At 45.7% G+C, this 57,671-nt stretch carries 44 protein-coding genes, 12 tRNA genes, 1 rRNA gene and 1 pseudogene (1 of these 58 running past the window's edge); 16 read left to right on the top strand and 42 right to left on the bottom strand.

What is annotated here, in order from left to right; genetic code table 11:
* From AC58QG_RS34225 to AC58QG_RS34205, 5 genes are all read right to left on the bottom strand, one after another.
* A protein-coding gene (locus tag AC58QG_RS34225; RefSeq protein WP_497366473.1) for a response regulator transcription factor crosses the window boundary here: on the bottom strand, nt 1-815 show its 5' portion. Its footprint begins 796 nt before the window's first position; 815 of the gene's 1,611 nt are visible here — the first part of the coding sequence; the start codon lies at nt 813-815; its stop codon lies beyond the left edge, outside the window.
* Complete coding sequence (locus AC58QG_RS34220; protein WP_497366472.1) at nt 793-2,562, bottom strand: sensor histidine kinase; 1,770 nt, start codon at nt 2,560-2,562, stop codon at nt 793-795. The genes AC58QG_RS34225 and AC58QG_RS34220 overlap by 23 nt, the downstream gene beginning before the upstream one ends.
* Nucleotides 2,563-2,642: 80 nt before the next feature.
* A complete protein-coding gene (locus AC58QG_RS34215) occupies nt 2,643-3,488 on the bottom strand; it encodes a carbohydrate ABC transporter permease (protein WP_497366471.1) in 846 nt (281 codons plus the stop codon).
* The gene (locus tag AC58QG_RS34210) at nt 3,485-4,444 is read right to left on the bottom strand and encodes a carbohydrate ABC transporter permease (protein ID WP_497366470.1); all 960 of its coding nucleotides are present in this window, start codon (nt 4,442-4,444) and stop codon (nt 3,485-3,487) included. Before AC58QG_RS34210 ends, AC58QG_RS34215 begins: the two co-directional genes overlap by 4 nt.
* 177 nt (nt 4,445-4,621) lie before the next feature.
* A complete protein-coding gene (locus AC58QG_RS34205; protein WP_497366469.1) occupies nt 4,622-4,870 on the bottom strand; it encodes a hypothetical protein in 249 nt (82 codons plus the stop codon).
* Between the two features lie 191 nt (nt 4,871-5,061).
* Between AC58QG_RS34205 and AC58QG_RS34200 the strand changes: the two genes are divergently transcribed.
* The 3 genes from AC58QG_RS34200 (at nt 5,062) to AC58QG_RS34190 (ending at nt 7,966) form a co-directional block, all read left to right on the top strand.
* On the top strand, nt 5,062-5,805 hold the full coding sequence (locus AC58QG_RS34200; RefSeq protein ID WP_497366468.1) for a spermidine synthase: 744 nt from the start codon (nt 5,062-5,064) through the stop codon (nt 5,803-5,805).
* A 95-nt stretch (nt 5,806-5,900) separates the two neighbouring features.
* The gene (locus tag AC58QG_RS34195; RefSeq protein ID WP_497366467.1) at nt 5,901-7,457 is read left to right on the top strand and encodes an ABC-F family ATP-binding cassette domain-containing protein; all 1,557 of its coding nucleotides are present in this window, start codon (nt 5,901-5,903) and stop codon (nt 7,455-7,457) included.
* A 173-nt stretch (nt 7,458-7,630) separates the two neighbouring features.
* A complete protein-coding gene (locus AC58QG_RS34190; protein ID WP_497366466.1) occupies nt 7,631-7,966 on the top strand; it encodes a DUF5658 family protein in 336 nt (111 codons plus the stop codon).
* Nucleotides 7,967-8,073: 107 nt separating this feature from the next.
* On the opposite strand, the gene AC58QG_RS34185 is transcribed toward AC58QG_RS34190, so the two are convergent.
* Nucleotides 8,074-11,340, bottom strand: a complete 3,267-nt coding sequence (locus AC58QG_RS34185; RefSeq protein ID WP_497366465.1) for a response regulator — start codon at nt 11,338-11,340, stop codon at nt 8,074-8,076.
* 65 nt (nt 11,341-11,405) lie between these two features.
* The gene (locus tag AC58QG_RS34180; protein WP_497366464.1) at nt 11,406-12,677 is read right to left on the bottom strand and encodes an EAL domain-containing protein; all 1,272 of its coding nucleotides are present in this window, start codon (nt 12,675-12,677) and stop codon (nt 11,406-11,408) included.
* A gap of 268 nt (nt 12,678-12,945) precedes the next feature.
* Between AC58QG_RS34180 and AC58QG_RS34175 the strand changes: the two genes are divergently transcribed.
* From AC58QG_RS34175 to AC58QG_RS34165, 3 genes are all read left to right on the top strand, one after another.
* Nucleotides 12,946-13,659, top strand: coding sequence for a response regulator transcription factor (locus AC58QG_RS34175; protein ID WP_497366463.1), 714 nt, complete (start codon nt 12,946-12,948; stop codon nt 13,657-13,659).
* Nucleotides 13,660-13,833: 174 nt separating this feature from the next.
* Nucleotides 13,834-14,427, top strand: coding sequence for a hypothetical protein (locus tag AC58QG_RS34170; RefSeq protein ID WP_497366462.1), 594 nt, complete (start codon nt 13,834-13,836; stop codon nt 14,425-14,427).
* A gap of 216 nt (nt 14,428-14,643) precedes the next feature.
* Nucleotides 14,644-15,345, top strand: a complete 702-nt coding sequence (locus AC58QG_RS34165) for an MBL fold metallo-hydrolase (protein ID WP_497366461.1) — start codon at nt 14,644-14,646, stop codon at nt 15,343-15,345.
* Nucleotides 15,346-15,871: 526 nt separating this feature from the next.
* On the opposite strand, the gene AC58QG_RS34160 is transcribed toward AC58QG_RS34165, so the two are convergent.
* The 3 genes from AC58QG_RS34160 to AC58QG_RS34150 all read right to left on the bottom strand — a co-directional run bounded on the left by AC58QG_RS34160 (nt 15,872) and on the right by AC58QG_RS34150 (nt 20,310).
* Entirely contained in the window at nt 15,872-17,137 is a 1,266-nt protein-coding gene (locus AC58QG_RS34160) for a voltage-gated chloride channel family protein (protein WP_497366510.1), read from the bottom strand.
* Between the two features lie 69 nt (nt 17,138-17,206).
* Nucleotides 17,207-18,649, bottom strand: a complete 1,443-nt coding sequence (locus tag AC58QG_RS34155) for a SulP family inorganic anion transporter (RefSeq protein WP_497366509.1) — start codon at nt 18,647-18,649, stop codon at nt 17,207-17,209.
* Nucleotides 18,650-18,813: 164 nt separating this feature from the next.
* Nucleotides 18,814-20,310, bottom strand: a complete 1,497-nt coding sequence (locus tag AC58QG_RS34150; protein ID WP_497366460.1) for a DHA2 family efflux MFS transporter permease subunit — start codon at nt 20,308-20,310, stop codon at nt 18,814-18,816.
* A 227-nt stretch (nt 20,311-20,537) separates the two neighbouring features.
* Here AC58QG_RS34150 and AC58QG_RS34145 point away from each other — a divergent pair, with 227 nt between their 5' ends.
* A complete protein-coding gene (locus AC58QG_RS34145; protein WP_497366459.1) occupies nt 20,538-21,137 on the top strand; it encodes a TetR/AcrR family transcriptional regulator in 600 nt (199 codons plus the stop codon).
* Between the two features lie 66 nt (nt 21,138-21,203).
* On the opposite strand, the gene AC58QG_RS34140 is transcribed toward AC58QG_RS34145, so the two are convergent.
* From AC58QG_RS34140 to AC58QG_RS34125, 4 genes are all read right to left on the bottom strand, one after another.
* Nucleotides 21,204-22,073 (bottom strand): DUF8832 domain-containing protein, encoded by an 870-nt coding sequence (locus AC58QG_RS34140; protein ID WP_497366458.1) that lies wholly within the window; start codon nt 22,071-22,073, stop codon nt 21,204-21,206.
* A 29-nt stretch (nt 22,074-22,102) separates the two neighbouring features.
* Nucleotides 22,103-24,541, bottom strand: a complete 2,439-nt coding sequence (locus AC58QG_RS34135) for a heavy metal translocating P-type ATPase (protein ID WP_497366457.1) — start codon at nt 24,539-24,541, stop codon at nt 22,103-22,105.
* 14 nt (nt 24,542-24,555) lie between these two features.
* A complete protein-coding gene (locus AC58QG_RS34130; RefSeq protein ID WP_056618135.1) occupies nt 24,556-24,756 on the bottom strand; it encodes a copper ion binding protein in 201 nt (66 codons plus the stop codon).
* A gap of 184 nt (nt 24,757-24,940) precedes the next feature.
* Nucleotides 24,941-25,264, bottom strand: coding sequence for a metal-sensitive transcriptional regulator (locus AC58QG_RS34125; RefSeq protein ID WP_497366456.1), 324 nt, complete (start codon nt 25,262-25,264; stop codon nt 24,941-24,943).
* Nucleotides 25,265-25,386: 122 nt separating this feature from the next.
* On the opposite strand from AC58QG_RS34125, the gene AC58QG_RS34120 reads away from it, so the two are divergent.
* From AC58QG_RS34120 to msrA, 4 genes and pseudogenes are all read left to right on the top strand, one after another.
* Complete coding sequence (locus AC58QG_RS34120) at nt 25,387-25,956, top strand: TetR/AcrR family transcriptional regulator (protein WP_497366455.1); 570 nt, start codon at nt 25,387-25,389, stop codon at nt 25,954-25,956.
* 256 nt (nt 25,957-26,212) lie between these two features.
* A complete protein-coding gene (locus tag AC58QG_RS34115) occupies nt 26,213-26,926 on the top strand; it encodes a cytochrome c biogenesis CcdA family protein (RefSeq protein ID WP_497366454.1) in 714 nt (237 codons plus the stop codon).
* A gap of 19 nt (nt 26,927-26,945) precedes the next feature.
* Nucleotides 26,946-27,500, top strand: coding sequence for a redoxin family protein (locus AC58QG_RS34110; protein ID WP_497366453.1), 555 nt, complete (start codon nt 26,946-26,948; stop codon nt 27,498-27,500).
* 27 nt (nt 27,501-27,527) lie between these two features.
* A pseudogene (msrA, locus tag AC58QG_RS34105) lies at nt 27,528-28,634 on the top strand (peptide-methionine (S)-S-oxide reductase MsrA).
* Between the two features lie 73 nt (nt 28,635-28,707).
* On the opposite strand, the gene AC58QG_RS34100 reads toward msrA, so the two are convergent.
* Entirely contained in the window at nt 28,708-34,617 is a 5,910-nt protein-coding gene (locus AC58QG_RS34100) for a galactose-binding domain-containing protein (RefSeq protein WP_497366452.1), read from the bottom strand.
* Nucleotides 34,618-35,630: 1,013 nt separating this feature from the next.
* Between AC58QG_RS34100 and AC58QG_RS34095 the strand changes: the two genes are divergently transcribed.
* Nucleotides 35,631-36,608 carry a GntR family transcriptional regulator gene (locus AC58QG_RS34095; RefSeq protein ID WP_497366451.1) on the top strand — a complete coding sequence of 326 codons (978 nt, stop codon included), beginning with the start codon at nt 35,631-35,633 and terminating at the stop codon, nt 36,606-36,608.
* Between the two features lie 277 nt (nt 36,609-36,885).
* On the opposite strand, the gene AC58QG_RS34090 is transcribed toward AC58QG_RS34095, so the two are convergent.
* From AC58QG_RS34090 to AC58QG_RS34070, 5 genes are all read right to left on the bottom strand, one after another.
* On the bottom strand, nt 36,886-38,103 hold the full coding sequence (locus tag AC58QG_RS34090) for an MFS transporter (protein WP_497366450.1): 1,218 nt from the start codon (nt 38,101-38,103) through the stop codon (nt 36,886-36,888).
* Nucleotides 38,104-38,157: 54 nt separating this feature from the next.
* Nucleotides 38,158-38,868 carry an SDR family oxidoreductase gene (locus AC58QG_RS34085; protein WP_497366449.1) on the bottom strand — a complete coding sequence of 237 codons (711 nt, stop codon included), beginning with the start codon at nt 38,866-38,868 and terminating at the stop codon, nt 38,158-38,160.
* Nucleotides 38,869-39,185: 317 nt separating this feature from the next.
* Nucleotides 39,186-39,770 (bottom strand): TetR/AcrR family transcriptional regulator, encoded by a 585-nt coding sequence (locus AC58QG_RS34080; protein ID WP_497366448.1) that lies wholly within the window; start codon nt 39,768-39,770, stop codon nt 39,186-39,188.
* 304 nt (nt 39,771-40,074) lie between these two features.
* Complete coding sequence (locus AC58QG_RS34075; protein WP_497366447.1) at nt 40,075-40,590, bottom strand: GrpB family protein; 516 nt, start codon at nt 40,588-40,590, stop codon at nt 40,075-40,077.
* 39 nt (nt 40,591-40,629) lie between these two features.
* Nucleotides 40,630-41,058 (bottom strand): pentapeptide repeat-containing protein, encoded by a 429-nt coding sequence (locus AC58QG_RS34070; RefSeq protein ID WP_497366446.1) that lies wholly within the window; start codon nt 41,056-41,058, stop codon nt 40,630-40,632.
* A gap of 392 nt (nt 41,059-41,450) precedes the next feature.
* On the opposite strand from AC58QG_RS34070, the gene AC58QG_RS34065 reads away from it, so the two are divergent.
* The 4 genes from AC58QG_RS34065 to AC58QG_RS34050 are packed head-to-tail and all read left to right on the top strand — an operon-like array spanning nt 41,451 to nt 44,203.
* Nucleotides 41,451-41,780 (top strand): PadR family transcriptional regulator, encoded by a 330-nt coding sequence (locus tag AC58QG_RS34065; protein WP_057307752.1) that lies wholly within the window; start codon nt 41,451-41,453, stop codon nt 41,778-41,780.
* Between the two features lie 16 nt (nt 41,781-41,796).
* Nucleotides 41,797-42,663 carry a pentapeptide repeat-containing protein gene (locus AC58QG_RS34060; protein WP_497366508.1) on the top strand — a complete coding sequence of 289 codons (867 nt, stop codon included), beginning with the start codon at nt 41,797-41,799 and terminating at the stop codon, nt 42,661-42,663.
* A 13-nt stretch (nt 42,664-42,676) separates the two neighbouring features.
* A complete protein-coding gene (locus tag AC58QG_RS34055) occupies nt 42,677-43,435 on the top strand; it encodes an ABC transporter ATP-binding protein (RefSeq protein ID WP_497366445.1) in 759 nt (252 codons plus the stop codon).
* Nucleotides 43,436-44,203, top strand: a complete 768-nt coding sequence (locus AC58QG_RS34050; protein WP_497366444.1) for an ABC transporter permease — start codon at nt 43,436-43,438, stop codon at nt 44,201-44,203.
* Nucleotides 44,204-44,586: 383 nt separating this feature from the next.
* Here the strand turns inward: AC58QG_RS34050 and AC58QG_RS34045 are convergent, their stop codons facing one another.
* The 22 genes from AC58QG_RS34045 to rrf form a co-directional block, all read right to left on the bottom strand.
* Nucleotides 44,587-44,913 (bottom strand): YciI family protein, encoded by a 327-nt coding sequence (locus tag AC58QG_RS34045; RefSeq protein WP_497366443.1) that lies wholly within the window; start codon nt 44,911-44,913, stop codon nt 44,587-44,589.
* Between the two features lie 239 nt (nt 44,914-45,152).
* Nucleotides 45,153-46,982: a glutamine--fructose-6-phosphate transaminase (isomerizing) gene (gene glmS / locus AC58QG_RS34040; protein WP_497366507.1), complete on the bottom strand. Its 1,830-nt coding sequence runs from the start codon at nt 46,980-46,982 to the stop codon at nt 45,153-45,155.
* 455 nt (nt 46,983-47,437) lie between these two features.
* Nucleotides 47,438-48,778, bottom strand: coding sequence for a phosphoglucosamine mutase (glmM, locus tag AC58QG_RS34035; RefSeq protein WP_497366442.1), 1,341 nt, complete (start codon nt 48,776-48,778; stop codon nt 47,438-47,440).
* 30 nt (nt 48,779-48,808) lie between these two features.
* A complete protein-coding gene (locus AC58QG_RS34030; RefSeq protein ID WP_497366441.1) occupies nt 48,809-50,053 on the bottom strand; it encodes a CdaR family protein in 1,245 nt (414 codons plus the stop codon).
* The gene (gene cdaA / locus AC58QG_RS34025) at nt 50,046-50,864 is read right to left on the bottom strand and encodes a diadenylate cyclase CdaA (protein WP_497366440.1); all 819 of its coding nucleotides are present in this window, start codon (nt 50,862-50,864) and stop codon (nt 50,046-50,048) included. The genes AC58QG_RS34030 and cdaA overlap by 8 nt, the downstream gene beginning before the upstream one ends.
* Nucleotides 50,865-51,032: 168 nt before the next feature.
* Nucleotides 51,033-51,638: a zf-HC2 domain-containing protein gene (locus AC58QG_RS34020; protein WP_497366439.1), complete on the bottom strand. Its 606-nt coding sequence runs from the start codon at nt 51,636-51,638 to the stop codon at nt 51,033-51,035.
* A gap of 69 nt (nt 51,639-51,707) precedes the next feature.
* Entirely contained in the window at nt 51,708-52,304 is a 597-nt protein-coding gene (gene sigW / locus AC58QG_RS34015; RefSeq protein WP_497366438.1) for an RNA polymerase sigma factor SigW, read from the bottom strand.
* A gap of 80 nt (nt 52,305-52,384) precedes the next feature.
* Nucleotides 52,385-53,254 (bottom strand): DMT family transporter, encoded by an 870-nt coding sequence (locus AC58QG_RS34010; RefSeq protein ID WP_497366437.1) that lies wholly within the window; start codon nt 53,252-53,254, stop codon nt 52,385-52,387.
* A gap of 116 nt (nt 53,255-53,370) precedes the next feature.
* Nucleotides 53,371-56,157 carry a phosphoenolpyruvate carboxylase gene (gene ppc / locus AC58QG_RS34005; RefSeq protein ID WP_497366436.1) on the bottom strand — a complete coding sequence of 929 codons (2,787 nt, stop codon included), beginning with the start codon at nt 56,155-56,157 and terminating at the stop codon, nt 53,371-53,373.
* 320 nt (nt 56,158-56,477) lie between these two features.
* Nucleotides 56,478-56,548 (bottom strand) — tRNA-Gly (locus AC58QG_RS34000).
* A gap of 17 nt (nt 56,549-56,565) precedes the next feature.
* A tRNA-Pro gene (locus AC58QG_RS33995) sits at nt 56,566-56,639 on the bottom strand.
* A 26-nt stretch (nt 56,640-56,665) separates the two neighbouring features.
* A tRNA-Arg gene (locus tag AC58QG_RS33990) sits at nt 56,666-56,742 on the bottom strand.
* Between the two features lie 9 nt (nt 56,743-56,751).
* Nucleotides 56,752-56,826 (bottom strand) — tRNA-Gly (locus tag AC58QG_RS33985).
* A 38-nt stretch (nt 56,827-56,864) separates the two neighbouring features.
* Nucleotides 56,865-56,944, bottom strand: a tRNA-Leu gene (locus AC58QG_RS33980).
* A 19-nt stretch (nt 56,945-56,963) separates the two neighbouring features.
* Nucleotides 56,964-57,039, bottom strand: a tRNA-Lys gene (locus tag AC58QG_RS33975).
* Nucleotides 57,040-57,050: 11 nt separating this feature from the next.
* Nucleotides 57,051-57,125, bottom strand: a tRNA-Gln gene (locus AC58QG_RS33970).
* Nucleotides 57,126-57,133: 8 nt separating this feature from the next.
* A tRNA-Thr gene (locus AC58QG_RS33965) sits at nt 57,134-57,206 on the bottom strand.
* 12 nt (nt 57,207-57,218) lie between these two features.
* A tRNA-Val gene (locus AC58QG_RS33960) sits at nt 57,219-57,294 on the bottom strand.
* A gap of 18 nt (nt 57,295-57,312) precedes the next feature.
* Nucleotides 57,313-57,387: transfer RNA gene (locus AC58QG_RS33955), tRNA-Glu, on the bottom strand.
* A 15-nt stretch (nt 57,388-57,402) separates the two neighbouring features.
* Nucleotides 57,403-57,478: transfer RNA gene (locus tag AC58QG_RS33950), tRNA-Thr, on the bottom strand.
* 2 nt (nt 57,479-57,480) lie between these two features.
* Nucleotides 57,481-57,556: transfer RNA gene (locus AC58QG_RS33945), tRNA-Asn, on the bottom strand.
* Nucleotides 57,557-57,561: 5 nt separating this feature from the next.
* Nucleotides 57,562-57,671 (bottom strand): 5S ribosomal RNA (gene rrf, locus AC58QG_RS33940); the annotation flags it as partial.

The raw sequence follows: 57,671 nt of genomic DNA, 5'->3' as shown, positions 1-57,671 counted from the left end.
CTTAGCTTCAAATAGGTCTGGGTACATGCCGTGATATACTCTCCAATACGCCTTATACTCGCTTGGGCCTCTGCATCCGATTGCTCTAAAGGAATGTGAAATACGATAGCAGCATGATGGCTATGCAGCTCGATGAACTCTGATTGCGGCCAATCCCGCTCTAGCACTTCACAGATGATGTTGGCCAGTGCGAATCGGAACAAGCTCCAATCTGTTAAGGTTAGATTGGAGACACGGATTGTCCCCATCAGCTCGATGCCCATGATGAGATGTTTCTGCCTTAGCCACGATTTCTCGTCGATGGGCTCCATGCTTTCCTCCGCCATGGCTCGACCCAACGTACCCGTGACGACAGACTTTAGCCATTCCTTCTGCACGAAGGGCTCGTACATCATCAACCTGCGTCTCGTCTCCTCCTGCTCCAGCTTCGCCAATTCCTTGGTCTCCAGCTCTCGGATAACCCGCTCCAGCACACCACCCAGCTCATCCATCGTGACCGGCTTCGACAAGTAATCGCTTACCTGCAGTCGCAGCGCTTGACGCGCATACTGAAAATCGGAATAACCGCTGAGAATAACGATTTCCCCCGCAAATCCCACCTGCTTCAGCTGTTCGATCATCTCGAGTCCATTCATCACGGGCATATAGATGTCGGTAATGATGATGTCGGGGCTCGTTTCCTTGACTTTCAGGAGCCCCTCCTGCCCATCCATCGCTTCTCCTACCCATTCCGCCTCCAGCCGCTCCCAGGGGATGGACTTCTTCATCCCTTCCAGCACTTGAAAATCATCATCAATAATAAGTACTCTCCACATGAAATGCCTCCTCCAATTCCGTTTTATTGTGCAGAACAGGGAGCAGCAGGACCACTTCCGTTCCGCCCTCCTTTCTCCCTCGCATAGTGACTCCGTAAGGCTCCCCGAAATAGGCAGCGATGCGGTCCATGACATTCCTGACACCATAGCCTCCGGTTTTGCGTGGCTTTGGTATATCCCAATCCGGCTTCAGTCCTACGCCATTATCGCTAATGATAATTTCCAAATCGGTTTCCTTACGCTTAAGGGCAATGTGAACTTCGCCAGCCCTCCTGCCATGAAATCCATGAATGAACGCATTCTCCACAAAGGGCTGTATTGTCAAACGCGAAATATACAAATCCTTCAGCTCTTCCTCGGTATCAATGCTGTATGTGAGCCGTTCTCCCCAACGAATTTTTTGAATTTGCAGGTAGCACTCCACATGCGTCAGCTCATCCCGAATCGGAATGACCGTCTCTCCATTGGAAAGGCCGATTCGGAACATTTTACCCATCAGCGAGACGATTGTAGAGATTTTCTCTTGTCCGGAATCAATCGCAATCCAGTTCAGCTGATCTAAAGTATTGTATAAAAAATGGGGATTAATCATTGCCTGCAGCGCCAATATTTCCGCTTCTCGCTTACGCTTATGCTGTGATTGCAGCGATTGCAGCAGCTCTTCAATCCGCTCCATCTGCCTGCGGTAGCCGTTGAATAAACTCCCGAACTCGTTCTCATAGTCGGTAGGCAGATCCATTGCAGCCCCTGTCGCCGGCACACGTCCCATTCGCGCAAGCAGCAAACGAATCGGCTTCGTGAATTGCTTTGACAGAAACAGTGTGAAGAAGGCGGTGATGCAAATGGCTGTCAGACCGACGGAGACTAAAATATAAGCCAAGCGGATACTGCCGTGTACAATATCTTTCCAAGGAGTAACTTCAATCAGCATCCAGTCCGATCGCACCTTGCTCCAAACGAGTAGAGCCCCCTCACCTTGACCTTGTTTAACCGGAAGGTGTATATAATTCGAAGAGCTTTCCTTGCTGCTGATCAGCCCAAGATCATCTTCACTTAATGTCGGCTTTCCAATTGTGGCGATCGTCCTGCCACTGGCATCCAAAAGCAGCCGGTTCTTCTCCTTACCTGCAGATTCCCCTCGGACGAGGCCCTCGATTGCTGACGCCTTCACGTTGAGCATCAGCAGCCCATAATATTTGTCCGAGTTGTTATATAGCTTGCGGGCGAAGCTGATAAACCGTTGCGGCCCCTTATTCGTTGGGAGCGTACGCTCCCCAACCCAGGTGAAGTCTGAATTCTCAATCTCCGGATACCAGGGTTCCTCCCGAACATGCATCATATCGAGAATTTGTACTGGTGCCTGTGGATCGGTCTTCGTAGGATTATCTATGTATAAGTAAATGGACTGCACCATCGTTGTGCTGTAAGTGATGCTAGCCAGCATCCGCAGCATATCGTCCCTCCGATGGAATAACTCGAACGGATCCTTTTCAAAGGGATCATAGCCAACCGTATTCATATTTCGAGATGCAGCAAGCGACATCTGCTCGATTGATTTCAGTTGGATATCTATCTGCTTATTCAACTCATTGAGCATATCTTGCTGGTAGTAAGATGACGTATTCGCCAGTTCCCTGGACGTCGTACTGTAGCTAATCCATGTAAAGACGAGTAGCAAGATCGACAGGAAAGAAGCGAAGCTTCCGAAAAACAAACGGTCAATCCGCACGCGTTTAAATAAGTTCATCAAGTCCCTCCTTTTTGGCGGTAATCATAAAGGCAAAAAAGCTGCGCAAAACCGCAGCTTTTCACATAACTCTCCAAATTTTACCCCTTCACTGCACCGGACGCAATGCCGTCTACAAAATGACGCTGAGCCATAAAGAAGATAATTAACGAAGGAACAACCGATACGAGTGACATCGCGAGCAGTTGACCCCAAGGTAAGGCAGACTGACTGTCTACAAACAATTTGAGTGCAAGTCCAACCGTATATTTATCCACCGAGTTGATATACAATAGGTGACCGAAGAAATCGTCCCAATTCCATAAGAAGCAGTAGATCGCTACTGTAACAAGTGCAGGCTTGGTTAGTGGCAGGATAATGCGCCAGTAAATGCCGAACCAACTGCAGCCATCCATTTTAGCCGATTCATCCAGATCCTTTGGAATCCCCCGAATGAACTGAATAAGCAGGAAAATAAAGAACGGTCCACCGATACCGCCAGCTAGTGCATGCGGGACATAGAACGGCAGATACGTATTAATCCAGCCGAATGTATTGAACATAATATACTGCGGAACCAACGTCACCTGACTAGGCAGCATCAACGTGACCATCAGGATGGAGAACCAGACATTTTTGAGCGGAAAATCAAGACGGGCAAAGCCGAATGCGACAAGACTGCAGGAAAACACGGATGTAATCAGCACGCCCAATGTAAGTTCGAAAGAGTTGATATAGAAGTGTGTGAACGTATATTTCGGCAGAGCGACCCAGCCATCGGAGAAGTTGCTCCACAGCCACACATTCGGGAACAAATTAGGCGAGCTCATCTCATCATTGGATTTGAATGCCGCTCCAACCCACCACAGGATGGGATAGACCATAAGGATACTGAATATAGCCAAGAAGATATGGGAGCCGAGGGTCCGGCGTTGCGTTATTGTCATTTCTTACGGCCTCCTTCAGTCTCATAGAATACCCAGTAACGGGACGATGCGAAGATCAGAGCAGTAGCGATGCCGATAATAACAAGCAGAATCCAGGCCAATGCCGAAGCATATCCCATATCATAGCGGGCGAAGGCCCTTTCGTACAAATACAGGGCATACATATACGTGGAGTTGATTGGACCGCCTTTTGTAATGATGAATGCCTGCGTAAACATTTGGAATGAGCCAATCGTCTGCAGGACCAGATTGAACAGCAGCACCGGGGAAAGCATTGGCAGCGTAATGTTAAAAAATTGTCTTAGCTTCGAAGCGCCATCGACCGAGGAAGCCTCATACAGCTCCGATGGAATTTGCTTTAGCCCTGCAAGGAAAATGACCATCGAAGAGCCGAACTGCCACGCCACCAAAATAATTAAAGTACCCAGAGCCGTACCAGGACTGCTTATCCAACTGATCCCTTCCACTCCGAAAATGTTTAAAAATTTATTGATAAAGCCGTCGATTCCGAAAATGTTTTTCCATAGAACTGCGACCGCAATACTGCTTCCGATCAGAGATGGCAAATAAATAAATGTACGGTAGATGGAGATTCCCTTTATGTTCTTATTGAGCAGCATCGCGACTAACAAGGCGCTTATCAGCTTCAGTGGAACGGAGATGACAACGAACATCAGCGTGACAGAGAGAGACTGTCTGAACGTTTCGTCATCAGTGAAGATGCGTTCATAGTTTCTAAAGCCCACCCATTCGGGAGCGTCCAGCAAAGTAAACTTGGTAAAGGAATAATAAACCGACCGGATCATCGGCCATAAGGTTAAGAGCAAGAAACCAAGCAGCCATGGGGAGATGAACAAATATCCTGCTACAGGCGATTCCCAGCGGCCCTTCCAATTGAAGGCGGCGAACCGCTTTTGAGCCTGCTTACTGGAATTTATCGTAGGTTGTGTACGCATATTGGGGCTCACCCTTTTCTAAAAGTAATTTCATATACATTCAGTATAGAAGAGCCCTCCCACCAAGAAAATGAGAGAATTGAACACAACTTCATCCCAATCGAACACAACCACTCTGGTGCTCATTTACAAATAACAAGAAAAACCAAAAAGGAACTGCACTCAGCAGCCCCTTTCTCAACTAACACTACTCACACTTACGCCCGCACTCGCGTCTTCCTGGCTCGAAGACAACACCTCGCGCTTCATGAAGAAACAAGTGATAAACGCCACAACCCCAAATCCAACGCCAATCGCGAATATATGCTGGAAGCTCTCAACAAAGACGGTTTTGATCCGCAGCAGCAGATCCGACATCAGTCCGTTCGTAGCGCCGCCGTTCTTCAGGATTGTTTCCGTTGTTCCTGCTGGGAATTGATCCGTCATAAGAACCTCCTTATAACCTGCTATGAGATTGACTTCACAAGCCCGTAAACCACGTATGTTACATCTATTATAGAGCTGCAAGCTCCCCCCACTCATCAGACCCAAGCTTTAACCTCATCTCGGTCTAGAGATGTAGTTTGCTAGGCTATGGTATACTGTCCACATACTCATTATCGAAGGAGATACGATCGTTGAACGTGCTATACAAGGAACAAACCGACCACCATGACATCTCTATTTATGACACAGATACCTTTTCAGGCGAGAAAGGGAGCTTCCGCGTCTTGGAGTTTTCCAATCAGGCCATGCAAGGTGCCATGGATTTAACGCATCCGGATCGCATTCTTTTCGAATACCCGAGAGCCATGATTCATCTCATGACGGTGAACGCCCCAAGCTTTGAACGTGTGTTCCTCATCGGTCACGGCATCGGTACGATCGCATCCCACCTCCTAGAGAAACGATTCACCGTTGCGGAGCTGGACGAGCATGTCGTAAGCCTGAGTAGGCGCTACTTCGGCTACAACCAGAATAATGTACATATCGGCGACGGCAGACAACTTCTGGGCAATGAACCTCCACATACTTACGATTATATTCTTGTCGATGCTTTTACTGAGAAGGGCACACCCCTTCCGTTAACGTCATTAACCTTTTTCCAAATGGCCCGAACAAAGCTCGACGCCGCAGGCGCCATTCTTCTGAATTTAATGGGGAAAGGTGAGCACGACCCGCTTCTCGCCGCCATTCACACGACACTTAGCGAAGTATTTAACTACGTTAAAGCATTCGCTCTCCCCTCCGAGGGACGCCGCGATCTGCAGAATATCATCCTGATGGGTCAAAATAAACCCATCACCTGCCACATGCGCCATATGGCGGGCTTCGTTGAAATAGAGCCAGGTTATGGGCATATCCTGATGGATGAAGCTTAATTTCCTTTTTTTATTCACCTGGGGGAGTTGTTTGCTTCCTATCGTTTATAATAAAATGTAAGAAGAAAAAAAGTTCAATAGAAAAGGTGTCATTCATGAGCATATTAAACGTAGAACGACTTAGTCACGGATTTGGGGATCGCGCGATCTTCAACGATGTATCCTTCCGCCTGTTGAAAGGCGAGCACATCGGACTTATTGGCGCAAACGGTGAGGGGAAATCCACCTTCATGAACATCATTACCGGAAAGCTCCAACCGGACGATGGAAAAGTTGAATGGTCCAAGCGCATGCGCGTTGGTTACCTGGATCAGCACGCGGTGCTGAGCAAAGGAATGACGATGCGCGACGTGTTGAAGGGTGCTTTTCAGTATCTATTCGATATGGAGCAAGAAATGAACGATATGTACGGTCGTATGGGTGACGTTACGCCTGAAGAGCTGGAACGCCTGCTCGAGGATGTAGGAACGATTCAAGATACACTAACGAATCAAGATTTCTACATGATCGATGCCAAAATCGAAGAAACGGCCCGCGGTCTGGGTCTGACAGATATCGGCTTAGATAAAGACGTAAATGATTTGAGCGGCGGACAGCGTACGAAGGTCTTGCTTGCTAAGCTTCTTTTGGAAAAGCCAGACATCCTGCTCCTCGATGAGCCTACGAACTATTTGGATGAGCAGCATATCGAATGGTTGAAACGCTATCTGAATGAGTACGAGAATGCCTTCATCCTCATTTCCCATGACATACCGTTCCTGAACAGCGTTATCAACTTGATATACCATATGGAAAATCAAGCCTTGAACCGCTACGTCGGCGACTACGACCATTTCCTAGAAGTTCACGAAATGAGAAAATCCCAGCTGGAGTCCGCGTACAAGCGCCAACAGCAGGAAATTTCGGAGTTGAAAGACTTCGTTCAACGGAACAAAGCGAGCGTGGCAACACGTAATATGGCGATGTCCAGACAGAAGAAGCTAGACAAGATGGAAGTCATTGAGCTTGCCAAAGAAAAACCGAAGCCACAGTTCAACTTCAAAGAAGGACGTACGGCAGGTAAGCTCATTTTTGAAGCCACAGATCTGGTTATCGGTTACGATACACCTTTATCCCGTCCGCTTAATCTGCGTATGGAACGCGGGCAAAAAATTGCACTCGTCGGTGCCAATGGTATCGGTAAGACGACGTTGCTTCGCAGTATTTTAGGCGAAATCCCTGCGTTGTCAGGTTCGGTGCATAAGGGTGAAAACCAGCAAGTTGGCTACTTCCAACAGGAAGTTAAGGAATCCAACAACAATACATGTATTGATGAAGTGTGGAACGAGTTCCCTTCGCTTAATCAATTCGAGGTGCGCGCGGCGCTAGCTCGTTGTGGACTAACGACGAAGCATATCGAGAGCAAGATTGTCGTGCTCAGCGGTGGCGAAAAAGCGAAGGTTCGCTTATGCAAGCTGATCAATCGCGAAACCAACCTGCTCGTACTCGATGAGCCGACGAACCATTTGGACGTCGATGCCAAGGAAGAGCTGAAACGTGCGTTGCGCGCTTACAAAGGCAGCATCATCCTGATCTCCCACGAACCTGACTTCTATCGCGATGTCGTGACAGAAACTTGGAACTGTGAGTCCTGGACGACCAAAGTATTCTAAGTCACACACTTAAAGAGCTTATCCCATCAATGAATGATGAGGTAAGCTCTTTATCTTTTCAGTGATCTGACAATGACACTGTGACTGTATCATTTCTGGACAAACTAGCTCCAACATGATACATTATGTATCAGACACTTATCCGAATTAAGCCACGGAAAGCGAGGAACCGTATGCTTGTTTTTCGATTCTTCTTTAAGAGCAAATTGCTGGTTTTGCTGCTCATTCTCTGCTTTTTCGACGCACTATTTACCGACATCGGCCTGCAGCTAGCTTTCATCCAAGAGGCAAATCCGTTCATCCGCCATCTATACGAATGGCATATTATCGCTTACTATCTCGTGAAGCTGATATTCCCAGTCGCTTTAATGCTCATCTATCCCTATATTCGTCAGAAATTATGGGTACAGCCTTGCCTAACCCTCACCGTCCTTGTTTATGCGGCCGTCAACGTGTATCACTTCGTCTGGTTATCCTATGGATTAACCTACGTCGCCGGTCCCGCGTAGCTCTTATTAAGAAAATAAAGAGGCCTGATGCAGCGTCGACCGGCTCACCCGGTATCAACGTCAACATCAGGCCTTTCTATATGATGCCTTCATCCTCAATCGCTTTCTCAGTAAACCTCACTTATAGCCACAGTTGCGCTGTGCTGTCCCAGAATTCCGTCGATCTCGTGCTGAATTCGTTTCAAAATAGGTATGACTTCCTGGTGATCGATGCCTTTCTCCAGCTCTTTCTCCATGGCGAGCACCTCTGCCACCAGCGCATCCGCGTAGAAATTCACAGCAATCCCTTTCAGCGTGTGGATTTTCCTTTTAACCGCGACCAGCTCACCGCCGATAATAAACGGTGTCAATTGGTCATTGAAATTATGATAATCCAGCTTGAATTTCTCCATCATATATTGGAAAATATGCAGCTTATGATCGATATTTCGCATCAATTGCTCCACACCGACACCTGGATACTGGTTTAACCAGCTCAACATATCCCATTTCCCCAACATGTCTGTTAGCTGCCGTTCTGTAATCGGCTTAATGAGCAGATCATTCATTCCCAGCTTCAAAAGCTGCATACGATCTTGCATCAGCATATTCGCGGTCAGCGCGACGATAGGGACAAGATTCAAGTTTTTGCGCTGCCTTAGCTTCTGAGTAGCCTCATAGCCATCCATCTCTGGCATATGAACGTCCATGAGAATCAGCTTAAATGCCTCTTTGTCCGCCACCTCTAATGCTTCAAGGCCATTCTGTGCGATCACTGCGTGATAGCCTAGCTGCTTCAATAGCTCAGAAATCACAAGTTGATTGATTTCATTGTCCTCTACCACGAGAATGTTCCCTTTGGACGCAGCGACCTGTTTCTTCTCCGGATGCGCCATCTGAGTTGGTTCTTCTGCAACGGATCGTATCTCCTGCTGAGCTAACCCTTCAATGGCTTCCTTCAGTTTAGCTCTGCTAACTGGCTTCACAAGCACAGCATCGGCCTGCAAGACCTCTGGCAGCTCTGACATCTGCTCCCTGCCGTCGAGTGTTGTATAAGCGATGACCTTCGTGCGTGAGCGATCGATCGGCGCCATCACACGCTCTAACCCATCTTGATACTGGAGCTCCTCCATTTGCATATCAAGGAGAACATAGTCCACTGGTGAAGCATCCCATGCATCCTCTTCTAACCCTGCCACTAATTCCGACGTCGTTGTAACGCTATCTATCCGAACGTGCATACTTCTAAGTAATTCGCCTATATGCTCGGCAACAAGGGGGTGATCCTCGGCAATCCGAATACGCTGATTCTGATTGGAATTAAGCTTCGTATCCAACGCACTAGGCTTCGCTCGTGCATCCGTCCCCGCTTTCCCAAGCATTAGGCTGAAATAGAATCGGCTCCCATGGCCAATGGTAGACTCCACCTGCAAGACACCGCCCATCGACTGAACCAAATGTTGGCAAATAACAAGACCTAAGCCTGTCCCCCCATATCGCCGACTCATAGAGGTATCAGCTTGCGAGAACGGAACGAAGAGCTTCGAGAGCTGCTCCTTGGAAATTCCAATGCCCGTATCCTCCATGGCGAACGAGAGTAAGTAACCCTCAGCTGATGTTGCCTCCAACGCGACCTTCAACCTCAAATAGCCTCTCTTGGTAAACTTAATCGCATTATTCGTAAGATTAATGAGCACCTGCTCCAAACGAAACGGATCGCCACTGACAATATCGGGAAGGTCCTCTGACGTATCGAGCATAATCTCAATTCGCTTCTTTCCAAGCGAAACACTCGCAAGATCAGCTACCTTTTGGATCGACTCCTCTAATGAGAAATCTAACGTTTCTAGTGCCATTTTACCCGCTTCAAGCTTTGAGAAATCAAGAATATCGTTAATCGTAGCAAGCAGAACATTAGAGGATGAATCAATTTTGCTCAAATAATCCTGTTGGATCGTTGATAACTCTGTTCGTTGTAAAAGCAGTGACAAACCGATGATCCCGTTCAGCGGCGTCCGTATTTCATGGCTCATCCGAGCTAGGAACTGACTTTTGGCCCTATTGGATTGATCCGCTTCTTCCCGCTTCTTCAGATCCGTGATATCGTGAACTGTTCCCGTTACACCATCAATCTCCTTGTCCCCATCCGTAAATAGGGGGGAAAACGTGACATTATAAGCATGTTCGGACCCATCCGGATGCAGGAGGTGAATGCCAAATTGTTGCGTTTTCCGCTCCAGAATGGTTTGCTCGAAGGCCATTTCCCACGTCTCCGGTTCGTCCATCTGGATCAATTCCGTTAACAGCTTTCCTTTCACTTGGTCCGAATTCATCTGGAAGGTAAGATACATCTTACTGTTGGAGGAGGCTATCGTGCCATCGAGTCGAAATCGAAAGATAAAATCTTCTGAGTTTTCTACTAAGGTCCGATACTGCTCGTCCCTAGCCTTTGCTTTAATTAATGCAGCCCGATGCTCCGTGACATCGCAAGCCGAGCCAATCAACTCTGTCACATAACCATTTTTATAAATGGGCTGTAAACTTACTAGGATCGTAAAGCCATTATAGTCATACTCGTAATTGACGCGTTCACCCTGCCATGCTTTCTCATAATAGCCCTTGATCCGAACGATAAAGGGTTCATCATTGAATACATTCACTTCATCTATTTTTTTACCAATAAATTGACGTGGCTGTAAACCTAACATTTGCAGAAGCTGTCCTTCGATCACGATGTAAACGTATTCATCGCGATGCTTATGGAGCTTAAAGGTAAAGCCTGGTTGAAAGCGAAGCATATCAATCAACTCTTCTTCAACTTGCCGAATCTGCTGCTTATACTCCCGATTACGAACCAAATATCGCAAGAAACAAGCAATTACAAAGACGCAGATCAATTGATAGCTGATATATTTCCATATCACATCGAGTGACGTCCCATATACCATCCACACCAACGCATAATAAAAGACAAAAAAGAACGTGGAAGCATATAACCATTTCATCCAATAGGCTTTTGCTTTAGTAAAGATGATACCCGTTCCCGTAATCGCTGCAAGGCCGATGAGCAAAAGCGGCAAAGAAATCGTACCTTCCACGATGAATCTACCTATCCACAAACAAGCAAAAGAAATGAATAACGAAAGCATGCCTCCCATATAGGCAGCTAGCAGTAAACCGACACCGCGGAAATTCAGACTCACCTGTGGCGCCATTTGAATACTGAAATTCATCAAGACGACCACAAGCGCACCGTGCGCCAATCCTATGTAGACTTTATTTAACCAGGTTGGCCTCTGATCAAGCTTCATGAGGAGAAAGAAGTGTTCAACAAATACGACAAAGACGGTTATTAACGCAAAATTGATAATCAAATCACGTAACAGAACAATCACCAACCCGTTTCTGACTCTAGTGAGAATCCCCACTTATCTATTCCTTTATCATTCTATCATTTCACTTAGGCTAGTTGAAACAACATTTCTTCAATATATCCAACTTCGACAGGTTTGCTGTAGTAATACCCTTGAACGAAACGACAGCCATACTCGCGCAGTACCTGCAGCTCTTCTTCCGTTTCAACACCTTCCGCCACAACGGACAGATTCAATTGCTTCGCCATGGAAAGCATCGTACTCACAATAACTGCGTTCACTTGCCCGTGCTGTAATCCTTTAATAAAGGATTTATCTATTTTCATTTTGTCTACAGGGAGGTCACGCAGATAACCCAGTGAGCTATAGCCTGTACCGAAATCATCCATCGCAATGCGCAAACCTAGCTTCTTCAACTTCCCTAGCATATCCGCTGCCAGTCTAGCATCAACACTCAAGCTCTCTGTAATTTCCAGCTCTAAGTACTTGGGATCTAAGCCTGTTTCCTCCAGAATCGCTGCAATGGTCATGCTAAGCCGACAATCATTGAACTGCTTGCGAGATAAATTTACGGCCACGAACATCGGGGGAAGGCCTGCCATCTGCCATTTCTGGTTCTGTTTGCAACCTTCTCGCAAGACCCACTCTCCTATCTCGTGAATAAGCCCACTTTCTTCTGCAATCGTTATGAATTCCGATGGAGGAACATCGCCGAAATAGGGATTATCCCACCGGATCAGGCATTCCAACCCGACAACACAGCTCGTTGTGATATCAACAACGGGTTGATAGACAAGCTTAAATTCCTGCTTAGGGATCGCCTTGCGCAAGTGAAACTCAATATCCATCCGTCTCTGCAACAAAGCACTATGGATCAACGGAGCGCCAGTCTTTGAATAGTCCAGGTAGCCATCTACATGTGCAGCTGCCGGATACACGCCTTTGACCCCATTTTGAATAGCCACCTTACATCGTTCCAGGAAATAGGTAATGACCCCTTCGCCTTTCAAGCCCGAAATTAACATCTCTTTATGGAAATAATCGACTGCGCCAAAACGCATCGCTTGAATCGTTTGAACCGAGCCTTCTGATGTATGTGTACTCAGCATGATCACAGGAATAGGACTATGGTCCATAATGAGCTGAAGTGCCGTAAGTCCTAACAAATCCGGTAAGTCCATATCGATAAGGACTATATCCGGCTTATCACGTAGCATACAAGCCAATGCAGCACTGCCGTGTGCTACAACTCCTGTCAGTACAAGCTGTTCATCCTGCTTCAATATGGTCGCAATGACCTCCTGAGTTTGTTCGGACATACTCACTACTAGTACCCCGTACCTGCCTGTCAGACTCATTTTTCCGCCACCTCTTCAAGCCATTCTTACTTATAATCTCATTGTACTTTCCACTTATTAGGTTACTTACTTAAATCCTATGAATTTTATAGCTATTTTTCACTAATATTTTACTAACATTTTTTTAGATCCCCTTTATGAAAACGGTTTACTCTTAAAATTCGACAGCGTATAATAGAATTATTAGCTAAATATTAGCAATATCTCTCACCTCATCACTTTTTTACGAATATCAAATTAGAAAACTATGCGTTAGGGGGAACTTCTAATGGACAGAGTTCTATTAATTGAGGACGATGATATTATCGGTGAGATGATCTGCATGTATCTGAAAGAGGAAGACTTCTTAGTTCTCAGGTGCCACAATGGACAGGAGGGTCTAACGGCCCTACACAATTTCCAGCCAGATCTGATTCTACTTGATCTTATTCTCCCAGACTTCGAAGGTACAGAGCTATGCAATTCTTTACGAGGGCTTACACCCGTTCCGATTATTATCATCTCCTCTAATTCCAAAGTCAGTGAGAAAATCGAAGCGTTTACCGTCGGAGCCGATGATTATTTATGCAAACCTTTCAGTATGCATGAAATGAAGGCCCGAATCCAAGTTCTCTTACGCCGCTTCAAGAAGGAACTACCCGCTGAGCAGCAACCTGTAGAACCTACCCCGATTCGCCAACGGATTACCGTTCCTGCCATGGAGCTCCAAATTAATTTAGAGAAACGAACCTTGCATGTACGAGGCGAATCGATTGAAATGACCTTCTCTGAGTTTGAACTCATTCGATTGCTAGTTGAACACCCCGAACGGGTATACCGTCGCGAAGACCTGATCAATGCGTTACGTGGATTCGATTCCTACATAAATGAGCGGGCGATTGATGTACATATTACGAATTTGCGCAGGAAAATCGAGGTCAATCCCAAAGAGCCAAAATATATAAAGACCGTATGGGGCGTCGGCTATAAATTTGTCATCTAAGCTAAATTACATATAGACCCGATCCAGAAAGGGAGAGGGTCTTATTTTTAGCTATATTCTTATAAAAAATAGAAAAAATGGGTTGACCTTCCATACATCATCCGTTATCATTGGAGTTCTCAACACTGCTGCCGCGGTAATGATAACTATGTAACTTACGGGTGAGGTATTCGTATGCACAATGATAAGTACATGAGAAAGTTAGATCGTGATAGGAACGGCGAATTATCCGATATGCTTGCTGTCCCCCCAGAACATGCGGAAGCTAAGAAGGAAGATTTGCTAGAAAATCTGACGAACGCTATTTATAGTGCGAAAATCCCTAGTCATCTCGATATCATTCATGTGGGGGAGAACCATATCCATATTTTCAATTCCACCAGAGAATCCCCTTATGCCATTCCAAATGGTATCCGCGATTTGAATCAACAATTCAGCTTACGTAAAGCTCCTCACCAAAGACAGATTGCGCTGTGTATCAAATGGCTTGCTTGTCGCCTACCGCCATCCTTACAGACCTTCGCTTGTATCGGCACTGGACTAAACGCCCTGCGTCAATCGCCAATTGAGCTTGAACAGGATCTTTATTGCTTGCGAGATGACTTCTTGCTCTTTGCGCAGCAAACCGCCCTCCAAGAGATTCATCCCCTTGCTGCCGATTCCCCTAACAAGCCTGCCTGGGTGCAGGAGGTAGTCGCGTTGCACTGCGTAGTTCTAGCCGGATTATTCAAATCAGGTGCCTCCAAATTCATGCCGTACACCCTCTAATTCAATCTTAACGAGGCTAAACAAATAAAGCGCATGCCCCTTTTTATCGGTAGCATGCGCTTATTTTTTGTGGGGTTATATTTTCGGTATCAACCTTTAACGAGATCACTCATAAACTAAGTATTTTACTATAGTTATGTTTAGGTAGACTAAATATCAATTAAGGTTAATGCCATTAATTATTACTTATCTGTACGCAAGAGAGGGGACATCCGCATGAAAGCTCAACAGCTTGTTAATGGGGTCTATCAATTACCACTCGGGACAGTTAATGCTTACTTAATTCAAGAAGAAGAAGAAGAAGACGGTCTCATTCTGATTGACACCGGTACACCAGGAAGTGCTCCCAAAATCTTGGAGGGAATCCAAGCCATCGGTCATAAACCCTCGGACTTGAAAACCATTCTACTTACGCATGGCCATCCTGATCATGTAGGGGGTACTGCCGTACTGAAGCGAGCGGTTCCGCATGTGAAGATTTATATCAGCGAAGTCGATGCGCCGATCGTAGAGAAAGGGCAGCCACAGCGACCGCTGACGGCAACGTCAGGTCTTATGAATAAACTGATGTTCCGTTTATTCATCAAAGAAACGCCGATAGAGACCTTTCCTATCGACGGGTATCTAAAAGCGAATGATACACTTGATTTCGCTGCCGGTTTGCAAACCATCCCTGCTCCTGCACATAGCGCAGGTCAATTTGCCTTGCTTCTGCCCAAGCAAGGGGGCGTGATGTTCGCCGCGGATGCAGCGGCTAATATGATGGGCCTTGGCTGGAGCATCGGCCACGAGAACTTCTCGCAAGCGAAGCAGGATTTGATCCGCATAGGGAAAGCGGATTTCAATGTCGCTTGCTTCGGCCATGGCAAGCCGTTGCTGCAGAAGGCCTCGCAAACGTTCCGGGCCAAATGGTCATAAGTGCGCTTACCACGTAGTATTCGCCCTTAGGAGCCGATACATTCCTAACTCCCACACACAAGCGCGACCGAGCATATCCCCTATGAGCGGGATGCTACTTATCATCGCCACATCTCTGCTGCTCACTCGCATGAGCTGCTTTAGTCCGATTCTGCCGAATTATTTGCTCTTTTCCCTTGTGTGAGAGTGGTTGGGGCGATTTAATTGGGCCATTTAGAACTAACTACGATTTAATGACGCGGCCAGTGAAATTAATTCGATAATTCCGGACTAATGAGTGCCGGGGGAGCAATCTGCCCCCGTTTAGTCGATAAAATCGACTTACTGACACGCCTGGGACTAATCCGCGACCTCAGCTGTCCCGTAAGGTTTCAGCCAAGAGTGCCGTGTGTTGGCGCTTTTTACATTCCTACTAACTAAATAAAGGCCGTCCAAGAGTAGAACTAACTACTCATCTGACAGCCTCCACACCAACCGACACTATCGTGCTCGGTTCTTACTCTTACTCTTACTCTTACTCTTACTCTCACTCTTTCTTTTTCACCTTGATCGAAGCCAACGTTGCTCCCTCAGCTAGAGCATGTCTTCTCGATTTGGACAATCCGATCCGCTGTGAGGTGTAAATCCCCGAGTGACCAGAGAACAGATAGCTCACGATACAGGCCATGAACATGTAGATGATCCCTTCGGAGCCAAACAGCTCGACGCCCATGATGAAGCAAGCTAACGGTGTGTTCGTGGCTCCACTGAATACCGCGATAAGCCCCAACGCTGCCAAGAATGGCGCGGAAAGACCTAACAGATCGGCAAGTGAATTGCCCATCGTGGCGCCAATGACGAACAACGGGGTTACTTCCCCGCCGAGATAGCCCGCCCCGAGCGTCAGCGCGGTAAAGATAGTCTTCCACAAGAACGCGAAGTGGGCGACTTGCTCCTCAAAGGCTTGCTGAAGCAGCGGAATACCCAGCCCGAGATAATCCCTCGTTCTAAACACCGCTACAAGCGCGATAATAACGAGACCTCCAACAAAAGCTCTCAGCACAGGATTAGCCAATAACCGGGCGTACAGCTTTTTCAAACCATGGGTAAGCTCGCTAAATAAGATACTGGCTAAACCAAACAGAATGGAAGCGAACACGACTTTGAGTACAACCCCTGTGGATAACGCTGGCACGGCCCCCATGGCATAATGAATGTGGTGAATCCCCCACGCCATGGTTACGGTATGTGCCACCAAGCTGGCAATGAAGCAAGGAATCAGCGCCTGATACCTTACCATCCCAATAGCAGCCACTTCCAAAGCAAAGATTGTTCCTGCAAGCGGCGTTCCAAAGACAGAGCCGAACCCGCTGCCAATCCCGCACATGAGTAGGATTTTCCGATCATCCTCGTCCACTCTGAATATGCGCCCGATCCATTCGGCAAAGCTTCCCCCCATCTGAACGGCAGTCCCTTCGCGGCCCGCTGATCCACCAAATAGATGCGTTACTAGTGTCCCGATGAGCACCAAAGGAGCCATACGAAAGGGAATCGTCTCCTTGCCATCATCATGTAGCTGTTCGAGGATCAAGTTATTCCCCTTGCCCGAATTTTTGCCGATTTTCAGATAGATATAAGCCATCAGTGCCCCACCTGCGGGCAGAAGAAATAATACCCACGGGTAAGCTACTCTACTCTCGGTAACTAGATCTAAGCTGACTAGAAACAGCGCCGAAGCTGACCCCGTCACAATACCTACGAGGCTGCCATAGAAAATCCACTTTATGAAAGAGCCTATTAGTGCAGCATGCATGAATTTAGCGGCATATTCGAATGCCTTTGGACGATTGTTCAACGTAATTTCCACCCCTCATAGAAAGGCCTAATGCTGCAGCGGTCCGACTCGATCCATTAGAAGCTTGCTTTCCGCGTTCAAGCCAATGATCGTTACGGTTTTATTCATTTGTTCGTATTTTTGCATCGTTTTGGCAATCGCTGTCACCGCCGAATGGTCCCAAACGTGAGACGCTGCGAAATCGATAACGATCACTTCCGGATCATTTTTATAATCGAAAAGCTCAACGAAATGCGCCATCGTACCGAAGAATAGCTGTCCCTTTATACGATACACCTTAGATCCGTTCTTCTCAATGGTCGCGTGAGCCTTAATTCTTGCTGACCGCCAACCATAAACCAATGCACTCAAAATCACACCAGATACAACGCCTATCGCCAAGTCAGATGTAGCCAAAACGACGGCAACCGTCACGACCATGACAAGCGCATCACTCCGAGGAATTCTAGCGAGCGTTCGCAATGAGTTCCAATCGAAGGTCCCGATCGACACCATGAACATCACGCCAACTAGCGCGCCCATCGGGATTTGCTTCACGACATCGCCGAGAACGAGAATAAGGAAGAGAAGAAATACCCCAGATACGAACGTGGATAGCCGCGCTCTACCACCGGATTTCACATTAATAACGGTTTGTCCGATCATCGCACAACCTGCCATCCCACCAAATAACCCCGAGACCACGTTAGCGATCCCTTGACCTTTTACCTCTTTATTTTTGTCGCTTTTCGTTTCCGTCATCTCATCCACAATCGTCGCCGTCATCAAGGATTCCGTCATACCTACAACCGCGAGCGCTAAAGAGAACGGCAACATACGCCAGATCAGCTCCAGCGAGAAATCAATTTGAGGTATATGGAAAAATGGCAGCTCTTGCGTGATTTTGCCCATATCCCCCACAGTACGAAGATCCAGATGCAGACTCATGGAGATAATCGTCATAACAATAATCGCCACGAGCGGTGAAGGCACCACCTGCGTGAATCTAGGCAGTACATAGATAATCGCAAGCGTGCCTGCAATCATCAGCGGCATTTGCCAATTCGCCCCTTCAAAGCTTGGGAACTGCGCCATAAAAATAATGATCGCTAGCGCATTCACGAATCCTGTCATCACCGAATGAGGGATAAATGTAATGAACCTGCCAAATTTCAAAGCCCCCATCACGTACTGGAGGACGCCTGTCAGTATCGTCGCGGCGAATAAATACTCGATCCCGTATTTCGCCACGACAGGTCCCATCAACGATGCCATAGCCCCAGTAGCTGCCGAAATCATGCCTCGGCGCCCCCCTACAATGGATATCGTAACGGCAATACAAAAAGAAGCGTACAACCCTACCATCGGATCTACACCTGCTAAGATCGAAAAGGCGATTGCCTCTGGAATCAACGCTAAAGCCACCGTTATGCCTGCGAGGACATCCTTTCGGACGTTCGAGAACCACGCCATTTTAAACTTTTGAACCAACAACCTGTCTCCACTCCTTCTTCATGCTTCTTGACCTTTCAGTCTCAGAAAAGTCGGGTCCGCTCGTCAACTTGTCTCATTATACACAAATGTTCGACATCCCTCTAGGCAAAAATAAAGAGCTCCTCCATGAAACGGAGAAGCTCCTAAGTTACTTCGTTCTGTTACTGTGAAACACTAACCGATTTCCGACTAGTCACGGCATCTTTTTCTACTTCCTCTGCCTGGCCTACACGTTTAATAAAGAAGGAAAGCAGCAAGCCGACGACGCCAATACCGATAATGACGAGATAGGAATCATTAATCCCTTGAATAGTCGCCTCTTTAATCATATCCTTCGTAGCCGTCGCTGTTTTACCTGCTGTCATTAACTCGATGACATGAGATTTGGTTCTGGTCGTCATAACGGTTACCAGTAGTGCCGTACCAACGCCGCCTGCTACTTGCTTAATGGTATTGGAAATCGCGGTACCATGCGCATTCAGTCTTGCAGGCAATTGATTGAGACCCGCCGTAGTGATTGGCATTAAGAATAGCGCCATCCCGAAGCGTCGTCCTGTAGACATAAGAACTAAATACGTATAGCTTGTCGAATCCGTCAAATTGATGAATCCAAGTGTAGTTACGATCGTAATGGCCATACCGATAATGGACAACCACTTCGCTCCGAACTTATCGAACAGTTTACCAGCTACTGGCATCATGAAACCCATAAGCAGTGCGCCAGGAAGCATTAAGATACCAGACTCTAACGCAGTATATCCGCGAGCATTTTGCAAATACAACGGAAGCAGCATCATATCAGCATACATGACCATTGTAACTGCGATGTTGATTAAAGTGGTCAGGGTAAACATATTGTGTTTGAACGCCCTAAGATCCAATAGGGGTTCTTTGATAACTAGTTGACGCCATGTAAACAAAATTAAGGCAACTACACCGACAATAATAGATAAGATAACCTCCGCGCTTGACCAGCCTTTGCCACCAGCACTACTAAAGCCGTAAAGAAGGAAACCGAATCCAATAGTTGAAAGAATGGCACCCCACATATCAATTTTGGGATATTGACGTTCAGAGACATTTTTCAGGTAGATAAAAGCGACGGCAATCACGATAACAACAATTGGAATGATGCCGTAGAAAAGAGTACGCCATGAATAATGTTCCAAAATATAACCAGCTAGAGCAGGACCAACTGCAGGGGCAAAAATGATTGCCAATCCGACCATTCCCATAGCTCCTCCACGCTTATCTGGCGGGAAGATCGTCAAAATAACGTTCATAAGAAGTGGCATGATAATACCAGCCCCAGCTGCTTGAATCAGACGGCCCGTCAACAACATCTCAAAACCTGGCGCCACGGCTGAAACAATAGTACCGATGAGGAAAATAATCATGGACGCTTGGAAGAGCTCTCGCGTCGTAAAGCGTTGCATCAGGAACGCAGTTATCGGAATTAAAACACCGTTAACCAACATATAACCAGTGGTCAACCATTGGCCAGTTGAAGCGGCAATATTGAATTCGACCATGAGTGGCGGTAAGGCAACGCTCATAATCGTTTGATTCAAAACGGCAATGAACGCCCCCAGAATCATAACAAATAGAAGGGGACCTTTCTTAATAGAACTAGGATCAAATGCTGCAATTTTACTCATATCATTATTCCTTTCACCTTTCAATTTCTAACTAATTGACATTGTGTTGTATAATAAACTTGATGTAAATATATTATAGTCATCAATCCTCATGTTCACAAGCAACAGCTTTTTTATAAATGTTTATTAGTTTACAGTTTTAATGAATATGTCGTCTATCTATCAGATTATCTACAATGATTGCAGAAATTGTCGTATAGAACTTTGGAGAGAAGGAATGATCGCTCATGTCAACAAAACCACAACGAGTAGACCCGCGTGTGCTCCGGACACGCCTATTGATTCGAAATGCCTTTATCGAATTACTTCAGGAGCTTGAGCTTGAGAAAATAACTGTGAATCGTATCGCAGAGCGAGCGACAATTAATCGCGTTACCTTCTATCTTCATTATCAAGATATTCCCGACATGGTTGATAAGCTGGCAGAAGACATGATTAATGAAATCCATGCCATCTTGAAGGAAGCTCCGGATCCGCCTGGCTTTAATATGCAGATCATACTGAACATGCTTGAGCATATCGCGGCAAATTCAAATTTCTACAAGGTTCTGCTTGCTTCCAAGCGTATACCTGTATTTACGGAACGGCTCATGAAGCTGATCGCTGATTTTATCACCAGTCGAATGGACAAATTAGAGGCATCCTCCACTTTGAATGTTAAGGTTAAGAAGGATATCGCAATCTGGTATGGCTCCTCGGCCATCATCGGCACGATCGTGTTCTGGCTGCGCAATGATTTACCCTACACGCCGGTTTTCTTGGCTTCACAGCTCTCAGAATTGCTGCATCTCCCTCAACCCGAGTCTGCATCACATCCCAAATCATAATGCCATGCAAGCAAAATAAGCCCTTGGTCCCTTCATATGAAGGAATCAAGAGCTTATTGATATACTTTATTTCACATCAACGACGAAGGGAACGGTAAACACTTCTCCGTTATGTTGAAACTGTCCCCAAATCTTATAGGTCCCTGCTTCCGGGAATGATGTCATGAACTTCGCCACAGGGCCTGTCGCCTTCTCTTCTACCGGATGAACATGAATATACTGCTCCGCATCCGCTGACAGAATCACAACATGACCTACAGCGCCTAAGTAAGGCTGCAGATTCGTGATATCCTTTTTCGTCTGAGCATCACGAATCATAAATGAAAGTGTCACATCTTCATTAATCTTTGTAGAGCTAAGAGAGAGCTCAACAGCTTTTCCGCTAACCTCTTTCACTCGCTTACTGTCAGCTGTGATCGCAGCATGAGCGGCCTCTTTACCGTCCACCTTTACCCATTGACTAAGCGCTGTACTGGTTCCGCCGCTTGGAATGAAATCAGCAATGAGCTTATATTCGCCGCCTGTTGGGAAACTCGTGTCGATCGTAAACTTGCCATTTCCTTGATACTCAGGATGAATGTGATGAAAGAAAGATAAGGTGTGATCAACAATAATCAAATGCAGCAATTTCTCGTGATTGACTTGGAAATCCTGCACGGGCTTGCCGTTGTTGTCCTTAATTTGAATGGTCAGTGCTGTCTTATCATTGGCCTTCAGACTTGTTGATTCGAACAGAAACGATGCTTGAAGTTTGGGGGATGTCTTTTCTTTTTCTGCACCGTGTCCACTGTGTTCGTCTGCAATTGGTGGGATAGAAGCCTCACCATGAGCAACATGTTCACTCTTGCCTACTGCTGTATCTTTTACACTGCCGCATGCGCTCAGGAAAAAAACAGCGAGCACAGCTGAAATAAGCCCTATTTTCTGAATATACACGTGTTACTCTCTCCTGTTTCGAAGTGAATTTAGTTGCGAATTCTCACACGTTGAAGACGAAGCGCATTAAGAACGACAGAGACAGAGCTTAATGCCATGGCTAGACCTGCTACCCAAGGCGCCAATAAACCAAGCGCAGCAATGGGTATGCCTAATGTATTGTAACCAAGCGCCCATACCAAATTCTGTTTGATGTTCCTCATCGTTACGCGGCTCATGTAGATAGCATCCGGAATACTCGATAAATCGCCGCGCATCAGCGTTACATCAGCAGCTTCCATAGCCACATCCGTGCCTGTTCCGATTGCCATCCCGACGTCAGCCGTCGCAAGAGCAGGGGCATCGTTAATACCATCCCCGACCATCGCTACTTTCTTACCTTGCGCTTGAAGTTTTTTCACCTCTTCCGCTTTTCCTTCCGGTAAAACCTCGGCACGCACATGATCAATCCCCACTTGAGCTGCGATGGCTTTGGCCGTCCGCTCGTTATCGCCGGTGATCATAATAACCTGAATACCCATCCCTTTCAGACGGCTAACCGCGGCGTGTGAGGTTTCTTTGACGGTATCCGCTACAGCTACTATACCCCCGTACCCTTTATCGATGGCAACAAGCATAGCTGTTTTACCAGACTCCTCAAGCTTTGACATCGTGTCATAAGCGCCCTTCGCATCTACATCGAATTTCTCCATAAAACGCCTAGTTCCGATAAGCAGCTCTTTCCCTTCAACGACAGCTTTAATCCCATAACCAGGGATGGCCTCAAAGGATGCTGTTCCTGGTATTTCAATGTTTTTCTCTTTAATGCCTGCAACGATGGCTTCAGCAAGGGGATGCTCCGAGTTTTTCTCTGCGGCGCCTACAAGTCGTAGGAATTCCGCTTCGTCTCCCTCCGTGATTACATCGGTAAGCTCTGGCTTCCCTTTGGTGACAGTACCTGTTTTATCTAAAATAATGGTGTCAATTTGATGGGTTTGCTCCAGATGCTCACCGCCTTTGAACAAAATACCCAGTTCAGCTGCTCGCCCTGATCCCGCCATAATCGAAGTTGGTGTCGCTAAACCCAATGCACAAGGACAGGCAATGACCAAGACGGCTATCGCTTTTTCCAAAGCCCCTGCAAAATCCCCCGGCGTCACAACGAAATACCAGACAAGGAAAGTGATAAGGGAAATGCCCACAACAATGGGGACAAATATCCCTGAAATGACGTCCGCCACCCGTTGGATCGGAGCCTTAGAGCCTTGTGCTTCTTCGACAACTTTAATAATTTGTGCCAGCGCTGTTTCTTTCCCTACCTTCGTTGCTTGTATGCGAAGCATCCCATTTTTGTTGATAGTTGCCCCGATTACTGTATCACCGAGCTTTTTTTCTACGGGTAGACTTTCGCCAGTGAGCATGGATTCATCCACCGAGGATAAACCTTCGAGCACTTCTCCATCTACTGGTATTTTGTCACCCGGACGGACCAGCACGATATCCCCAGCCATAACTTCTTCAATTGGTATGTTAAGCTCTTGACCTTCACGGATGACCAAAGCTGTCTTCGCCTGCAGTCCCATCAAAGACTTGATCGCTTCCGATGTCCGTCCCTTAGCGAGGGCTTCAAACCATTTCCCCATTATCACTAATGTAATAAGCACAGCGCTTGTTTCATAGTACAAAGACGGCCCATGATGCATGCTGGCGCCACCGAGATACCAATCGATCGTCGAATACAGACTATAGAAGTAAGCAGCTGACGTTCCAAGTGAAACCAATACATCCATGTTCGCCGAGCCGTTTCGCAGCGCTTTGTAAGCACCTTCGTAGAATTGTCTTCCGATGTAAAACTGCACCGGAGTTGCCAGGATCAATTGAAACCACGGATTCATGAAAAATTCCGGTATCCATAACCATGAGGTAAACGAAAAGTGGCTGACCATCGACCACAGCAATGGCAGTGATAACACCGCCGATAGCAGAAGTTTACGCTTTTGCTTATTAACCTCTTGTTGCCGGTGTTCGGAAAGGTCACCCAGATCTTGCTTGAGGATTGCCTTGTAGCCAAGCTTCTCCACCCGCTTCTGCAAGTCAGAAACCGAAGCACCAGCTGGATTGTACTCCACATGGGCGACTTCCATCGCAAAATTAACTGTAGCCATGCTAACACCTGGCACCTTATTTAAGGCCTTCTCAATTCGCTGAGCACAAGCCGCGCAAGTCATGCCTTCAAGCTGTAAGTCAACGGTCTCCTTCACCGTATCATAACCAAGCTTCTGAATGCTTTGTTCCATCTTGGCAACATCGATTCGACTAGGGTCATAAGTTACCGTTGCTCGTTCCATCGCGAAGTTGACATTGGCTTCCGTGATCCCTTCCAACTTGTTTAAACCTTTCTCAATTCGATTGGCACAAGCGGCGCATGTCATTCCTGTAATCTGCAGTGATGTTTGCTTTGTATCTGTTGCAGCATCAGCAGTTGCCATCCTCTACACCTCTTTTAGTTGACGTCGTATCCTTGATCTTCAATCGCTTCTTTAATCGCATCTTGCGTCAGCTTATTTTCATCGAATTCCACATGGACCGTTCCGTTGGCTAAGTCCACTTTCCCTGTAGCGCCTATCGTTTTCAAAGCTCCCTCAACGGAATTCACACAGTGATTACAAGACATACCTGCTACTTTCAACGTTACATTTTGCATCTTTCATTCTCCTTTATATGTTGGATTTAATGTCATCTTTGTAAAAGGTTCTTGCCTATTTCAGTATTTCCCGATTGAAATTGTTCAACAACCTTGACTTAAATTTAGTATACCCCCCTACCCTATATTAGTCAAGAGTCAACGAGAAAGAATCTGGAGTTCTCATCATTCTCCAAATCCATCCTCATTTCATAAGTTTATTAATCGTTGTTAACAATTCTGTTATCACTTCTTCGTCGCCATCTTGAATGCGATCAATCACGCAACTTTTCATATGATGCTCAAGTAACTGCTTGCTAACCCCATTTAGCGCGGATTGGATGGATGAAATCTGATTTAGTACATCGTCACAATACGTATCTTTTTCGATGAGTCCCTTAACCCCTCGTATTTGCCCCTCGATGCGGTTCAATCGGGTAATCAGATTACTCTTGGCTTTGTCGGAATGGTGGCTCTTTCGTTCGCTTGAAGTTGCACACATTTCGTGTGGGTTGCTCTCATCCGTCATCACAATCACTCCCTATTGATTGCATTTTATCATAGCCCCCCACCCTATGCAAATGACAAAAGGGGTTGCATTGTTATAAACGACCGGTCTAATATATAGGGGTAATAGAAAGGAGATTCCCTATGAAACCCAATACTCGCGACACGATTATCGCCGCCGCGCTCGAATTGTTTTATTCACGCGGTTACACAGCGACTGGTGTACTCGACATCACCAAAGCCGCAGGCGTGCCTAAGGGCTCGTTCTATCACTTCTTTCCAAGTAAGGAAGCGTTGGCTGAAGCGACCGTCATTGAATACACCAAGAATAATCGTATCGAGCTCCTTACTACTTCCAGCCCTTCCCCGCTTCGACGTATTCATAACCATATTGATCATCTCCTAGACTTTGCAGAGCGTGATGGATATGTGCGAGGCTGCTTATTCGGAAACTTCTCGACGGAAATGCCATCTCAAAGTGACTTGGTTTCGCGTGCTGTTGCAGCCGCCCTCGACAATTGGGTCAAACAGCTCACATTAACGATTACCGCGGCAAAAGAGGCTGGTGAAATCACCACGAACTCTGATCCTGCGAGACTCGCCACCCATATCGTTGCCAGTATCGAAGGTGCCCTCGCACAGTCCAAGGTCGCCCGCTCCAGCGCCCCCCTAGAACTAACGATTACTACAATCTTTACGGATCTTCTCTATTAGACTTATTAGACATCTTTATGTTCAGCATGATACACAAAAACAGCAGTTCAAAGTAACTTCTGAGCTGCTGTTTTTTGACGATTTCATGTAAAAGTTTCACATGCCTGAACCCATCTTTTACGCAGTTTCATTGGCTGAAAGCTGACTATTTTAAACTGAATCTGCAATCCCTCGCACATTAATTTTCGTAGAGAGCTTGCAAATACTAGACGACCGGTCTATTATATAGAAACGGGTAAGGAAGGAGGCTACATATATGTTCACAGAACATGTTTTTGCCGGAAGCGTTTTTATTGCAGGATTATTATCTTTTTTCTCACCATGCATCTTACCCTTACTTCCTGTGTATATGGCTCATCTCGGTGCGGTTTCACCTAGAAGTAACGCAAGGGTAATTCCATTAGGAAAGCTGAAGCTTCATCCCCATCTGATCGGTAATACCTTATTTTTTATCTTAGGCATCTCTTCCGTCTTCTTACTACTTGGGTTTGGGGCAGGAGCCTTGGGGACGGTTATTAATAGCTCCTTGTTTATCGTCTTTTGTGGTGCCGTTGTTATTGTATTCGGGATCTTTCAGACAGGTCTTATCCAACTACTTTTTCTACAGCGGGAGAGAAAATTAACTATTTCAACGAGTGAGAAGAAAGGATTCACAGCGGCATTCTTGCTTGGCTTAACGTTCAGCTTCGGATGGTCACCCTGTATCGGTCCCATATTGGCCGCTGTTCTTAGTCTTTCTGCAAGTGAGGGGTCGTCGCTGGTTGGCGGAGGATATATGCTCGTTTATACGCTCGGATTAGCTATTCCATTTCTGATTCTTTCTATTTTTTCGGATTTATTACTAAGTAAGCTAAGAAAACTGAATTCATATACACCTACAATAAAAGTCATATCTGGTATCTTGCTTATTGTGATGGGCGTATTGCTTATGACGAATAACTTAAATATACTTGCTCTTATTTTTAACTAACTAGAGAGGCGATTCTATCATGATTATAAAAAGAAATTCGATGATCTCTATAGCTATCTTGCTCACGCTACTAGTTCTCACGGCTTGTGGAAGTAAGCAAGCTGCACAGTCAGAGAATTCACCTCGAACTGCTTTAAATAAAGGACAGGCTGCACCTCAGTTTGCATTGAAAGACTTAGATGGTAAGAAAGTCGATTTAGCTAGCTTTGCTGGGGACAAGGTTTATGTGAAATATTGGGCTTCTTGGTGTTCGATCTGTTTAGCTGGGTTGGATGAAATTGATGAATTGGCAAGTCAGAACAATGATTTTAAAGTAATTACTATCGTTAACCCCAATTATCGAGGTGAGCAATCCTCCGAGCGCTTTACCAAGTGGTTTAAGGGGTTACAGGCCGAACAAACAGGAACTAATGTAACTGTTTTGCTAGATGAAGATGGCAAGTGGGCTCAGAAGTTTGGGGTCAGGGCATATCCATCCTCGTACTACATCGGTTCTGATGGCATTCTGGCTAAGTCTGTTCCAGGTCATAACTCAAATAGTGCGATACGAAACAATTTCGACGACATTCACTAATGATTAAAGCTCCTAGGAGGAAATGAAATGAGACGATTTGTTCATATAAGTAGTTTGCTGCTCCTACTGTTTGTTACAGCTTGTGCCACTCCAAGTTTCACTTCACAACCTGCAACGAAAGCGAGTACAGGACCTACGACTACCCGTTCAGAAAATCCGAATGATACTATTGATTATTCAAATAGCAAACTGCAAACCATCTATTTGGCTGGTGGTTGCTTCTGGGGTGTAGAAGCTTACATTTCGCGTATTCCTGGTGTACAGAATGTAACTGCAGGATATGCTAATGGCATAGGGGAAAATCCCACATATAAGGATGTTGTTCGGGAGGATCGTAAGTTTGCCGAAGCCGTTGAAGTTAAGTATGATCCGGAACGAATCGCGTTATCCGACCTGCTAAAACGCTTCTTTAAAATCGTCAATCCGACAAGTTTAAATAAACAGGGGAACGATGCAGGGATCAGTTATCGTTCCGGCGTTTATTATCTTAACGAAAGCGACATTTCCGTTATTAATGAAGTGATTGCTAGTGAACAGAAGAAATATGATAAAAAGATCGTCACGGAAGTGTTGCCTTTAACGAACTATTACTTGGCTGAAGAAGAGCATCAAGATTATTTAGTGAAAAATCCAAATGGGTACTGCCATGTTGATTTGACTATTCTGGATGAGCCTATTAAAGTAGACCCCACTTTGTACACACGACCGAGCAACGAGGAACTGAAAGCGAAATTATCGGATCTACAATATCAGGTAATTGTGCTTGGAGCCGAAGAACAGGCTTTCTCCAATGAATACTGGAATACGTATGATCCGGGCATCTACGTTGATATCGCTACAGGAGAACCCCTTTTCTCCAGTCGTGACAAGTACGATTCAGGCTGCGGGTGGCCAAGCTTTACTAGACCGATTGATCCGGATGTCGTGACTTATGAGAAGGATACGTGATATAACTTAGTCCGTACGGCGCTTAAGAGCCGTGTAGGCGGCATTCATCTGGGGCACGTGTTTGATGACGGTCCTGCCGAATCGACAGGTAAAAGATATTGTATCGATAGTGCCTCCATCCGATTTATTCCACAGGATAAGATGCAGCTGGAAGGCTATGGATATTTACGTGCAGCTGTGGAATGAATAAGTGATACGTAAAAAAAGACCGGGAGCACTTCTTACAAGTGCTTCCGGTCTTTTTTATGTTATCTCTTCGTTATTGATAAACTTCCATTTCCCATAAAGAGTAACCATATTGAGTATTTCGTTGCGTACCGGTCATTTTAACATACCTAGCGTTGGTTGGGCTAAAGTCTATGTTATCAATGCCGCCTTTTCCAGTTGTCGTGGCATACACGGGTGCCCAAGACTCACCATCTGTGGATACTTCGATTGTATAAGCTTTTCCCGAAGCATTTTCCCAATTCAAAATGACCTGACTAATCGAGACGGTTGCTCCTAAATCAATGTTTATCCATTGCGGGTCGCTGAAGGCAGACTCCCAACGTGAGCCTTTATTTCCATCTACCGCATCATTGCCGCCTCGAAGTGGGTTCTCGGACGTGAACGTCGGCTTGTTCAAAGCAAGATTAACTGCCAAATTCGGCGTAATCTCCTGCTGAACCGAAGCTTCGTCATAGCCAGTTGCCTGAACGCTGATCGTGTAGCTGCTTGTCTCTGTAAACAAGGAGGCATCTAAGGTGATATTCCCCGGTGTCACGTTATATTTCGCTGCGTTTATCGTTGCTCCATTTACTTTCACCGTTTGGATCGCTTCTCTCCATGCCGAATCGTCCACGTAGGTGATCTCAATCGGCTGACCAATCGTATTCTTCGTCGTATCAGCCGTTAGTTCAGGAGTTGTTACTGGTACTGTCGGTGCACTCTCAGCGCTGCCGTACACTTCAAATTCAAAAAGCGAATAGCCGTATTGCGTTGTCCGCGTCGTACCGCTCATCTTGACATATCTTGTGCTCTCTGGTGAGAACGGGATGTCGTTGATGCCTGGTTTACCTGTTGCTGTTTCATAGACAGTTTTCCAAGTTACGCCATCCAAAGAAACTTCTAACGTATAGCTCTTTGCCGCTGCATTTTCCCAGTTCAGGCGCACATAGTTAATGACCATCTCCTTGCCCAAATCAACCGTGATAAACTGAGGATCACTGAATGCGGACTCCCAGCGCGACCCTTTATTTCCATCTACGGCTTTATTACCGCCTTGAAGAGGGTTCTCGGATGTGATTGTCCGTTTGTTCAAAGCAAGATTCAGTGACAAGTTCGTGTTCGTGGTAACTTCCTGCTGCACGATTGCATCATTATAGCCAGATGCCTGAATGCTGATCGTATAGTTGCCGGCCTCTGTAAATAAGGAGGCATCCAAAGCCATTTTCCCAGACGCTACGCTATACTGAGCAGCATTCAAGGCCGTTCCATTTAGTTTGACAGCGTTAATCGCATTTCTCCATACCGCATCGTCCGCGAAGGTGATCTCGATTGGCTGACCAATCTTATTCATCGTCGTATCTGCGATCATTGTAGGGGATGCTAGTACATCGGATGGGTTTCCGTATACTTCAAATTCCCACAGCGAATAACCATATGCGGTTGTCCGTGTTGTGCCGTTCATCTTCACGTATCTTGCGCTCTCAGGTGAGAACGAGATGTCGTTGATACCTGGTTTACCAGAAGTTGTGGTATATACGGTTTTCCAACTGGAGCCATCTAGGGAAACCTGAATCGTATAATTCTTGCCAGCGGCATTTTCCCAATTTAGAAGCGCGCGGCTTACTTTGTACTCTGAGCCCAAATCAACTGTTATGAATTGAGGATCGCTGAACGCCGACTCCCATCTTGTGTCCTTGTTTCCGTCCACCGCTTTATTACCGGCTTGTCCCGGATTCACCGATGTGATCGTTGGTTTGTTTAGCGCAAGGTTCACTGTTGAGTTCGTAATGACAAATTGCTGAACGACAGCGTTCGTATAACCTTTGGCTCCAATCATGATCTCGTAGATGCCAACCTCTGGGAATAATGAAGCATCCAACGTAATTTTTTCTGGCGCAACACTATATTGACCACTGTTCAGTTCTCTTCCATTTACCTTCACAGCATTGATCGCACTACGCCAAGCTGCATCCTCGGTAAATGTGATGTCGATTGGCTGACCGACACTGTTCATCGTCGTATCTGGCGTTAATTCCGGTGTGTCCAGAACACCCGAAGGGGTACCGAATACTTCGAATTCCCAAAGGGAATAACCGTAAGCGGTTGTCCGTTTTGTACCTTCGACTTTAACATATCTTGCGTCCACTGCCGGGAACGTAATGTCGTTGATCCCTTCATGTCCACGCGTTGTGGCATAGACGGTTGTCCATGATTCCCCATCCTTGGAAACCTGAACAGTATAACTTTTACCTGCTGCATTCTCCCAATTCAAGCGTACATGGCTAATCTTATATTCTGATTTCAGATTGACTGTAATGTACTGTGGATCGCTGAAGTCAGACTCCCAACGCGTATCCAACTTTCCATCTACGGCGAAGGTGCCAGCTTTGTTAGCTTTCTCCGAAGTAAGGGTTGGTTTGTTCAGCGCAAGGTTAACCGTGGAGCTCGTGATGACATTTTGCTGAATAGCAGCATCCGGATATCCGTCCGCCGAAATCGTAATGGTATAGCTCTTTTCCTCTACAAATAAGCTTGAATCCAAGGTGATTTTACCTGGTACTACGTTATATTTCGCAGCATCCACAATGACTCCGCCAACCTTCACGGTGTTAATTGCGCTTCTCCATGCCTCATTGTCTGCATAGGTCAATTCGATCGCTTGCCCCGTCGTATTCTGTGAAGAATCCGCCGTTAGTTGAGGAGCTATTTTGGCATTCTTATCACTAACTTTCGTCGGATCCACTTTCACAAGCATTTTCGGACCAACGATAGCAGAACCTGTTATGCCAGCTGCGTTACGGAAAGTAACAGTAACAGGCGCATTCGTCGGGTTCCAAATCATAGATGAATAGGTTGTACCTTTTTTATATACCGTCGCCCCAGACCATCCAGTTGCCCAGATTTCATTGGAACGCTGACCCATAGTGGCCATGTTATGTACGAACCAATAGGTGTCGAAAATCTCGTTCTTTTGTGTACCTTCAACCGTCCATTTGTTTAGAACACCTTGTGGGTCGCTAAGTGACTGGATTGGCCAAACAATATGCTGCCAAGCCGTCTCAGGTCCCTTATTATCCTTCACGAATCCATTGTATAAGTCCGCAGCTTTTTGTGTATCAAAGCCATAGCTTGTCAAATATTCCCCAGTAGGCAGCCAGTGGATGCCGTATACATTAACAGGATCTCCGCTGAAGAATGTGCCAAAATTATACGCACTTCCGTACACTTGACCGACCGATTTGTGCTTAAACCCAGGCAGCCAGTTGTCATTGTCATAATTGAACCAATATTGCTCTACCGCTTTCAATTCGGTCGTAAAGCCATAAATGGCGATATCGCGATCTGCTTTACTGCCTGAAAGCAAGCTCCACATATATTCCCCGACCCAGCCGAAGAGTGCCTCTCCCGCTGCTTCTTGGTTATTCCCGCTGTTATTGTCTCCATACCCGCCAGCCCATGAATGGCCTTCATACGGATCGAAGTTGCGAAGGAATGGATAGAGTGGATCGTTTTTGGATGGGTTGGCATAATCCCGAATAAGGTGCTCAACCATTCCGCCATAATTGTCTTTGAAATCCTGATCATAGGTCGCTAGAATAGCGGAAGCAAACGCATAATACCCATATGTAAAATGGTGATCCGTTAAACCAGTATTTGCACCGAATTCACTGGATTTGTAATACATGGTACCCCAAGTCGGATCGTAATACATGAAGTATTCCGGTTCGCCCTTCGTGTACGTATACCAGTCGGTTAGTATCGTTTTCAATCTGCTTAGGAAAATATTTTTATAATACGTATCACCGATTTGATCGGCGATCAACACACCCATAGCTAAAGGATGCAGCACTTTTCCTTGCCAGTAAGCATCGCCCGCCATTATATTTTTGGAGGTCGACTCGTCCAGGAAATCTAATTGCTCTAGCAGGGCCTCACGTGAATATGTCGGATCTCCTGGTTCGGTAAACTGAGGCACGATCCCGTAGAATTTGTCTACCGTAGTAAAAGAGTTGCCTTCATGCAGCTTCAAAGTACCCCGAATGGACGTATAAGTCAGATTCGTAAGCGATGAATCCGTCAACTTCCATTGATGAGGTAGTAATGTCATCAAAGTTGTTGGTGCTAAATCAGCCCGCTTCTGATCGATTGTGACATCGAACTTGGTCGTGACGTCCGAGGATTCCTCGTTAAAGCTCGGAGTTACCGTCGTATTCGTGACGAAGGCATAAGCATGTTGATAGAAATAGTTCAAATCACTGGCTGCAGGAATCGTAGCCAAAGACAAGTAATTTTGCCCATTACCAAGTCGAACCTTAATTTTGCCCCCGACTTTCGTAAACGTGGAACCTTCAGGTGCGAACACACCGTAGTTTCGGATCACTGTTTGCGGTTTCGGAGCGCCATCCTTATTGGTGACGGTGAATCCGATATGGTCCGCCTTTACAGAAGCGCCTTCAGACGCCAGTATCTCATTGTTGCTGTCATCGAAAAACCGTGTTGTAGCAGGAAAGTATAATTCCGGTGTTGAGGGATCGCTGAACTCCGAGTATAGATAAGGCGAACCTTTGACGAACGTTGTTTTCATTTTTTCTGTCTCGTTATCGCTTAATACAACAGTGGCGGACCAGTCGCTGTACCCGGATATTTTGTTCTTGATGCGGGATGCACTGATATTACCTGACATCAAGTACACATCGGGATCTCCGCCTGCATACTGCGAATTCCCACTCTCATCCACCCAGCCCGCGCCAGGGTTCAGGATACTAAGACCTTGATTGGTATATTTGGATTTAAGCGGAAGTGTGATCAGACTGTCACTCAAATCTTTGATCAATACGGACTGCCACCAATCGTTGGAGGCAATCGGTGCAGCGACATTATCCGTTTTATTGACCGGTGGTCTAGGCTGCGGCATCGAAACATCATTTGTTAAATAACCGCCTTTTCCAACATTAACCGTAGAAGCAGTTGGCAGTGTAGGGATGGTATACGTCGGTTTGGCATCTCCAGGCACGTAATCGTATACGGAGAAATTGAACAGCGAGTAGCCGAAGCTAGTCGTCCTGCTGATTCCTTTCATTCTCACATAACGGCCACTGGCATATACAGGTGTATCCATTAAGCCTTCTCGTCCGTTCATTTCTCTGTAAATCGTCTTCCAATTGACGGCATCATCAGATACTTGAAGGTCGTAGATTCTACCTGCTGCATTTTCCCATTGCAATCGAATACGCCCGATCGTGTGAACGCTCTCCAAATCAACATAAATCCACTCATCGCTCGTATCGTGAGATGACCATCGTGTCTTCAAATCCCCGTCTACCGCATACTGCGGGACCATAAGGGGTTTATCTTTTTCAGCAATTTGGTAGGAAGAAGCGACTACTGGTTTATTTAAAGCGAAATCCTCACCAAGAACAATGGGTTGAGGATTAGTTCCACCTGTACCGTAAACTTCAAATTCATAGAGAGAAACGCCATAATTCCCAGCGCGCTCAAGAGACAGCATACGGACGTAACGTCCAGATCCTGTTAGCGCAATCGTGTCCACGCCTCCATCACCGGTGGTGTTTTCATAAATATCTTTCCACTCTGCTTCATCGTCAGATACTTGAATCTTATAGGATTTGGAATAGGCGTTCTCCCAACGGAGAACAACTTGGTCAATGGTTGCTTCAGCACCGAGGTCAACATAAATCCACTGTGGATCTGCACTAAAGGCGCTGCCCCAGCGAGAGTCCTTGACGCCATCTACCGCTTTGTCGGGCGTTAATCCTCCCTCCATCGATGAAGCGTAAGTTGCTCCCTCATACGAGATTAGATGCGAAGTACCGGCAGCCTTTGCGGCAGTCGCCTTTGGGGTAGGTACCACGCTAAATACGCTAAGTGCCATGGATGAAGCGATCGATAAAGAAATAATCTTAAAAAATTTCTTGCGAATACTTCTAGCATGTAATGCCATACCAATTTTTCCTCCTTAAGATGTTGCCCCTGTGGGGTTTAAGCTGTGATTGCAGTCATTGCTAAAACGAAACGTTCCGCGCAAAATTTGTCGACTGGTTTTCACAGCCTGATTATATTCTCCACTGGTAAAATAAAACAATAAGCATATCTACCTAAGGTTTCCAGACTACTAGTCCAACTTATCTGTGGGAGGAAAGCATTGAAATGCCATTTTTGATTCCTTATTTCCAGCCGAGGTTGAGCCATTAATTCAAGATGTATGCTGTGCTCATCGCATGTCTATCCCTTCAAACAAACTCATGTAAATTAATGGGTATATTTGCCTATAAAATTCTATTTATGGATGAAAAATCTATATTATATTTTTTTTGTAAACTTCAAAAATAGCATTTCACTTACATTTCCGTTAACACGACGAAGGCGCACCCAAACAGAACCAGCATATTTTACTGGTACTATTTTCCATTCTATAAATGTGTACACTTTTACTGTGTTGAATGTTTCGCCATCGATACAATCAGGTCACTCGCGGAACTTTTGGCAAGAGATCGCGATTCAGGAGTTGCCCACATACCTACGTATTGACATGATCCTCGACTACAAATCCCAATGGTTATAACCGCTTTTTCAGTTGGTGGAAATTGACTAAACTTGAATTCTATCGGTCCTTCCTGTAATTCAATATAACCAACATTCTCAACAACCCCTACTTGGCATACCGGACAATTGCAAACACCCATGATGTCTTCATCCTTTTCTGTTCTGACTATTCAAGCTCTAACGAGACACGTTCGCAAATAAGAGGAGAGGCGAGGGTGACTTTCGTCATAATAAAGCTTCTTACTTTGGTAACAGAAAACTATCCGTAGCATAACATATAAATGCATATTTAACTAGATATTTAGTCTTTTATACCTTTATTTCCATGTCGAATGCTAGGGAACCTTGTTTTTATTTTATCGAGTGATGCGATATAATATAGGGTGTCAAGCTATAGAAAGGTGATCATTCATGAACGAAAAAAAGCTGCCACTTCGCGTAGCTCCCGATCTAGCCTTTAATGTGAATACACAGATCAAGGAACAATTGAAATGGCTGATTGGCATTGGCCAAATCGAACCTGGCGATATGCTTCCATCTACAAGCCAATTGGCCGATGAATTAGGGCTTAATCTAAATACAATTAATAATGCGTTTACTCAACTTCGTTATGAAGGGCTTGTCACCATGCAAAGAGGGCGAGGTACACAGGTTGTAGACGGAATCCAAACAGAGCGGCTCCGAAAGGAACGGCTTTCTATGCAGAAGCTGTTGGAGAAGACCATTCGTGAAGCTATTTCCGCAGGCCACGATTTACAGCAACTTTTCACGGCCAGTCTCGCTTATGTTCTGTTGAACACGCCTCGATCCCAAGGGAAATTACACATTGTGTTAGTCGAATGTAAAGGGCATGATCATCATTTCCTCCAAGAGGCGATTGAACAAGCGACAGATAGTACCGTGACGTTGCTCTTTCTAGAGGATCCTGACCCACACGGGGATGAAGCTGACGAAGTACTACGCCAGGCTCATTTCATCATCACCACCTTGATTCATGAGGATGAGGTCAAGGCCCGCTTCGCCTGTTACGACAAAAAAATAGTTGTTATTGGCACAACCGTCGATACTTCCTGTCTCCTCCAAATTTCCAGGTTAGAGTCGAATACGAACGTCACCTTTGCTTGTCTTGGCAAGACGGGCGGAGAATGGATGGCGAACCAGGTTCGTGACGCGGGTATTCATCATATACATTATGGGATATTAGGCTGGGATGAACGAGAAGAATTGGCAAGCGTCTTGCAGCACTCGGACAAAATTTATGCTTCCTCCTCTGTCTTTCCCGAATTGAAGAAGCTAGCTTCGGAGAAAGTGGAGTTGTTCCCCATACGATTTGAGAAAACCAGTAAAAGCTTGTTACATGACATCTCCAAACAAGGCATTAGACGCTAGAAGTACGAACGACAGCAATAGTCTCATCCCCTGATTTGCGTCTAACTTAAATTCTTCCTTAACTCGCCATTCGTTACCCTCTTCACGTTACACAAAATATCCCCTTCAATTTCACTCATTCCTCACGTTTCATAAGGTTTTTCTGAGTGTTTATTCAAGGGGATATTACCAATTCATAAGTTTGATCTTAGTAGTTCAAAAAACAGTTAACCTCCGCAAATGATCCTGCCAATCATCCTATCTATTCTCCTTTACTTCATCTCTATTTAATTACGGGTCATCCCACCGGCTTAGGCGTAACAGGTGCTGCCACCATAGTCATACGGTTTTTCATCGAAAGGAATAAGGTAAGGAGTGCAAGGAATGCCACAATGATAGACAGAATCCATATCGCATTGCTGAAGCCGTAGACCGTTGAAACCACCCCGCCACCGTAAGCGCTGAGACCTTGGAACAAATAAGCGACGACCAGCACAGCAGAGATAAACTGTACGCGGTATTGAGCAGGCGAGTTGATAACGACAATCCCGATTCCCCCAGCTGCAGAAAAGCCATAGCCAAGTCCGCCGAGGATCGACGAGATGACAAACAGAACAAATGAGTGCAATTCCGAAGCGGTAACCAGCATAATCACTGTTAAAATGACGAAGATCATCCCAGCCCGAATCGACGTCCTAGGGCCCAAGCGCCCTGCAATTGTTGCGCTAACGGCACCCAGCAGATACGCTATCGAGAGAACCGTTCCAATAACAAGAATGTCATTCGTTCCAACGACATCACGTGCAATTTGAGCTCCTAGCGATAAAAATACGGCACCATTTGCGAAACCTGCTCCTACTGCTAATGCAGCTAATGCATATAGTCCCCATTGTCCTGGCGGGATTTGAATACCTTGCGGCTTCCAGCCTGTTTTCCGGACTGATTCCGGCGTTTTATTTTGAGGAATGAAGAGACATAGGATCATGCTGATGAACACAATGGCGGTCAAAACCCAATAACTGAAATGCAGCGGCGATGGTGCATATTTAATAAGAACTGCACCTATAATCGTTGCAAGGAATAGACCGAATGCCTGTGTGATTGTGTTGATTGATCCGGGATATTTCTTATTGGATGTTGGATTAAATTCTACAAGTGCTGCGGCACCAGACCCTGCTGTGAGTCCAACTCCAATACCTTGCAGAATACGACCAGCAAACAGCCAAAACACGTTCGGTGCTGTAGCGAATGCTAATGCGCTTATCAGTAGAAAAATAAGTCCAATCAATAGCGTGTTCCGACGGCCAATGTAATCAGAAATGTTCCCTAAGAGAACGAGGACCAGAATAAGTATGATCGGATACGTTGCAAATATACCTGTCGTTACCGCCTTAGAGAGATGCCACTGTGAAGCATATATGGGGAAAACAATCGAAGGGGCTGTACTGACCCACAAACTAATGGTCAAGATCCAAGCAACAGCCCAGAACGCCGCTTTCGTTGATAAAGTTTTCATTAACACGTTTCCTCCTTCAGAAGAATATTTCTATCAAAATGCCGCGGTATCAGTTTACTCCTTTGCTTGGAATAATTGTGGATACAAACTCTCAACCCCACCTGCAAGGTCTTTCTGCACTTTACGACTCGTATCGTCGGCTACGATCTCATAGCTGTCGGCTTCAATACCAGCAATAGCGATTTTGGCGACATCCGTAGGATTAGCTTTCAACGCTTGAATATTCGCAGTCATATCCGTATCCATGAACCCGATGTGCAGACTGGCAACTCTTATGTTGCGAGGAGCTAAATTCAGTCTCAGTACGTTCGTCAATCCCCACTCTGCCGATTTAGCCGCGGTATAAGCTCCGGCGCTTCCGATGCTGAACCAGGATAGGGCAGATAGTATGTTCAGAATGGTCCCTCCACCATTACGCTCCATAATCGGTGCAAACGCACGAACCATGGCGAGAGTACCGAATACATGCGTATCGAATTCAAGATGTATGTTATCCAAATCACCTTCTAGCAGCGAAGCACCGGTTGATGATCCTGCGTTATTAATCAACAAAGTCACGTCTTTTGCTGCTTCCGCAGCCGCGGCTACCGATTTCGGATCCGTAATATCTAATTGGAGCGGAATTGCACCAGGGATATCTACAGTTTCTGGGTTTCGAGCACCCGCATACACTTTAGCCCCTCTAGCGATAAGTTCAAGTACTATTTGACGGCCAAGTCCTCTGTTTGCTCCAGTGACTAACGCGATTTGATTTGTAATGTTCATAGTAATGCCTCCTGTTTATAAGATGATTTATTCAAGAATGACCATTCTTTAAAAAGGTAAAAAAATGCCGTAATTGCAATCATCAATTCCATAGAATTAATGGATATTTATCGTTTGTTTGAACCCATTGTTCTTCATTTTCCCTACGCAATACAGCATACTTTATTTAAGAACGTCTAGTCAATAACTATTTCTGCCATTCCGCATACAACTTGGGATTACTTCTAGATACTCGCCGACGACCGCTGAAAACCGCGCTTTATTCAAGAATATTAATTCTTGAATAAACAACACAACACCGGCGACTATGGCATCTATTACATTAAGATGGACATAGCCACCGCAGCAGCATCTTCCAACACTTTGCGATCTGTTGTTGTTTTGGCCAAAACCTGCAAACCGTGTCTTGTATTGACGAGAAACCGAGCAAGCTCACGAATTCCAAATTTACTCTTAAGCGCACCTCTTTGTTGGGCTCGAATCAAGAAATGATAGAACCACGTTTCCACGTCAAGCATATAAGCTTCCACACGCAGCGATATAACGGGGTCACTTACGCCTAGGCTCATTGCCGTGTTTGCCACAAAGCATCCGCGACGCTGCTTCTCATCGCCTAGTGACAGATCGATCAACTTCGTGAAGAAGCGCTGCAAAACCTCCTTGGGCTCCCCCTCCTCTTCCAGGATGTAAAACACGCGTTCCTTCGCTACCATTCGGAAACGGTCCAAGCAGGTTAAAAATAACTTATGCTTATCCCCGAACGTATCATACAAGCTCCCGCGATGAACGCCTGTGTGCTCCACCAAATCTTGAATAGATGTTCTATCGTATCCCTTTTCCCAGAACAGATCCAAGGCTTTATCTAACGCAGCTTCTTGATCAAACTCTTTGGGCCTTGCCATATTGGATAACCTCCTTTCCCTGCTATCATACACGTTTAAGAATGTTCAGTAAAGAATCATTGTTTACACAGAAATACCAAGGGCCCAGAATGATGAAATACATGGAAATACATCATTTCAGGGCTCACGTCATAATTGGATTAATTCTCCGAGCATCATAAAGACTTATTCATATACTAATGGAGAATGATAGAGTATGATGACACACTTGAGCTTAAAATCGGTACCAAACCAATCCAAAGGCAACTGCTCCTACAAATGCATTAATAATGATTCTTTTCAATTAATCACCGATCCTTTTATCTCAACGTTTTTTCGCCAATTCAATAACTGATTGAATGAACGGTGCTTTCAACTGGGTATATGTCGATCTATCTTCAGCATATAAGGAAGCCAGATGCTTCTTAAGTTGAGCATACGCTACTACTTTCTCTGGATGAGTTCTGAGGTAATTCCGGAATAAAAGATTATTGTTCCATTCTTCACTACATAGTTCATACACGTGAACGTGATGGGTTCCCTTTCTCCGCTCACCTTTGCGAAAAAACTTGCGATTCGGATAATCCACTTTGGGAACATATTCATAGCCAAGCCTGTTCAAAGGTTCAATAAAAGCGTCTGCTTCATCAAGGTGGTTCACCCCAATAGCGATGTCCAATATTGGTTTAGAAGGTAAACCGACTATTGAAGTACTTCCAATATGCTCGATATGTATCGCTTTGCCTTTTAAAGCTTGCCGTATCTTCATCTTTTCTTTCTCAAACTCAAGCAGCCACTCGTCTTTATATTCTTCAATAACGACTTCTGTTGCCAAGTTCATTCCACCTCCCCCAATGTTATCGGAACACATTCTTATATGTTAATCTTTCCTGTATTGGTCTAATAAATCTTTAATCAATATGCCATTAATACTTAACCCATCAATATTACAATTCTTGAGTTCCACGTTCGTAAGATTGCATGAGTCAAAAATGGCCGTACTTAAATCACTGTTTTTAAAGATTACTGGTTCGACATTTACCCAACTGCCCGTTCCAGGCTCTTCAACTAAATGACTTTTTTCCACTTTAGGACGAACAATATTCTCAAAAATAGTTCCTCCCATTTGAATCATATTCATGGTTACATTCGAGAAGTAGATATGTTCCCACTTCGAATTCACAAAATTCGTTTGAGCAAATGAAGTGTTTCTCATATCTATAGCATTAAAAGTCGCTCCTTTAAAACAAACCATATGTATCTCTTCGTTTCTTAAATCCTGCAATTCCAACCCATTATTTGAATCCAATACTTTCTTCTGTGTAAGTGGCACTGTAAACATCCTTTCCATATAAATCTTTAAGGCGTTTTGATTGAACTAAGATATAATATTCGCTTCAAACCCTCACCTTCCTTTTTATGTAAATAGTGCGTTACTTGAACAAAAGAGAAGAGCTCTGAAGTTGAGGGTAATATTGCGCAAACGACTACATTCATACCGATGCCCACACCGATGTATAAGTCGGAGTGGGCATCGGTTCTTTATGTTCTTTATTCTGGCTGATAAAGCACAAGAAAGGAGAATGAATCCGTTAGATTGTTATCCATATATCACGATTTTTCAAACAAAGTATTTTATTTGAAATACTACCTTGACAGTCACAGTAGTATGTCGTATTATGAAAACACGGAGGTGATGAAATGAGCGAGAACAAAATTACATCCGACCTGCTGCGCGGACATACCGATACGATGATTTTACGGCTCTTATCCGAAGCTGACCGCTACGGGTACGAAATTGTTAAACTGATCGCCGAGCGCTCGGGCGGCGAATATGAGTTAAAGGAAGCCACGATGTACTCCAGCGTCAGGCGGCTTGAGACAGACGGCGATATCGAGTGGTACTGGGGCGATGAATCTCAGGGCGGACGTCGAAAGTATTTTAGGATTACCGAAAAAGGCAAAGGTGCTTACGCACGCAACAAAAGCAATTGGGAGTATTCAAAGCGCGTACTAGAAAATTTATTATAAGGGAGAGATTATTATGATGAATCCGAAATTGACGAACTATTTGAACGGCGTGTTTACGCCATACGATGGGGTAAAAAGCGTTACCGAGTTAAAGACCGACCTGCACTCCGATTTGCAAGAGCGATATCGTGAGCTCAAAGCCGAGGGCAAAGACGATGAAACAGCGTTTAAGATGACCATTGAGAGCATCGGCGACATTGAACAAACGATCCTGGAGGTTGCCAACCTCTCCCGCTCGCTGGAACGGCAAGTTGTGACAAACTTTAGCGCAAGCAACTTGGCAATGGGCGACTTTGCAGGCGTTAAGGCCCATAAAGGTCAATTTAATGCTAGTGCGTTACGTGGTGCCGACTTTGCGGGTGCTGACTTGACCGGAAGTTCTTTTAAGACCAGTGATTTACGTGAAGCCAATTTTGACGGCGCAAATCTGACGGACTGTACCCTAACTGCAAGTGACCTTACGAATGTAAGCTTCAATGAGTCGATCCTTGTACGCACCAACTTCAGTGTTTCGGGGATGGAAGGTGCCAAATTCACAGGTGCAAAACTGACCGACGTCACGCTAAGCAAGATCGACCTTAGAAAAACAAGCTTTGAAGGTTGTATCTTTGACGGCGTGGACTTCGAATATTCCGATCTGAGCGGGGTGTGTTTTGACGGTCAAACCTTTATCGGCGTTAAGTTTGACAAATCGGCAGTAAGTGAAGTTTCATTTAGGGGCGCTATACTCAAGAATGTATCTTTTCAGGCTTTCTTTTCATTGACCAATAAGTATTACCGTGCATTCAAAACCATTTGCTTTGACGGCGCAGTCATGGATAAACTGACCTATGCTTCGCTTAAGGGCATGGGCGCCGATTTATCTAAAGTTACTGTTCGATAAGGAGGGGAAGTTTATGCAAAACTCAATTAAAGTAACAGGGTTGCAAAAGTCCTACAAACAGCTTCAAGTCCTAAAAGGTGTAGATTTTGAGGTTGAAAAAGGTAGTATTTTCGCCTTACTTGGCTCTAATGGAGCTGGTAAGACAACGGTTGTTAAAATCCTCACCACCCTGCTCAAACAAGACAGCGGTACCGCCACCGTAAACGGATTCGATGTTGCTTCAAAACCCGAGAATGTGCGCCAGGCGATCAGTCTCACTGGGCAATTTGCCGCCGTGGATGAGATTTTAACCGGACGGGAAAATCTGATCATGATTGCCAAACTGCATTACCTCAAAAATCCGCGTCAGGTTGCGGACGACTTGCTAAAACGCTTCGGCTTGACAGACGCCGCCGACCGCAGGGCGTCTACGTATTCGGGTGGTATGCGCCGCAGGCTCGACATCGCCTTGAGCCTTGTGGGTAATCCGCAGATCATTTTCCTCGATGAGCCGACGACTGGTCTTGACCCCGAGGCGCGCATCGAGGTTTGGAAGATTGTTAAGGAGCTTTCCGACGGCGGCACGACGGTACTCCTAACCACGCAGTATTTGGAGGAGGCTGAACAGCTTGCCGACCAAATTGCCATTTTGCATGAGGGTAGGATTATCGCTAGCGGCACGCTCTCGGATCTAAAAAAGCTGTTTCCATCCGCAAAGGTGGAGTATATCGAAAAACAACCGACATTAGAAGAGATTTTCCTCTCAATCGTCGGCAAAAGGGAGGCAAAATAAATGGAGACGGCAAAGAATCATTTTTTCACCGATACTAGCGTTATGCTTGGACGCTCTATGCGCCATATTTTCCGCAGTATGGACACCATCATCACGGTCTGCATCACTCCAATTGCGATGATGCTGCTGTTCGTCTATGTGTTAGGCGGTGCCATTCAAACCGGAACGGATAACTATGTGAATTACCTGTTGCCAGGCATACTGCTTATGGCCATCGCAAGCGGAATAGCTTATACGGCTTACCGCCTGTTTATGGATAAGCAGCAGGGCATATTCGAGCGGTTTCACACCATGCCGATTTCACGTTCCGCCTTACTTTGGGGGCATGTGCTGACCTCTCTGGTATCCAACGCCATATCGCTGATCGTCATCATTCTCGTAGCGTTAATTATGGGTTTTCGTTCGTCCGCGGGAATACTCCCATGGCTTGCCGTAGTAGGCATACTCGCGTTGTTTACACTGGCCTTAACTTGGGTCGCGGCGATTTCCGGACTGTCCGCAAAAACGATTGAAGGTGCAAGCGCGTTTTCCTATCCACTTATCTTCCTGCCGTTTATTAGTTCGGCGTTTGTGCCGACTGAGTCGATGCCGTCGGTCGTCCGCGCCTTTGCCGAAAACCAGCCGGTGACCTCGATCGTGAACGCCATCCGTGCGCTACTGGCAGATCAGCCCGTGGGCAATGATATATGGGTCGCTCTTGCTTGGTGCGTCGGGATTTTGTTAGTAGCCTATTTCTTCGCGATGAGGGCGTATAAAAATCCGGTGTAAACATACAAATGTCGTTATAAACACTTAGACTGGGCTTACATCAAGAGGGGTATTTATCCGAGTTATCGTGCTGGGGTCACTCATGTTGAAAAAGATCATATAACATGGATCTGACGCGCAAAGAAACTGCCTAAATAAATCGTGTAGAACTTATTTCGATACTTCTCAAGTAAAATCCTAGCGCAGCCCCAAGCCGAAATATCAGCTCAGATTAAAGCACCCAAGTGGTGCTTTTTATTTTTGAAGCCTTCTTCATTAAAAAAATAGTCCCGAAGACTGTAATAGCTCACCGGGACTAATTTGAAGATCACGACTTTATATCCGATTTGATTATCCTGTATTTAAAGAATTCCTTTTGATCCAACCACTCTGAACCAAGAATGTTATTTTGGTAAGGTTGCCATTATTGGATAAGATTCCATCGTCATCAATCCCGCGATAACGGCAGGATCTTCAGCGATGAGTTGCAGGACTTGGTCTGCACTCTCAACCTCAATGATGGCGAGTCCGTGAGGATCGTTCGGTTTTAGAACTGGTCCGAATACAATTGCAATCCCCTGGTTCTGCTTATCTGTCCAATAGGCGATGTGTTGGTACATAACGTTCCGCTCTTCTATGGTCATATCCTGATGAAAAGTTGCTCTAGGAGGCGTTGACCATAACATGAAGTGCGTTTTTCCCGAATTATTGCTTGTGTTGTTATCCGACATTACTTAAGATCCCCCAATACCCTAAATTTGTATTTCCATGACTCTCAATCTCAATTATTCCTAAAATCCAATTGAAATGCAACAAGGTTACCTTCACGTTCTTATAGTTCCTTGTGACACACCAATTCGATCCGAACTCAGATCCAAAATAAAAAAACACCCTGTAATTATGTTGCATAATTACAGGGTGTGAGCTCTTCATGATGCTGAACAAGCAAGTTATCAGAATTAAAACAATCCTACTCCACCGTCACACTCTTTGCCAAGTTCCTAGGCTTATCAACGTCATTCCCACGCGCCAACGACGCGTAATAAGAGAGTAACTGCAAGGGAATTACAGACAACGCAGGTGTTAACACATCCAACGTTTTCGGAATAATGAACGTGCTGTCTACCGACTTCTGCAGCTCCGTTTCACCTTCCACGGCAATTCCCAGCACATTCGCGCCGCGCGCCTTCACTTCTTTAATGTTACTCACGGTTTTCTCGAGCAGATCATGCTGTGTCGCTAACGCGATCACCGGAATGTCATCCTCGATCAGCGCAAGCGTACCGTGCTTCAACTCACCAGCAGCATACGCCTCAGAGTGAATGTAAGAGATCTCTTTCAGTTTCAAGGAACCTTCAAGAGCTACCGCGTAATCTAAGCCTCTGCCGATGAAGAACAGATTATCATGTTTCGCCATCTCTTCAGCAACAACCTTCAATGCTTCTGCTTGCTCTAAGATCTCGCTAACCTGCGCAGGCAATTCCTTCATCGCAGTAATTACTTCTGCGATTTCCTCAGGCGTTTGCGTGCCCAGCGTTTGCGCCAGGTGCAAGCCCAAGAGGTAGAACGCGATCAATTGCGACGTGTACGCTTTTGTCGAAGCTACCGCAATTTCCGGTCCTGCCCATGTTGTAATAATATCGTTCGCCTCACGCGCAACGGAGCTTCCTACAACATTCGTAATCGCCAACACGTGTGCTCCGCAACGTTTCGCTTCACGCAGTGCTGCCAACGTATCCGCCGTTTCACCGGATTGGCTCACGACAATCACAAGCGTATCCTTTGTGATAATCGGGGAACGATAACGATATTCAGACGCTACATCCGTTTCTACCGGAATACGCGCCATTTTCTCAATGACATACTTCCCAACCATACCGGCATGGAACGCTGTTCCACAAGCTACGATATGCACACGGCTGATATTGCGAATCGCCTCTGGTGAAATCGTAAGCTCATTTAACGTCACACTCTTACCGTCAGCCGAAATACGACTTCCCATCGTATCGCGGTACGCTTTCGGTTGGTCATAGATTTCTTTCAACATGAAATGATCGAATCCGGCTTTTTCCGCCGTAACAATGTCCCAATCGACATGGAACATTTCCCTGGAAATAAAATTCCCCTCTAAAGTCATTAATTCGACAGCATCCCGCGTTAATAGCGCCATTTCACCATCATTTAGAATGAACACATTACGTGTATATTCTAGAATCGCTGGAATATCCGAACCAATGAAGTTCTCGCCTTCGCCAATCCCGATAATCAACGGGCTAGCTTGACGCACAGCAACAAGGCGGTCAGGTTCGAACTCTGTCAAAACACCAAGCGCAAACGCACCTGTCATGTGTTTCACTGCTTTTTGAACAGCTTTTAGAATATCACCTTCATACAGACTCGCGATCAAATGCGAAATAACCTCTGTATCCGTCTCCGATACGAAAACATGGCCCTTCGCAATCAACTCTTCTTTCAGCGTAATATAATTCTCAATAATGCCGTTGTGCACAACGGAGAATTTCAAAGAATTATCGGTGTGCGGATGTGAATTTACGTCCGAAGGCTTACCATGTGTCGCCCAACGTGTGTGCCCGATGCCAACGCTTCCGTTCAATGGCGTTTCACCAAGCTTCGACTCAAGGTTCGCAATACGGCCTTTGGCTTTCTTAATTTGCAACCCATCCGCCGTATACACCGCTACCCCAGCAGAATCATAGCCTCGATATTCTAGCTTTTTAAGGCCATCCAATAAAATCTCCTGAGAATTACGCTTTCCAATATAACCAACAATACCGCACATAGTTACAACCTCCATATTTTTATAAGCCTCTTCTGCAAGGGCTGTTTGTCAAGGATCTAAATTCTCTATCAAACATAACTAAATAAACCATCTATAAGGGCTTTCATTACGTGTACATGTCAAAAAAACGTTAATAGATGTTGGGTACTTGTCTGCCCGGTCGCCCGAACGATTTTGCTCTCCAACTTAACGGCACTCCTCGTGCCGGAAGGTCCCCGCCGAATGTTTCGAACACCTTCACCTCGTCAACTCACCGCGTAGTAGCAGCCGTTCGGCTACATTTCCGTCCCGCTTATGAGTTCTGGCGCTATTTGTTGCGAATAACCTCTGTCCTGCCTTTCCTTCTTGAGTAACTTCATCATATGCATTTTTACCTAGCAATGCAACTTGTTTTTGGCATGCCTGATCCCCCATCTCGCTATTTTCTAGCAAAATGAGGGACTAGCAGCCTATAATTATACCAATTGCTCTTGAATAACCTTCGCAATATCGTGAACATATGCTTCTACTTGCTCTTTATCTGGGCCTTCCGCCATAACACGAATCAATGACTCAGTTCCCGATGGACGCACCAACACGCGGCCGTTATCGCCAAGCTCATCTTCCACCTTACGGATCGCTTCTTCAATTACCGCGTTATCCTTCAGCTTACTTTTATCCGCTACACGGATGTTAACGAGCAATTGCGGGAATTTACGCATAATCCCTTTCAACTCACTGAGCTTACGCTTAGATTCAACTAGTGTATTCACCAATTGCAGAGCTGTCAGAATACCATCACCTGTAGAGATGTAGTCAAGGAAAATAACATGACCAGACTGCTCCCCGCCTAGATTGTAGCCGCCTTTACGCATTTCTTCCATCACGTAGCGATCGCCTACAGCCGTTTGCAGAGCCTTCAAGCCCGCTTTTTCAATCCCTTTGAAAAAGCCAATGTTCGCCATCACTGTCGTCACAATGGTGCCGTGGTTCAGCTTCCCTTTGCGATTCAGCGCATCGCCAAGGATACTCAAGATGAAGTCGCCGTCGACTTCATCACCCTTCTCATCGATCGCGATCAGACGATCCGCGTCGCCGTCAAAAGCAAGCCCGATGGCTGCGCCATGCTTAACCACCTCGTCGCGTAGCTTCTCCGGGTGGGTGGAGCCGCAATCATCGTTGATGTTGCAGCCATTCGGCTCTGCGCCGATGGTGATTACTTCCGCTCCAAGATCGCCGAAAATCATAGGAGCCAGCTCATAGGCCGAGCCATTCGCACAATCAAGTACAACCTTCACGCCGGCGAAGGACGCAGACACCGTCTCCTTCAAGAACGCCAGATAATCGTGCTTCGCATCCAGCTGATCCGAAACCGTGCCGATCTCGCCGCCTACGGGGCGAGGCAGTTCATCTACAGCCGCATCCAGCAGCTGTTCAATCTCAAGCTCCGTCTCGTCCAGCAGCTTGAAGCCGTCGCCTCCAAAGAACTTGATCCCGTTATCCTCAACTGGGTTATGAGAAGCGGAGATCATAACGCCCGCGTCTGCACCTAGCTTCTTCGTCAAATAAGCAACCGCTGGCGTGCTAACCACACCAATACGAATCACTTCAACACCAATGGATAACAATCCTGCTACAAGGGATGCCTCAAGCATCGGCCCCGAAATACGTGTATCTCTCCCGATCACGACTTTCGGATGCTTTGCCTGTCTTGTTAATACATACCCGCCGCAGCGTCCTACCTTATAAGCCAATTCTGGTGTGAGTTCGCCATTCGCGACACCGCGCACACCATCTGTACCAAAATATTTCCCCATTTTTGTATTCTCCTCTTTCTCTATTCCCCATTATGGATTTGCTGCTTTCACATTTTTCTCGCTGATTTCAACAATCGCCTTCACTTCTTGTGGAAGCCCTAGCTTCACGAATGTAGGCATATTTAAAGTTACTTTCAATTCATGCTGACCAGGTGGTAAATTACTAACATCTAGTATCGCTTGAATATCTTGAACTTTCAATTGATCAATAATGGCAGGAGCACCTTCTACCGTAATATTCAAGGTAGCCGACGCTGGCTGCGTCACTTTCGTTACGTAATTCTCATTTTGACCAATAATCGTAATCGGTACGTTCTCTACAGCTTTCGTAATCGAAGGCACAACCTCCACATGGACCGTCACCTTGGCAGGATCTAATTGTGTTACTTTATTCCTGAGAGGAATGTCCAGTGAAAAATCTTTCGTTTCCTTCAAATCTTGCAGACTAAGCTGCGGCCCCTGATAAAACTCCAGACGATCTACGACATCTTGCGCTCCGTATACCGTTACTTTATCGGGCGTTTGCGTGATCATCGCAATTGCAAAGCCTGCAGGCGGCTCACCGCTTACTTTCAGCTGCAACGGAATCGTTTGGAACGGACTTGTGATCGGCACCTCAACATCTACAACCGAAGGATTAATGTTCAGGGTGACTTCTTTGCCTTCCTTGTCAAAAGCCTGCAGTCTAACCTGCTTCGTTACCGCTGATTGTGCCTTATCCACAGAGACCTCGCCGCGGACATTTTCAATCTGATCGAGTTTACTCGTCTGTGCCGTAATATACACCTTACCCGGCTTCACAATAGGTTGTCCCGCTTTGAGGCCTGCTGCAGGTGTTCCTTTGACGTTAATGACTACAGGCACCTCTTTCATCTGCAGCTCTTCAATCATGACGTGGACCGTCCTAGGAACGATCTCCACATCGACATCGGAGGGAATCCCTACAGGTGTAAGCGTAAGCTGATGATCACCTTTACCGACCTGCGTCAAATCGAGCTGGATCTGATAGGTATTACTTGCCGTCACTTTCTTAACGGAAGATTCCTTCCCTTTCAGAATCACCTGTACATTCGCAGGAGACATCGACGATATGTAGTAATGCGTTTCATCATATTTCGTTGTGATTGAGACGTTATTTATCGTTTCCACACGCTCACGCAACGGTGAATTCCCAGAGACATTCGTCTCTTCCATGTGGACCACTACCCATAGCAGAATCCCGACCACTAGTGCTACAATCCGTACAACATTCGTATTACGCAACCATTTATCCATTTGAACGCCCCCTCCATTTCAAGAAAGGGTTCTTTTCCTTGGCCTTTGTCTTCGGCTTTAACTCTTCAAACAGCTTAGATATCAACGATTCCTCTTTTATATCCCGCACAATATGTCCATTCATGGTTAGTGATATTTGACCTGTCTCCTCGGAAACAATGACACACATCGCATCCGATACCTCACTCATACCGATCGCTGCACGATGCCGAGTTCCCAGCTCCTTCGAAATGAAAGGATTTTCAGACAGGGGCAAATAACAACCCGCCGCCATCAGCTGCCCTTGCCGAATAATGACTGCGCCATCATGAAGAGGGGTATTCGGGATGAAAATATTAATTAACAGCTCTCCGCTGATCTTGCTCTCTATCGCAATGCCAGACTCGACGTAGTCGGTAAGTCCAGTATCCTTCTCAAAAACAATTAACGCCCCAATTTTACGTTTGGCCAAATAATTCGCAGCTCTAATCACTTCGCTGATCCGTTTGTTCACATCTTGGTCTTCTTCAGAAGAAGATCGGCTGCCGAACAGCTTTCCTCGACCTAATTGCTCCAAGGCTCGTCTTAGCTCTGGTTGGAAAATAATGATAACCCCGAGCACCCCGAACGTAAACGCTTGATTCACCATCCATTGAAGTGTACTTAGCTGAAACACAATACTAATGACCCAGGTAATGACAACCACGAGGATACCCTTCATCAATTGAATGGCCCTTGTCCCACGCACCACTAGGATCAATTTATAAATCACATAGCTAACGATGAGTATATCGACGATATCCTTAGCCGAGATGCTCGTGAGCAAATCCATTGTATTCTCCCCCAGGCGACTAAACAAAGTTCTCTCTATAAAAGAATCATAACATAAACCTAGGTATACTTCTATTTATCTAGACTCATCGCGCAAGAATTGGTTCATTTTTCCTATATAAAAATAAAAAAAAGCCCCCTATAGTCTCTGCTATAAGGGAACGCTCCATTAAGGTGCGATTTTACCTACGAATTCACCTAATTTGTACCAGACCCAGCTCAATGCTTCATCGACTTGTTTGACTTCCCCTGATATATGTGCCGTTGAGGCTAGATTGACTGAACCATCGATCACGACGACATTCCCCGTTACATCGCCTTCAACTTTCAGCTCACCGCGTTTAACCACAAGATCACCATTCACAGTATGCCCTTGCGGTACAATCACAGTATCCCCTTGAATAACGACATCCTGAAGGTTACTTCCCTGCACCATAAGATTCTGATCGTCATCCCACATAGATATGAAGCTTCCGAACATGACCGTTCCGAAAACAACAGCAACCGAAACAGCAGGATGTCTGCGAATCCAGTCGGTCCAGGTATTCTTCTTTTTCATAGGTGGTAACCCGCTCATAATCTGTGCAGTTAATGTATCAGGTACTTTGATGGAGGGCAGCATTCTAACCAAAGCATCCGTTTTCTCTAGTTGCTTAAAAGAGTTATGACAAGCCTGACAGGCTATCAAGTGCTCTTTCAATTGTAGAGCTTCAGTCTTTGGCAAATCACCGTCGAGGTATTCATGTATGAGCGGGAGGGCTTCCTTACAATTCACGATACAGCCACCCCTTTCTTAGACTTTTGCATGTTGTGATATACCATACGTTTCGATTTCAAATATGTTTCAAATTCGAATAGGATTTGTACTAACAACTTGTTCCTCCTGCTCCAGCCTTTTTCTTAAGTACTCCCGTCCCCTGTGAACACGGGTTTTGATTGTCGTCACAGGCATTTCGAGTACATCGCTTATTTCTTGCAGGGACATATCGTGCAAGTATCTGAGGATGACAACCGATTTATACTTCTCTGGCAGCGTCTCAATCGCACGGTGGATTTGTGCCTGTGTCTCCGATACAATTAACTGCTTCTCTGGTGTGTCCTCATCACTTGGGAGCATTGCGTAGTAATCATTACCTTCGCCATCTGTCATTTCTGCATCCAGCGAGTATGTCTGCTTTCTTCGTCGCAGCTTATCAATACATAAGTTTGTCCCGATTCGAAAAATCCACGTCGAAAACTTCTGATTCTCATCATAGCGATGCAAATTCGTATACACGCGCAGGAACGTTTCCTGCACGGCATCTTCGGCTTCTTGCTTGTTATTCAGCATGCGGTAAGCCAAATGAAAGATCTTGTCTTTATAGAGCTCCACGAGCTCCGCAAAAGCATTGCGATCCCCATTACTGGCCAGCTTAGCCAGTCGTGCTTCAACAAAGTTCAATTGTTTTTCCTCCGGCTTCTCGACAATTCAACTACCATTTATTGAAAATTAATTTCCCTCTTCTAATATATACGCAGAAATTACGATTTGTTTTCAGAAATTATAATTCCTCCAAGAATCAGAGTCATGCCTCCCCATTGTAACCCGCTAATCGGCTCTCCAATAAGCAGAAACGCAGCGAGAATAGCCACAGGCAGCTCCACAGAACCCAGCATAGCAGCGAGTGTACTACCGACCTTGGGTATACCGATGTTAAAAGATATGGTTGGTACTGCTTGGCCTAAGAAACCTAACAACAGCCCCCATAGCATCAGCATGCCACCATTTGCATGAACAAAAACCGTCGGCGGATACAGCACATACATAACCGGCAACGCAGCCGTAAGCATAATCGCAGAATTCATGAGCGGAGGTAAGGTACTTACCACGTGTCCCGTGAAAAACAGAAAAATACTATACGTTACAGCAGATATAAGTCCGAATAGTATGCCCAGAATGCTGAGTTCTCCCCAGCTGGTATCAAACACATTCACTGCAAGTAGGGTTCCTGCCAAAATAAGCGCAATCGCTATCCCTTCCATTCGTTTAGGCAATCTCCGTTTCACCATACAATCCATGGCAATCGTCATCCACGTGAATTGGAATAGAAGAATTATGCAGAGGGAAGCATTGAGCTCCTCTAGCGCAATATTATAGACGACCGTCGTTAACGACAGTCCAAAAATACCAATCAACCCAAGCTTAATCCAAGGACCCTTGAAGGGATTTACCCACGATTTTTTGTGAAAAAGAATCAATATCCATACGAATAGCGTTCCCATCGTCATCTGAGCAGGCGTAATTTGTCCATCTGTAAATCCTTGATCATAGGCCATTTTAATGTATGAAGAAAGCACGCCATAGCTTGAAGCTCCAATAAGAACAAGAACAATTGCCAACCATCGCCCCATGCTGCCGCGCACCTCCTGACTTGGGCAATCCCCATAATCACAGGAAAAGTCGAGCTGCCTGCATTGCTGCAAGCCCCCGACTTTATCATCCTGTTGCTTTTCTTATGTTGTAAAGATCAGCCTGTATTTCGAAGTCCCGCGGCAATCCCATTGATAGTAAGTAGGACTTCACGAAGCAGAATCGCATCATCTTCATTGTTTTCTCTCAGCGCGCGAAGCTCAGTAAGCAGTTCAACCTGCATATAACTTAACGGATCCACGTAAGGATTACGCAATTTGATGGATTCTTGAATCACAGGAACATTATCCAGAATCTCTTGCTGACCTGTAATTTGCAAAATAATGGAGGACGTCAACTCATACTCGTCTTTGATTAGATTGAAAATACGATCTGCGATCGCGGATTCCTTCACCAAGCTGCCGTATTCCTTCGCAATCAGAAGATCTGCTTTCGCTAACGCCATTTGCAGATTATCAATCATCGTGCGGAAGAAAGACCAATCCTCATACATCTCTTTGAGAACCGCTAGGTTGCTTTCATTGCCTTGAGCGAAGCTTTGCAAGCCAGTTCCCGCCGCATACCATGCTGGCAGCAGGTATCTCGTTTGTGTCCATGAGAACACCCATGGAATCGCACGCAAATCTTCGAACTTATCGCTATTTTTACGCTTGGATGGACGGGAACCGATATTCAGCTCACCAATCTCCGGAAGCGGTGTGGATTCTTTGAAGAACGTTAAGAAGTCTTCGTCTCTGAAAATAAGATCTTGATACTTCGTTTGTGCTTGCTCCGAAATCCCACGCATAATGTTCTCCCACTTGTCTTCTAGCGGGTGCCTTTGCGGGGAACGTGACAGCTTGGATGCTGTGATCAAAGCGAAAGTCGCTTGCTCTAAACTACGGTAAGCAATTCCTTGTAGAGAATAACGGGAAGATAATACTTCACCTTGCTCCGTAATCTTGATGCCGCCACCAAGCGTTTCTACCGGTTGTGCTAGAATGCTTCGGTTCAACGGCATACCACCACGACCTAATGCACCACCACGACCATGGAAGAACTTCAACTTCACGCCGAATTTCTTCGCAGCCTCTGTGATATCTTGAAGCGCCATACGAAGCTCCCAGTTCGCTGTAATCACACCGCCGTCTTTATTACTGTCAGAGTAACCCAACATAATTTCGTGCAGTTGTGTTTCAGGATCAAGGCTTGCTCGGTAAGCAGGGATCGCTAACAACGTGCTCATGATACCAGGTGCTGCATGCAAGTCGTCAATCGTTTCAAAAAGCGGAACAGACTGAACCGTACTTGTTACCGTACCGTCGCTCTCTCTGCGGTATAGGCCCGCCTCTTTGGCAAACACAACAACCTCAAGCATATCACTTGCGCCTTGCGTCATCGAGATCAGGTAACTGTTAATGCAGTTGCGGCCGAATTCTTTCTGAGCTTTACCAACAGTGCGATATACATCTAAACATTCTTTCGTACCATCGGTGTAGTCCAAATACGTAGACGTGATTGGACGTGGATCGTTCAGCACATTCGTGAGCAATGAAATCTTCTCATCTTCAGACAGTTTGCTGTAATCAGGTGTTATGCCCATTTTCGCTAAAATTTCCGTCATTGCATTCTCATGCTCTTTACTGTGCTGTCTGATATCCAGAGCAGCTAAGTGGAAGCCGAATAGCTCAACTTGACGAATTAGCTTCTTTATATATTTATCAGCAACATAGTCTGCAAAATGCGCACGCAAACTAGCTTCCATAACTTGCAAATCCTGAATAAACTCTTCCGGACAATTGTACTTCTGTGCTGCAGACACATTCGCATTGCCCGTGTTGTGAATCTTCTCGATCATATATGTTGTTTTGATGCGGTATGGCTCTTTCTCATTACGCCAAACATCCTGGACATTCCCCATTGCATCACGATCACTTTGGATAGACGCGATCAGTGCATCGCTCACATTCACAATGTTCTTGCTAAAGCTCATGTGTGCTAAGGACTCTCTCAGTATTTCCTCATACTTTTGCAAAGCCAATTGACGGTGCAAACCAAGTGTTTCCCACGTCACATTCGCTTTAACAGATGGATTTCCGTCACGGTCTCCACCGATCCAAGAACCAAATTTCAAGAAGGACGGCACATGCCATTTATCTTCTGGGTAATATTTATTTAAACAACGCTCAAGCTCATGATAAACCTCTGGCAGTACATCGAATAGCGTCTCGTCAAAATAGTAAAGACCGTTACGTACTTCGTCGATTACCGTCGGTTTACGGTCACGCAGCTCATCGGTTTGCCACAAATTAAGCACTTCACCCAACAGCTTCTCGCGCAATTGCTCGCGTTCACGGTAAGTTAGGTTAGGGTTGTCCAGCTTCATCATATCTTCACTAATGCGTAGATTAATATCAAGCACTGCACGACGCATAGCTTCAGTAGGATGTGCCGTCATAACGAGCTCTAGAGAGATCGCTTTAAGAATTTCCTGCACCTCGGAATAAGGAATATGCGTATTCTTCAGCTCTTGTACGATGCTCTCAATCGAACCTGGTTGTACAGATTCCCCAGAGGAGCGCTCGTAATCCCGCTTACGGCGAATACGATGGTTTTGTTCAGCAATATTAACTAGTTGGAAGTATATAGCGAAAGCTCGAATCACTTGATGGCGAATTTCCGGATCTAATGAAGATATCGTTTTCTTAAATTCATCATAGATCTCAATGACATAGTGTGCTCTTAACGACTTGCTCATTTCACGAATTCTTTCAACGACATCCAGCAGATCATTTCCGCCCTGATGTACAAGAACTTCACCTAGTATGTGCCCAAGAAACCGAATATCTCTGCGCAGCAAGTTATTCGTACTTTGTTTTTGTTGGACGATGTCACTCTCTACCATTACTCTCCACCCCATCTATTCACTATGATGCATTAATGCTTCTCTCTGCAAAAGCTAGTCGCTATAAAAACTCATTTCAGAATATTTTACCACAATCTGACCGCTACACATAGTATTAAAATAAAAAAACCGTACGTTTTACCGTGGTAATTAATGTATTGATAAGATTCTAACAATTCATGCCTGACTAGATTGCTCCTATAAAGAGACCTTTTTACACAAATAATATTAAAATTGCGATTATAAAGAATTAGCCACCCGACGGTGGCTCTATCTTAGTAAATAAACGAAAAAACCACCCGAAGGTGGTTCATTCTGTAAGCGGGCGGCGGGAATCGAACCCGCGCGATCAGCTTGGAAGGCTGAAGTTCTACCATTAAACTACGCCCGCGTAGTTTAGAAAAATGATCGGGACGACACGATTTGAACATGCGACCCCCTGCTCCCAAAGCAGGTGCTCTACCAAGCTGAGCTACGTCCCGATACGTTTATAACTTATAATGAAGAATGGCGCGCCCTGAGAGATTCGAACTCCCGACCTTTTGATTCGTAGTCAAATACTCTATCCAGCTGAGCTAAGGGCGCATATTAAATTGGAGCGGAAGACGGGGATCGAACCCGCGACCCTCGCCTTGGCAAGGCGATGCTCTACCGCTGAGCCACTTCCGCAGGGTACCTCAGACATATGAATATGTTTGAGGATTTAATGCGCGTAGAGGGACTTGAACCCCCACGGTCACCCGCTAGATCCTAAGTCTAGTGCGTCTGCCAATTCCGCCATACGCGCATATTGTAAAAAAGGCAAATGGTGAGTCATGTAGGATTCGAACCTACGACACCCTGATTAAAAGTCAGGTGCTCTACCAACTGAGCTAATGACTCATGTGAAAAAATGGCTGGGGATCAAGGATTTGAACCTTGGCATGACGGAGTCAAAGTCCGTTGCCTTACCGCTTGGCTAATCCCCAATAAAACATGCCGTCGAGAGGACTTGAACCCCCAACCTACTGATTACAAGTCAGTTGCTCTACCAGTTGAGCTACAACGGCATATAAAGTTAATGGTGGAGGCTGACGGGATCGAACCGCCGACCCTCTGCTTGTAAGGCAGATGCTCTCCCAGCTGAGCTAAGCCTCCATAGGATTTGAAAATATCTGGTGACCCGTAGGGGACTCGAACCCCTGTTACCTCCGTGAAAGGGAGGTGTCTTAACCACTTGACCAACGGGCCTTACAATAAAATTACTGGAGCTTCCAACCGGAATCGAACCGGTGACCTCATCCTTACCATGGATGCACTCTACCGACTGAGCTATGGAAGCAATGGCTCCCCGAACAGGACTCGAACCTGTGACAACTCGATTAACAGTCGAGTGCTCTACCAACTGAGCTATCAGGGAACAATGCTTGGCAACGTTCTACTCTCCCAGAACCCTGCGGTTCAAGTACCATCGACGCTGGAAGGCTTAACGGTCGTGTTCGAGATGGGAACGCGTGGATCCCTTCCGCCATCAT

The sequence above is a fragment of the Paenibacillus sp. J22P169 genome, from assembly GCF_059691995.1.
The sequence above is the reverse complement of the archived record's forward strand: the minus strand, read 5'-3'. Positions and strand labels throughout refer to the sequence as shown.

What these genes read in the sequence shown, in the direction of transcription:
- AC58QG_RS34030 (WP_497366441.1), bottom strand. Translation starts at nt 50,053, where the DNA reads ATGGATAAATGGTTGCGTAATACGAATGTTGTACGGATTGTAGCACTA.
- AC58QG_RS34090 (WP_497366450.1), bottom strand. Translation starts at nt 38,103, where the DNA reads ATGAAAACTTTATCAACGAAAGCGGCGTTCTGGGCTGTTGCTTGGATC.
- AC58QG_RS34045 (WP_497366443.1), bottom strand. Translation starts at nt 44,913, where the DNA reads ATGTCGGATAACAACACAAGCAATAATTCGGGAAAAACGCACTTCATG.
- AC58QG_RS34050 (WP_497366444.1), top strand. Translation starts at nt 43,436, where the DNA reads ATGGAGACGGCAAAGAATCATTTTTTCACCGATACTAGCGTTATGCTT.
- glmS (WP_497366507.1), bottom strand. Translation starts at nt 46,982, where the DNA reads ATGTGCGGTATTGTTGGTTATATTGGAAAGCGTAATTCTCAGGAGATT.
- AC58QG_RS34010 (WP_497366437.1), bottom strand. Translation starts at nt 53,254, where the DNA reads ATGGGGCGATGGTTGGCAATTGTTCTTGTTCTTATTGGAGCTTCAAGC.
- AC58QG_RS34205 (WP_497366469.1), bottom strand. Translation starts at nt 4,870, where the DNA reads ATGACGGATCAATTCCCAGCAGGAACAACGGAAACAATCCTGAAGAAC.
- AC58QG_RS34195 (WP_497366467.1), top strand. Translation starts at nt 5,901, where the DNA reads ATGAGCATATTAAACGTAGAACGACTTAGTCACGGATTTGGGGATCGC.
- AC58QG_RS34220 (WP_497366472.1), bottom strand. Translation starts at nt 2,562, where the DNA reads ATGAACTTATTTAAACGCGTGCGGATTGACCGTTTGTTTTTCGGAAGC.
- AC58QG_RS34150 (WP_497366460.1), bottom strand. Translation starts at nt 20,310, where the DNA reads ATGAGTAAAATTGCAGCATTTGATCCTAGTTCTATTAAGAAAGGTCCC.
- AC58QG_RS34110 (WP_497366453.1), top strand. Translation starts at nt 26,946, where the DNA reads ATGATTATAAAAAGAAATTCGATGATCTCTATAGCTATCTTGCTCACG.
- AC58QG_RS34120 (WP_497366455.1), top strand. Translation starts at nt 25,387, where the DNA reads ATGAAACCCAATACTCGCGACACGATTATCGCCGCCGCGCTCGAATTG.
- AC58QG_RS34180 (WP_497366464.1), bottom strand. Translation starts at nt 12,677, where the DNA reads ATGAGTCTGACAGGCAGGTACGGGGTACTAGTAGTGAGTATGTCCGAA.
- AC58QG_RS34210 (WP_497366470.1), bottom strand. Translation starts at nt 4,444, where the DNA reads ATGCGTACACAACCTACGATAAATTCCAGTAAGCAGGCTCAAAAGCGG.
- AC58QG_RS34060 (WP_497366508.1), top strand. Translation starts at nt 41,797, where the DNA reads ATGAATCCGAAATTGACGAACTATTTGAACGGCGTGTTTACGCCATAC.
- AC58QG_RS34170 (WP_497366462.1), top strand. Translation starts at nt 13,834, where the DNA reads ATGCACAATGATAAGTACATGAGAAAGTTAGATCGTGATAGGAACGGC.
- glmM (WP_497366442.1), bottom strand. Translation starts at nt 48,778, where the DNA reads ATGGGGAAATATTTTGGTACAGATGGTGTGCGCGGTGTCGCGAATGGC.
- AC58QG_RS34130 (WP_056618135.1), bottom strand. Translation starts at nt 24,756, where the DNA reads ATGCAAAATGTAACGTTGAAAGTAGCAGGTATGTCTTGTAATCACTGT.
- AC58QG_RS34125 (WP_497366456.1), bottom strand. Translation starts at nt 25,264, where the DNA reads ATGACGGATGAGAGCAACCCACACGAAATGTGTGCAACTTCAAGCGAA.
- AC58QG_RS34190 (WP_497366466.1), top strand. Translation starts at nt 7,631, where the DNA reads ATGCTTGTTTTTCGATTCTTCTTTAAGAGCAAATTGCTGGTTTTGCTG.
- AC58QG_RS34055 (WP_497366445.1), top strand. Translation starts at nt 42,677, where the DNA reads ATGCAAAACTCAATTAAAGTAACAGGGTTGCAAAAGTCCTACAAACAG.
- AC58QG_RS34095 (WP_497366451.1), top strand. Translation starts at nt 35,631, where the DNA reads ATGAACGAAAAAAAGCTGCCACTTCGCGTAGCTCCCGATCTAGCCTTT.
- AC58QG_RS34100 (WP_497366452.1), bottom strand. Translation starts at nt 34,617, where the DNA reads ATGGCATTACATGCTAGAAGTATTCGCAAGAAATTTTTTAAGATTATT.
- AC58QG_RS34075 (WP_497366447.1), bottom strand. Translation starts at nt 40,590, where the DNA reads ATGAACTTGGCAACAGAAGTCGTTATTGAAGAATATAAAGACGAGTGG.
- AC58QG_RS34065 (WP_057307752.1), top strand. Translation starts at nt 41,451, where the DNA reads ATGAGCGAGAACAAAATTACATCCGACCTGCTGCGCGGACATACCGAT.
- AC58QG_RS34165 (WP_497366461.1), top strand. Translation starts at nt 14,644, where the DNA reads ATGAAAGCTCAACAGCTTGTTAATGGGGTCTATCAATTACCACTCGGG.
- AC58QG_RS34080 (WP_497366448.1), bottom strand. Translation starts at nt 39,770, where the DNA reads ATGGCAAGGCCCAAAGAGTTTGATCAAGAAGCTGCGTTAGATAAAGCC.
- AC58QG_RS34115 (WP_497366454.1), top strand. Translation starts at nt 26,213, where the DNA reads ATGTTCACAGAACATGTTTTTGCCGGAAGCGTTTTTATTGCAGGATTA.
- AC58QG_RS34085 (WP_497366449.1), bottom strand. Translation starts at nt 38,868, where the DNA reads ATGAACATTACAAATCAAATCGCGTTAGTCACTGGAGCAAACAGAGGA.
- AC58QG_RS34145 (WP_497366459.1), top strand. Translation starts at nt 20,538, where the DNA reads ATGTCAACAAAACCACAACGAGTAGACCCGCGTGTGCTCCGGACACGC.
- AC58QG_RS34160 (WP_497366510.1), bottom strand. Translation starts at nt 17,137, where the DNA reads ATGCATGCTGCACTAATAGGCTCTTTCATAAAGTGGATTTTCTATGGC.
- AC58QG_RS34175 (WP_497366463.1), top strand. Translation starts at nt 12,946, where the DNA reads ATGGACAGAGTTCTATTAATTGAGGACGATGATATTATCGGTGAGATG.
- AC58QG_RS34135 (WP_497366457.1), bottom strand. Translation starts at nt 24,541, where the DNA reads ATGGCAACTGCTGATGCTGCAACAGATACAAAGCAAACATCACTGCAG.
- cdaA (WP_497366440.1), bottom strand. Translation starts at nt 50,864, where the DNA reads ATGGATTTGCTCACGAGCATCTCGGCTAAGGATATCGTCGATATACTC.
- ppc (WP_497366436.1), bottom strand. Translation starts at nt 56,157, where the DNA reads ATGGTAGAGAGTGACATCGTCCAACAAAAACAAAGTACGAATAACTTG.
- AC58QG_RS34215 (WP_497366471.1), bottom strand. Translation starts at nt 3,488, where the DNA reads ATGACAATAACGCAACGCCGGACCCTCGGCTCCCATATCTTCTTGGCT.